50 protein-coding genes and 1 other annotated feature (1 of these 51 cut by a window edge) are annotated in these 56,462 nt (G+C 66.2%); of the genes, 25 read left to right on the top strand and 25 right to left on the bottom strand.

Annotated features, from left to right (window positions below; genetic code table 11):
• The 4 genes from ACY3GB_RS13080 to ACY3GB_RS13065 form a co-directional block, all read left to right on the top strand.
• Positions 1 to 1,692 carry the 3' portion of a LamG-like jellyroll fold domain-containing protein gene (locus ACY3GB_RS13080; RefSeq protein WP_463089121.1) on the top strand. The gene continues 858 nt to the left of window position 1, outside the view, so the window shows 1,692 of its 2,550 coding nt (coding positions 859–2,550); the start codon falls outside the window, past its left edge; it ends in the stop codon at positions 1,690 to 1,692.
• Positions 1,693 to 1,754: 62 nt separating this feature from the next.
• A complete protein-coding gene (locus ACY3GB_RS13075) occupies positions 1,755 to 2,282 on the top strand; it encodes a tail fiber assembly protein (RefSeq protein ID WP_463089120.1) in 528 nt (175 codons plus the stop codon).
• A gap of 251 nt (positions 2,283 to 2,533) precedes the next feature.
• A complete protein-coding gene (locus tag ACY3GB_RS13070; protein ID WP_463089119.1) occupies positions 2,534 to 3,901 on the top strand; it encodes a pyocin knob domain-containing protein in 1,368 nt (455 codons plus the stop codon).
• A 17-nt stretch (positions 3,902 to 3,918) separates the two neighbouring features.
• Positions 3,919 to 4,359: a hypothetical protein gene (locus tag ACY3GB_RS13065; RefSeq protein ID WP_463089118.1), complete on the top strand. Its 441-nt coding sequence runs from the start codon at positions 3,919 to 3,921 to the stop codon at positions 4,357 to 4,359.
• A gap of 79 nt (positions 4,360 to 4,438) precedes the next feature.
• On the opposite strand, the gene ACY3GB_RS13060 is transcribed toward ACY3GB_RS13065, so the two are convergent.
• The 3 genes from ACY3GB_RS13060 to ACY3GB_RS13050 are packed head-to-tail and all read right to left on the bottom strand — an operon-like array spanning position 4,439 to position 10,182.
• Positions 4,439 to 5,839, bottom strand: coding sequence for an efflux transporter outer membrane subunit (locus ACY3GB_RS13060; protein WP_463089117.1), 1,401 nt, complete (start codon positions 5,837 to 5,839; stop codon positions 4,439 to 4,441).
• Positions 5,832 to 8,975, bottom strand: a complete 3,144-nt coding sequence (locus ACY3GB_RS13055) for an efflux RND transporter permease subunit (protein WP_463089116.1) — start codon at positions 8,973 to 8,975, stop codon at positions 5,832 to 5,834. Before ACY3GB_RS13055 ends, ACY3GB_RS13060 begins: the two co-directional genes overlap by 8 nt.
• 19 nt (positions 8,976 to 8,994) lie before the next feature.
• Entirely contained in the window at positions 8,995 to 10,182 is a 1,188-nt protein-coding gene (locus tag ACY3GB_RS13050) for an efflux RND transporter periplasmic adaptor subunit (protein ID WP_463089115.1), read from the bottom strand.
• Positions 10,183 to 10,401: 219 nt separating this feature from the next.
• Between ACY3GB_RS13050 and ACY3GB_RS13045 the strand changes: the two genes are divergently transcribed.
• The 5 genes from ACY3GB_RS13045 to murA all read left to right on the top strand — a co-directional run bounded on the left by ACY3GB_RS13045 (position 10,402) and on the right by murA (position 14,325).
• Entirely contained in the window at positions 10,402 to 11,049 is a 648-nt protein-coding gene (locus ACY3GB_RS13045) for a TetR family transcriptional regulator (protein ID WP_046157952.1), read from the top strand.
• An 84-nt stretch (positions 11,050 to 11,133) separates the two neighbouring features.
• Positions 11,134 to 12,036, top strand: coding sequence for an ABC transporter ATP-binding protein (locus tag ACY3GB_RS13040; protein ID WP_463089114.1), 903 nt, complete (start codon positions 11,134 to 11,136; stop codon positions 12,034 to 12,036).
• A complete protein-coding gene (locus ACY3GB_RS13035; protein WP_463089113.1) occupies positions 12,033 to 12,788 on the top strand; it encodes an ABC transporter permease in 756 nt (251 codons plus the stop codon). Before ACY3GB_RS13040 ends, ACY3GB_RS13035 begins: the two co-directional genes overlap by 4 nt.
• 27 nt (positions 12,789 to 12,815) lie before the next feature.
• Complete coding sequence (locus ACY3GB_RS13030) at positions 12,816 to 13,061, top strand: BolA family protein (protein ID WP_046157954.1); 246 nt, start codon at positions 12,816 to 12,818, stop codon at positions 13,059 to 13,061.
• A gap of 10 nt (positions 13,062 to 13,071) precedes the next feature.
• Positions 13,072 to 14,325, top strand: coding sequence for a UDP-N-acetylglucosamine 1-carboxyvinyltransferase (gene murA / locus ACY3GB_RS13025; RefSeq protein ID WP_463089112.1), 1,254 nt, complete (start codon positions 13,072 to 13,074; stop codon positions 14,323 to 14,325).
• On the opposite strand, the gene ACY3GB_RS13020 is transcribed toward murA, so the two are convergent.
• From ACY3GB_RS13020 to dapC, 10 genes are all read right to left on the bottom strand, one after another.
• On the bottom strand, positions 14,318 to 14,494 hold the full coding sequence (locus ACY3GB_RS13020; protein ID WP_463089111.1) for a hypothetical protein: 177 nt from the start codon (positions 14,492 to 14,494) through the stop codon (positions 14,318 to 14,320). The two genes, murA and ACY3GB_RS13020, sit on opposite strands and share 8 nt — an antisense overlap.
• Before the next feature lie 124 nt (positions 14,495 to 14,618).
• Positions 14,619 to 14,957: a zinc ribbon domain-containing protein YjdM gene (locus ACY3GB_RS13015; RefSeq protein ID WP_463089110.1), complete on the bottom strand. Its 339-nt coding sequence runs from the start codon at positions 14,955 to 14,957 to the stop codon at positions 14,619 to 14,621.
• Between the two features lie 74 nt (positions 14,958 to 15,031).
• Positions 15,032 to 15,835 carry an MlaA family lipoprotein gene (locus tag ACY3GB_RS13010; RefSeq protein WP_463089109.1) on the bottom strand — a complete coding sequence of 268 codons (804 nt, stop codon included), beginning with the start codon at positions 15,833 to 15,835 and terminating at the stop codon, positions 15,032 to 15,034.
• Positions 15,836 to 15,837: 2 nt separating this feature from the next.
• Positions 15,838 to 16,125, bottom strand: a complete 288-nt coding sequence (locus tag ACY3GB_RS13005) for an STAS domain-containing protein (protein WP_463089108.1) — start codon at positions 16,123 to 16,125, stop codon at positions 15,838 to 15,840.
• Complete coding sequence (locus ACY3GB_RS13000) at positions 16,125 to 16,757, bottom strand: MlaC/ttg2D family ABC transporter substrate-binding protein (protein WP_463089107.1); 633 nt, start codon at positions 16,755 to 16,757, stop codon at positions 16,125 to 16,127. The genes ACY3GB_RS13005 and ACY3GB_RS13000 overlap by 1 nt, the downstream gene beginning before the upstream one ends.
• A 71-nt stretch (positions 16,758 to 16,828) precedes the next feature.
• A complete protein-coding gene (gene mlaD / locus ACY3GB_RS12995) occupies positions 16,829 to 17,296 on the bottom strand; it encodes an outer membrane lipid asymmetry maintenance protein MlaD (RefSeq protein WP_021475582.1) in 468 nt (155 codons plus the stop codon).
• 11 nt (positions 17,297 to 17,307) lie between these two features.
• The gene (gene mlaE, locus ACY3GB_RS12990; protein WP_463089106.1) at positions 17,308 to 18,093 is read right to left on the bottom strand and encodes a lipid asymmetry maintenance ABC transporter permease subunit MlaE; all 786 of its coding nucleotides are present in this window, start codon (positions 18,091 to 18,093) and stop codon (positions 17,308 to 17,310) included.
• Positions 18,086 to 18,904, bottom strand: a complete 819-nt coding sequence (locus tag ACY3GB_RS12985; RefSeq protein WP_463089105.1) for an ABC transporter ATP-binding protein — start codon at positions 18,902 to 18,904, stop codon at positions 18,086 to 18,088. Before ACY3GB_RS12985 ends, mlaE begins: the two co-directional genes overlap by 8 nt.
• A gap of 317 nt (positions 18,905 to 19,221) precedes the next feature.
• Positions 19,222 to 20,043 carry a 2,3,4,5-tetrahydropyridine-2,6-dicarboxylate N-succinyltransferase gene (gene dapD, locus ACY3GB_RS12980; protein WP_231155062.1) on the bottom strand — a complete coding sequence of 274 codons (822 nt, stop codon included), beginning with the start codon at positions 20,041 to 20,043 and terminating at the stop codon, positions 19,222 to 19,224.
• Between the two features lie 67 nt (positions 20,044 to 20,110).
• Complete coding sequence (dapC, locus tag ACY3GB_RS12975) at positions 20,111 to 21,316, bottom strand: succinyldiaminopimelate transaminase (protein ID WP_463089104.1); 1,206 nt, start codon at positions 21,314 to 21,316, stop codon at positions 20,111 to 20,113.
• A gap of 55 nt (positions 21,317 to 21,371) precedes the next feature.
• On the opposite strand from dapC, the gene ACY3GB_RS12970 reads away from it, so the two are divergent.
• Positions 21,372 to 22,277, top strand: a complete 906-nt coding sequence (locus ACY3GB_RS12970; protein ID WP_463089103.1) for a DMT family transporter — start codon at positions 21,372 to 21,374, stop codon at positions 22,275 to 22,277.
• A 23-nt stretch (positions 22,278 to 22,300) separates the two neighbouring features.
• On the top strand, positions 22,301 to 22,876 hold the full coding sequence (locus tag ACY3GB_RS12965) for an N-acetyltransferase family protein (protein WP_463089102.1): 576 nt from the start codon (positions 22,301 to 22,303) through the stop codon (positions 22,874 to 22,876).
• Positions 22,877 to 22,926: 50 nt separating this feature from the next.
• Here the strand turns inward: ACY3GB_RS12965 and ACY3GB_RS12960 are convergent, their stop codons facing one another.
• The 4 genes from ACY3GB_RS12960 to ACY3GB_RS12945 form a co-directional block, all read right to left on the bottom strand.
• A complete protein-coding gene (locus tag ACY3GB_RS12960; protein ID WP_463089101.1) occupies positions 22,927 to 23,433 on the bottom strand; it encodes a hypothetical protein in 507 nt (168 codons plus the stop codon).
• 257 nt (positions 23,434 to 23,690) lie between these two features.
• On the bottom strand, positions 23,691 to 23,966 hold the full coding sequence (locus ACY3GB_RS12955) for a hypothetical protein (protein ID WP_463089100.1): 276 nt from the start codon (positions 23,964 to 23,966) through the stop codon (positions 23,691 to 23,693).
• A gap of 87 nt (positions 23,967 to 24,053) precedes the next feature.
• The gene (locus ACY3GB_RS12950; protein ID WP_021475590.1) at positions 24,054 to 24,281 is read right to left on the bottom strand and encodes a SlyX family protein; all 228 of its coding nucleotides are present in this window, start codon (positions 24,279 to 24,281) and stop codon (positions 24,054 to 24,056) included.
• Position 24,282: 1 nt separating this feature from the next.
• Positions 24,283 to 25,596, bottom strand: a complete 1,314-nt coding sequence (locus tag ACY3GB_RS12945) for a Na+/H+ antiporter family protein (protein ID WP_463089099.1) — start codon at positions 25,594 to 25,596, stop codon at positions 24,283 to 24,285.
• Positions 25,597 to 25,804: 208 nt separating this feature from the next.
• Between ACY3GB_RS12945 and ACY3GB_RS12940 the strand changes: the two genes are divergently transcribed.
• Both ACY3GB_RS12940 and ACY3GB_RS12935 read left to right on the top strand, forming a co-directional pair.
• A complete protein-coding gene (locus ACY3GB_RS12940; protein ID WP_021475592.1) occupies positions 25,805 to 26,101 on the top strand; it encodes a DUF2325 domain-containing protein in 297 nt (98 codons plus the stop codon).
• A gap of 237 nt (positions 26,102 to 26,338) precedes the next feature.
• Positions 26,339 to 26,734 carry an acyl-CoA thioesterase gene (locus ACY3GB_RS12935; protein WP_463089098.1) on the top strand — a complete coding sequence of 132 codons (396 nt, stop codon included), beginning with the start codon at positions 26,339 to 26,341 and terminating at the stop codon, positions 26,732 to 26,734.
• 14 nt (positions 26,735 to 26,748) lie between these two features.
• Here ACY3GB_RS12935 and ACY3GB_RS12930 read toward each other — a convergent pair whose 3' ends face one another.
• Positions 26,749 to 27,459 carry an ArsR/SmtB family transcription factor gene (locus ACY3GB_RS12930; RefSeq protein WP_463089097.1) on the bottom strand — a complete coding sequence of 237 codons (711 nt, stop codon included), beginning with the start codon at positions 27,457 to 27,459 and terminating at the stop codon, positions 26,749 to 26,751.
• Between the two features lie 80 nt (positions 27,460 to 27,539).
• Between ACY3GB_RS12930 and ACY3GB_RS12925 the strand changes: the two genes are divergently transcribed.
• From ACY3GB_RS12925 to ACY3GB_RS12915, 3 genes are read left to right on the top strand one after another with little or no spacing between them, the layout of a single operon-like run.
• Positions 27,540 to 28,169, top strand: a complete 630-nt coding sequence (locus ACY3GB_RS12925) for a DUF6058 family natural product biosynthesis protein (RefSeq protein WP_463089096.1) — start codon at positions 27,540 to 27,542, stop codon at positions 28,167 to 28,169.
• Positions 28,166 to 29,260, top strand: a complete 1,095-nt coding sequence (locus tag ACY3GB_RS12920; RefSeq protein ID WP_463089095.1) for a hypothetical protein — start codon at positions 28,166 to 28,168, stop codon at positions 29,258 to 29,260. Before ACY3GB_RS12925 ends, ACY3GB_RS12920 begins: the two co-directional genes overlap by 4 nt.
• Complete coding sequence (locus ACY3GB_RS12915) at positions 29,257 to 29,604, top strand: antibiotic biosynthesis monooxygenase family protein (RefSeq protein ID WP_463089094.1); 348 nt, start codon at positions 29,257 to 29,259, stop codon at positions 29,602 to 29,604. The genes ACY3GB_RS12920 and ACY3GB_RS12915 overlap by 4 nt, the downstream gene beginning before the upstream one ends.
• On the opposite strand, the gene ACY3GB_RS12910 is transcribed toward ACY3GB_RS12915, so the two are convergent.
• Entirely contained in the window at positions 29,596 to 30,372 is a 777-nt protein-coding gene (locus tag ACY3GB_RS12910) for a class I SAM-dependent methyltransferase (protein ID WP_463089093.1), read from the bottom strand. The genes ACY3GB_RS12915 and ACY3GB_RS12910 overlap by 9 nt on opposite strands.
• Before the next feature lie 239 nt (positions 30,373 to 30,611).
• Here ACY3GB_RS12910 and ACY3GB_RS12905 point away from each other — a divergent pair, with 239 nt between their 5' ends.
• The 6 genes from ACY3GB_RS12905 (at position 30,612) to ACY3GB_RS12880 (ending at position 44,000) form a co-directional block, all read left to right on the top strand.
• Positions 30,612 to 37,682 (top strand): Ig-like domain-containing protein, encoded by a 7,071-nt coding sequence (locus ACY3GB_RS12905; RefSeq protein ID WP_463089092.1) that lies wholly within the window; start codon positions 30,612 to 30,614, stop codon positions 37,680 to 37,682.
• A gap of 118 nt (positions 37,683 to 37,800) precedes the next feature.
• A complete protein-coding gene (locus ACY3GB_RS12900; protein ID WP_463089091.1) occupies positions 37,801 to 39,276 on the top strand; it encodes a TolC family protein in 1,476 nt (491 codons plus the stop codon).
• Positions 39,273 to 39,995: an efflux RND transporter periplasmic adaptor subunit gene (locus ACY3GB_RS12895; protein ID WP_463089090.1), complete on the top strand. Its 723-nt coding sequence runs from the start codon at positions 39,273 to 39,275 to the stop codon at positions 39,993 to 39,995. Before ACY3GB_RS12900 ends, ACY3GB_RS12895 begins: the two co-directional genes overlap by 4 nt.
• Before the next feature lie 5 nt (positions 39,996 to 40,000).
• On the top strand, positions 40,001 to 41,326 hold the full coding sequence (locus tag ACY3GB_RS12890) for an efflux RND transporter periplasmic adaptor subunit (RefSeq protein WP_463089089.1): 1,326 nt from the start codon (positions 40,001 to 40,003) through the stop codon (positions 41,324 to 41,326).
• 1 nt (position 41,327) lies between these two features.
• Positions 41,328 to 43,427: an HlyD family efflux transporter periplasmic adaptor subunit gene (locus tag ACY3GB_RS12885; protein WP_463089088.1), complete on the top strand. Its 2,100-nt coding sequence runs from the start codon at positions 41,328 to 41,330 to the stop codon at positions 43,425 to 43,427.
• 45 nt (positions 43,428 to 43,472) lie between these two features.
• On the top strand, positions 43,473 to 44,000 hold the full coding sequence (locus tag ACY3GB_RS12880) for a GNAT family N-acetyltransferase (RefSeq protein WP_463089087.1): 528 nt from the start codon (positions 43,473 to 43,475) through the stop codon (positions 43,998 to 44,000).
• 33 nt (positions 44,001 to 44,033) lie between these two features.
• Here the strand turns inward: ACY3GB_RS12880 and ACY3GB_RS12875 are convergent, their stop codons facing one another.
• The gene (locus ACY3GB_RS12875) at positions 44,034 to 44,369 is read right to left on the bottom strand and encodes a DUF6916 family protein (RefSeq protein ID WP_231155044.1); all 336 of its coding nucleotides are present in this window, start codon (positions 44,367 to 44,369) and stop codon (positions 44,034 to 44,036) included.
• A 60-nt stretch (positions 44,370 to 44,429) separates the two neighbouring features.
• Positions 44,430 to 45,017, bottom strand: a complete 588-nt coding sequence (locus tag ACY3GB_RS12870) for a phage tail protein (protein ID WP_221666114.1) — start codon at positions 45,015 to 45,017, stop codon at positions 44,430 to 44,432.
• Positions 45,018 to 45,198: 181 nt separating this feature from the next.
• Between ACY3GB_RS12870 and ACY3GB_RS12865 the strand changes: the two genes are divergently transcribed.
• Positions 45,199 to 47,475, top strand: coding sequence for a DNA internalization-related competence protein ComEC/Rec2 (locus tag ACY3GB_RS12865; protein WP_463089086.1), 2,277 nt, complete (start codon positions 45,199 to 45,201; stop codon positions 47,473 to 47,475).
• On the opposite strand, the gene ACY3GB_RS12860 is transcribed toward ACY3GB_RS12865, so the two are convergent.
• From ACY3GB_RS12860 to ACY3GB_RS12845, 4 genes are all read right to left on the bottom strand, one after another.
• Entirely contained in the window at positions 47,459 to 48,352 is an 894-nt protein-coding gene (locus tag ACY3GB_RS12860) for a response regulator (RefSeq protein WP_463089085.1), read from the bottom strand. The two genes, ACY3GB_RS12865 and ACY3GB_RS12860, sit on opposite strands and share 17 nt — an antisense overlap.
• Positions 48,342 to 50,918 (bottom strand): sensor histidine kinase, encoded by a 2,577-nt coding sequence (locus ACY3GB_RS12855; RefSeq protein WP_463089084.1) that lies wholly within the window; start codon positions 50,916 to 50,918, stop codon positions 48,342 to 48,344. The genes ACY3GB_RS12860 and ACY3GB_RS12855 overlap by 11 nt, the downstream gene beginning before the upstream one ends.
• 11 nt (positions 50,919 to 50,929) lie before the next feature.
• Entirely contained in the window at positions 50,930 to 51,706 is a 777-nt protein-coding gene (locus ACY3GB_RS12850; protein WP_231155040.1) for a ParA family protein, read from the bottom strand.
• A gap of 72 nt (positions 51,707 to 51,778) precedes the next feature.
• Complete coding sequence (locus ACY3GB_RS12845) at positions 51,779 to 52,258, bottom strand: surface-adhesin E family protein (protein ID WP_463089083.1); 480 nt, start codon at positions 52,256 to 52,258, stop codon at positions 51,779 to 51,781.
• A gap of 269 nt (positions 52,259 to 52,527) precedes the next feature.
• Here ACY3GB_RS12845 and recQ point away from each other — a divergent pair, with 269 nt between their 5' ends.
• Positions 52,528 to 54,324 carry a DNA helicase RecQ gene (gene recQ, locus ACY3GB_RS12840; protein WP_463089082.1) on the top strand — a complete coding sequence of 599 codons (1,797 nt, stop codon included), beginning with the start codon at positions 52,528 to 52,530 and terminating at the stop codon, positions 54,322 to 54,324.
• 77 nt (positions 54,325 to 54,401) lie between these two features.
• A complete protein-coding gene (gene argJ, locus ACY3GB_RS12835; protein ID WP_463089081.1) occupies positions 54,402 to 55,619 on the top strand; it encodes a bifunctional glutamate N-acetyltransferase/amino-acid acetyltransferase ArgJ in 1,218 nt (405 codons plus the stop codon).
• A gap of 504 nt (positions 55,620 to 56,123) precedes the next feature.
• Positions 56,124 to 56,462: a sequence feature (16S ribosomal RNA rRNA prediction is too short), on the top strand.

The raw sequence follows: 56,462 nt of genomic DNA, 5'->3' as shown, positions 1-56,462 counted from the left end.
GCGGCCAGGGTTAATAGTCGCCGGATGATACGCGTGCGGGCTGGCGGCTATTCGGCGAAGAATGGCGTTGCAGGAGTCGAGATCGACGGCGTTGGCGTAGGTCCCGTGGCCCGCAGTTACAATATGGTGCAATTGGATGCGGCCGGAGCCGTGAGCCGTTCCGCCACATTTGATGTTTGCGGCGGGAATGGCCAGGACAAGGCCGCGGCGGATTGGCTTAATGCGGCTCCGGATGGTGTCACCGTAATTGTTTACACCTGGGATGAGCCCCAGGGCAATCGCCTGACTGGCGGCTTGCCGCAGGCGCTGTATCGCTGCGGCGCCAGCAGCGCGGTGTTTGCCAGCGACAAATTCCAGTATCGCAGCGCCTATTTGCTGATTGGCCGGGCCGGCTCCGGGGAGGGCCAGGGCCTGGAACGCTATTGCGGCGACAAGCCCGCCAGCCCCGACGCGCAGCTGGATGTGGCGTTCGAGCTGGTGAACGGCATGCCTTTGCTGGGAGGAGGGCAGGTCAGCGGCTCTGCCGCGCCGACGGGACAAGTCGCCTATTTCTCCATGCCGAATGCTCCTGATGGTTGGCTGAAGGCGAATGGCGCCCAGGTCTCCCAGGCCACTTACGGCAATCTGTACGCGGCTATCGGCCAGACCTTCGCTCCGATCGACCCTTCGACGCAGGCGATGTTGCGGCTTGACGCCGCGGATACCTTGCTGGACCGCGTCTGGAACAAGCAGTTGATCGTGTATGGCGGTACGGACATGTCCACCGAGCAGGCCAAGTTTGGCGGCGCCAGCCTGAAGACGGTCGCTGGCGGCGGCTATGCGACGTTGGGGCTGACTGAGGCGTTCAATGCCAATGCCTTCACCATCGAGGGCTGGCATTATCCGACTTTCGCCGGCACGGGCGGCTCCAACGGTTACAGCGCAGCCTGGTTGGTCAGCATGAATGCTTCTACCTCGATTGGTGAAATCACGATCGCCATCGATAGGGCCAGCCGCGCGCCTCTGGTATGGCTGTGCAACAGTACGAGCTTCTTTGCCAATGCATCGCTGGGGACCTCCGGCGTATTCAACTCCCCGCGCTGGTATCACATCGCCTTCAGCTACGACGGCTCGACTTACCGTCTGTTTGTCGATGGGGTGCAAGTGTGGAGCCTGGTTAGCGCGACTCGGGTGGCCATCCCGGACAACACGCTGGTGTTCGGCGTGGATGGCGGCGCACCGGGTGTCGCGGGCTCCACCACGGCTTACTACCAAGACTGGAAAATCAGCAAAGTGTGCCGCTATGCCGGTAATTTTGCGGTGCCGACCATTCCGACGGGCTATCAGCTTGCCCCGGATGCCGGGAAATTCTATCTGCCTAATCTGTGCGGCGAATTCATTCGTGGCTGGAGCGACAGCCGCAAAGATGTGGAAAAGCGGGCATTCGGTTCATGGCAAAAGGGAACGCTGACTTTTTCGGATCCAACTCTGGGCGCGATTTGCGTAGGCACGCCAATTCATGCGACCGATAACGCGCTAGATGGATATCAAGACTTAGGCGCGGATCCAGTCAGCAAGCTGTGGTACCAGATGAGCCGAGCCTGGATTCCTGGCCAGGAAGTTCATCCTGATTTGGACAGCAATGGCTGGAATTTTGGCTACGGCTCCACCCGTCCCCGCAACGTCGCGCTGCTCGCCTGCGTCAAATACTGAGGAGATTCGTTATGCAAGAACAGAAAATCGTTTACAGCTATCACCCGCAAACCGGCGAGTATTTGGGCCTGGCGTCGGCGGATCGTTCGCCGCTGGATGTGGAGGAGGTCTGGCTGATCCCGGGTTTCACAAGCGAACAACAGCCGCCGCAGGCAGGAGAGCGTCAGGTTGCCGTGTTCTGCGATGGCGCGTGGGCCTTGCAGGTTGATTGGCGCGCGACGCCGTTGTGGAGCAAACAGACGGCTCAGCGGGTCATGCCGGAAATCGGCGACACGCCGGACAGCCTGAACGCCACGACGCAGCAACCGCCTGCTTTCGCCGTTTGGAAGGACGATGCATGGGCGGTGGATGATGCGGCGCAACGGGCGGCCCAGACGGCGGCGGCGCAATTGCGGCTACAGCAGCGTTTGTCAGCGGCTTTGCAACAGCGTAAGCCTTTGGAGGACGCGGTGGAGTTGGGTATAGCCAGCGCTGCGGAACAGGCCAAGCTGGCGGAGTGGAAACGCTACTGCGTCGATTTATCCCGCCTGCCGCAGCAAGCAGGTTGGCCATTGCTGGCGGACAGCGCATGGCCCGCGCAGCCCGCCTGAGCATCTCGCCGAATAGACGGAAGTCGTAAACCCCTTTCCTAAACTCCGTTCCAATCCGCGCGCAGCGCGCTTGGGCACCATGTCGTCCTGACCGGAAAGCCGGCCTCTGACTGGAGGCCGGTTTTTGTCGCGCATCTGGCGCGGCTCAGGCGTTTGGACGGGAAGGCATGCGTTCATCGCCATGGTCTTGATTTCGCTTCTGCCGCCTGCGGGTTGGCAGTCCATCACTATTCATGACCGTGAGGAATGACATGGCCAATCTGCAGGAAAAGCTGTTCTGGGAACCCGGCATTTACCAATTGGAAACCTCCGACCCGGTGCTGGCCGGGCCGGACGGCATCGACAATCTGCAAGGCAAACAGCTTGCCAACCGCACCGTCTACCTGAAGGACCAGGTCGAGCAACTGGCCAGCGGCAAGCAGCCTGCCGGCAACGCGGCCAAACTGAGTGCCGCGCGCAAGATCGAGGCGACCGGCGACGGCAGCTGGAATGTCGTCTTCGATGGCAGTCGCGATGTCAGCGGCCAGCTGACGCTGCGCGACAGCGGCGTGGCGCCGGGCAGCTACGGCATGGTGACCGTGGACGGAAAAGGCCGGGTCACAGCAGGCCGGCAAATGACCGGCGACGACGTGCCGGCGCACGACTGGGGCAAGATATCCACCGGCAAGCCGACCACGCTGGCGGGGTATGGCATTACCGATGCGGCAAGCAAAGATAGTCAGGGACGGGTATGGGGTACTACGGTTCGTGCGGAAAAGGGTATTCCGTCTGGAGATGGTTCAAATGTGGGTTTCGCATTCGGTCCAGACGGCGATACCGGCTTGTTCGCGGATGCGTTGGGAGATAAACCCAATACCGGTACGAGCGTACTTGGGATGTATATCGATTCCAAAAAGGTATTGGAGGTAGATAAGACGGGAGCGGTCTGGACGTCCACATATGGCATGTTGGATGACAAGTTTGTGGCAAAAGCTGATTTTCAGGCAGCGATTAACGGGCCGGTGATGTCATTTCGTGGCGAGCTTGATGAAAATTCAGATCTCAATGTTTCGCAGTCAAATGGCTGGGTGAGGCAAAGAGCGAATGCGCAAGCGGCATCTGGGAAAAACTATCCTCCCATCAAGGATGCTGGCGCGTTGACCGTCTTGAATAGTGGCAACATGACTTTCCAGCAGTATCAGACCCATCACCCGCAAAATACCCAATTGTTTTTCCGCAGCCGTTACAATGATATATGGAGCGACTGGAAACAAGTATGGCACAGCGGCAATCTGGTTTTCTCCGGTGTAATGGAGGGAAATGGTTACCAGCGGTTGCCCAGCGGCCTGATCATCCAGTGGGGGCAGGGAAGTTTATTAGCAACCTTAGGACAACCTAGTGGCTTTGCCAGCCCATTATGCGCGACGGGCGAGATCACATTCCGGACAAGCTTTCCATCGGCATGCTTTTCCATCATGGTTAATGGCAATGAGAATAGTGTCAACAGCCAGACGCAAGAAGGCTATTTCTGGGTAGGGGGGCGATCAAAGGAAAAGGCGACGATTGGCTATACCCAGACATTTGGCTCTTCCGGTGTGGGTGAAAGAACGGCATTCGACTGGATCGCGATTGGATATTGATAACTGAGGAGAGCGAAATGACGATTTTTTATTCTGCCGGAACGGGTGGTTTTTACGATAGCGAGGTCCATGGACAAGACTACCCCGCGGATGCAGTCCAGGTGGAGGCTTCTGTGTATGAGACGCTGTTTCGCGGTCAGGAGATGGGCAAGCTTATCCAGGCGGATGGCAATGGTTGTCCGGTCCTGGTTGACGGCCCGGCGCTGTCCATCGAGCAGCAGCGCCAAGCCAGAATAGCGCGCTGCCAAGGTGAGATCGGCCGGCTGGAGAGCGATCAGCATCGAGCGGTAAGAGAGCTTCTCACTTTGATGCTGGGCGGCGCGGTACCTGCGGATGCGCTAAAGACCGAGGCTGGACAGAAGTTGCTGCAGGTAGATACCGCTATCGCCCGGTTGCGCGCCGTGATGGAACGAATTGGCAAGGCGCAGACGGCGACGGAGCTGGATGAGGTAGTTTGACGCAAGACTTGTTGTCGTTAGTTATAAAAAAACCTGCCGGTCTCCAGGCAGGTTTTTCCATTCAAGCGGCAGGAAAGCGTTACCGCTTCTCCCCTTCCCACCCCCCGCCCAGCGCCTTGTAGACGCCGATGGTGGTGTTCAGCTTGTCCAGCTTGGCGTTGACCAGGTTCAGCTCGGCCTGGAAGCTGTTGCGCTGCGCGTCCAGCACGTCCAGGTAGCTGGCGTAGCCGTTGTCGTAGCGCAGGCCGGCCAGCTTCAGCGTGCGGTTCAGCGCCGTCGCCTGGGTGGTTTGCGCCTGCAGGATGTCGCGGGCGGCGCCGTTGGCGGCCAGCGAGTCCAGCGCGTCCTTGAACGCCGACTGCACCGTCTTCTGGTACTGCGCCAGCGCCTGCTTCTGGCCGGCGGTGGCGGCGTCCACGTTATAGCCGGTGGCGCCGAAGTTGAAGATAGGCGCGGCCAGGTTGCCGGCGAAGCTCCAGGTGCGGGTGGGGCCGGTGAACAGGCTGTCCAGCGACAGGCTTTGCGAACCCAGCGCGCCGGTCAGGTTGATGCTGGGAAAGTAGGCGGCCTTGGCCACGCCGATGCGGGCGTTGGCGGCGATCAGCTGCTGCTCGCTGGAGGCGACGTCGGGCCGGCGCTCCAGCAGGCTGGACGGCAGGTCGGCCGGCACCTCGGGCGGGCTGGCCAGGCTGTTGATGTCCTTGCCGCGGACCAGGCCGCCGTCGACCAGCTGCTTGGGGCTGTGGCCCAGCAGCACGCCGAGCGCGGTTTCGGTCTGTTCCAGCGAGCGGGCGAACTGCGGCACCGAGGCGCGGGCCGACGCGGCCTCCACCTCGGCCTGGCGCTGGTCCAGCTCGGAGATCAGGCCGCCGTGAAAGCGCTTGGTCTGCAGTTTCAGCGATTCCTCGCGGCTTTGCAGCGTGCGCTTGGCGATGTCCAGCTGGGCGTCCAGCGCCCGCATCTGGAAGTAGGTTTGCGCCACTTGGGCCGCCAGCGACAGCTGGGCGGCGTCGCGGTCGTAGCGGCTGGCCTGGTAGCTGGCGCGCGCCGCCTCGTTGCTGCGGCGCAGCTTGCCCCACAGGTCAAGTTCCCACGCTGCGGTCAGATTGGCCGAGCGGGCGTCGTTGACCAGGGCAGCGCCCGGGGTGGCGAACTGCTGCGAGGCGCGGTTTCTCTGGTAGCCGGCGTTGGCGCCCAGCGCGGGCAGCAGCGCCGCGCGGGCGATGCCGGCCTGGGCGGCGGCCTGGTCGACGCGGGCGGCGGCGACTTGCAGGTCGAGGTTGCTCTTGATCGCTTCCTCTATCAGCTGGTTCAGCACCGGGTCGTCGAAGCGTTTCCACCAGTCGGCGTCCACCGCCGGCGCCTGGGCACCGGCCTGGGCCTCCGGCAGCTCGACCTTGGGCCGGTTGTAGTCGGGGCCCACCGCGCAGGCGGATACGGCCAGCGCCAGCAAGGTGGGAATCAGGGCCCGCTTAAGCATCTGCGTTTCCTCCGGCCTCGGCGTTTTGCTGAGGCTTGTTCTGTTTGTTGAACTTCATGATCAGAATGAAGAACAGCGGAATGAAGAAGGTGGCGATGAAGGTGGCCGCCAGCATGCCGCCGATCACGCCGGTGCCGATCGAGTGGCGGCTGGCGGAGCCGGCGCCGCTGGAGATGGCCAGCGGCACGCAACCCAGCACGAAGGCCAGCGAGGTCATCACGATCGGGCGGAAGCGCAGGCGGGCGGCTTGCATCGCGGCGTCCACCGCGTCCATGCCTTCCTCCATCTGCTGCACCGCGAACTCGACGATCAGGATCGCGTTCTTGGCCGACAGGCCGATCAGCGTCACCAACGCCACCTGGAAGTACACGTCGTTGGCCAGGCCGCGCAGCCAGTTGGCCATCAGCGCGCCGAACACGGCGAACGGCACCGCCATCAGCACCGAGATCGGCAGGCTCCAGCGTTCGTACTGCGCCGCCAGGATCAGGAACACCATGATCATGCCGAAGCCGAACACCAGGGCGGAAGAGCCGCTGGTCGATTTTTCCTGGAAGGCGGAGCCGGTCCAGGCCAGGCTATAGCCCTCGGGCAGCGTTTCCTTGGCCACTTCCTCCAGCGCGGTCAGCGCCTGGCCGGAGCTGTAGCCCGGCGCCGGGCCGCCCACCAGCTTGGCCGCCGGGAACACGTTGAAGCGTTCCAGCGTTTCCGGGCCGGTGGTTTGCTGGATGTTCACCAGCGCGGTCAGCGGGATCATCTGGCCGGTCTGCGAGCGCACGTAGACGTTGCGCAGATCGTCCACCTTGGTGCGGAACGGCGCTTCGGACTGCAGCTGCACGCGGAAGGTGCGGCCGAACTTGTTGAAGTCGTTCACGTACAGCGCGCCGAAGGTGCTCTGCATGGTGTCGAACACGCTGTTGATCGGCACGCCCAGCGCCTTGGCCTTGTCGCGGTCCAGCTGCACGAAGACTTGCGGCACGCTGGCGGAGAAGGTGGTTTGCACCCCCTTCAGTTCCGGGCGTTTGGCGGCGGCGGCCACCATTTTCTTGGTGATGTCGCCCAGCTCGGCCGGCGTGCGGCCGGCGCGGTCCTGCACATAGGCTTCGAAACCGCCGGTGTTGGACATGCCGGAGATCGGCGGCGGGTTGAAGGCCAGCACGATGCCGTCGCTGATGCCCATCATGCCCTTGCCGAACACGTCCTTGACCACGGATTGGGCCGACAGCTCGGGCGACTTGCGCTCATCCCAGGGTTTGAGCACGATGAAGGACACGCCGGCGTTGGTCTTGTTGCCGCCGGACAGGATGTCGAAGCCGGCGAAGGTCATCCGGTCCTGCACCGCCGGGTTCTTGGCCATCATGGCGTCCAGCTTGTCCATGGTGGCGGCGGTACGGGTCAGCGACGCGCCGTCGGGCAGGAAGGCCGCGGCCAGGATATAGCCCTGGTCCTCGTCTGGCGCCAGGCTGGACGGGATGATGCGGAACAGGCCGGCGGAGGCGGCGATCAGGCCGCCGAACAGCAGCACCGCCAGCAGCGCGCGCTTGTTGATGAAGGCCACGCCGCCGGCGTAGCGCTCGGTCAGGCGGTCGAACCAGTTGTTGAACCAGGTGAAGAAGCGGTTCGGGTGCTGGTGTTCGGCCTTCAGGATCAGCGCGCACAGCGCCGGGGTCAGCGTCAGCGCCACGATGCCGGAAATCACCACCGACACGGCGATGGTCATCGCGAACTGCTTGTACATCTGGCCGGCGATGCCGCCCAGGAACGCCACCGGGATGAACACCGAGCACAGCACCAGCACGATGGCCACCAGCGCGCCGGACACTTCCTTCATCGCCTTCAGGCTGGCCTCGCGCGGCGACAGCCCTTCCTGCGTCATCAGGCGCTCGACGTTCTCCAGCACCACGATGGCGTCGTCCACCACGATGCCGATGGCCAGCACCAGGCCGAACAGCGTCAGCGTGTTGATGGTGAAGCCGAAGGCGTACATGCCGGCGAAGGCGCCGACGATGGACACCGGCACCGCCAGGCACGGGATCAGCGTGGCGCGCCAGTTCTGCAGGAACAGGAACACCACCAGGAACACCAGCACCATGGCTTCGCCCAGCGTCTTGTACACCTCCTCGATCGATACTTCGACGAACTTGGTGGTGTCGTACGGGATGCCGTAGGACAGGCCGGTCGGGAAGCTCTTGGACAGGCGCAGCATCTCGGTTTCCACCGCTTGCGCGGTGGCCAGCTGGTTGGCGCCCGGCGCCAGGAAGATGCCGATCGGGATGGTGGCCTTGCCGTTGTGCTTGCCGTGGAAGTCGTAGGACAGCGCGCCCAGCTCGACGCGGGCGACGTCCTTCAGCTTCACCGCCGAGCCGTCCGGATTGGCGCGCACGATGATGTTCTCGAACTCCTCAGGCTCGGACAGGCGGCCCTTGGTGGTCACGGTGTAGGTGAAGTCCAGCTTCTGCGGCGTCGGCTCGGCACCCAGCTTGCCGGCGGCGAACTGCGAGTTCTGCTCGCGGATGGCGGCGGCCACGTCGCTGGGGGTCAGCTTCAGCTGCGCCAGCTTGTCGGGCTTCAGCCAGATCCGCATCGAGTAGTCCTGGCCGGCGAAGTTCACCACGTCGCCCACGCCCTGCACCCGCTTCAGCTCGTCCACCACGTTCAACAGCGCGTAGTTGCTGATGAACAGCGTGTCGTGGCTGTTGTCGGGAGAGAACAGCGACACCACCTGCAAGATGGTGGCGGACTTCTTGCGCACGTTGACGCCCTGGCGCCGCACTTCTTCCGGCAGCTGCGACAGCACCGATTGCACGCGGTTGTTGACGTTGATGGTGGCCTGGTCGGCGTTGGTGCCGATCTTGAACGACACGGTCAGCGACAGCGTGCCGTTGCTGGCGCTGTTGGACTGCACGTACAGCATGTCGTCCACGCCGTTGATCGCCTGTTCCAGCGGCGCGGCCACGGTGTTGGCGATCACTTCGGCGGAAGCGCCCGGATAGCTGGCGGTGACGTTCACCACCGGCGGCACGATTTCAGGGTACTGCTGGATAGGCAGCGCCTTGATGGCGGCCAGGCCCGCCAGCATGATCACGATGGAGATCACGCTGGCGAAGATGGGCCGCCGGATGAAAAAAGCGGAAAACATGTATCAGGTTCCCCCTGGTTTACTGCTTGGCCGCGGCGGCCGGCGCGCTGGCGTCGGCCTGGAACGGGTGAGGCTTGACCTCGGCGCCCGGACGCAGCTTGATGATGTTGTCGACGACGACCTGGTCGCCGGCCTTCAGGCCCTGCTCGACCAGCACGTCGAGGCCCACTTCCTGCGAGGTGACGATGGGTCGCGGCGCGGCCTTGCCCTCGGCGCTGACCACCCACACCATCTTGCCCTGCTGCGTGGTCAGCACCGCGCGCTGGGGCACGGTGATGGCCGCGGTGCGCACCGCGCCGTTCAGCTGCACGCGGACGAACTGGCCGGGCAGGATGCCGCCCTGCGGGTTGGCGAAGGTGGCGCGCGAGCGGATGGTGCCGGTGGTGGTGTCCACCAGGCTGTCGGTGAAGTTCAGATGGCCGGACTTGCCGTACATGCTGCCGTCGGGCAGCTTGAGCTGGACTTCGAAACCGCCGCCGTTGGCCAGCTTCAGCTTGCCGGCGTGCTGCATCTTGCGCAGGTTCAGCATGTCGCCGTCGGACATGCTGAAGTTGACGTAGATCGGGTCCAGCTGCGAGATCTTGGTCAGCAGGCTGGCGTCGGCGCTGGTGGCCACCAGGCTGCCCTCGGAGCGGGCCTCCTGGCTGGTGATGCCGGAGATCGGCGCGGTGACGCGGGTGTAGCCCAGATTGATCTGCGCCTGTTCCACCTGCGCCTGCGCGGCGGCGGTGGAGGCCTTGGCGGCGTTGTAGGCGGCCACGGCGTCGTCGCGGTCCTTCTGGCTGACCGCGTTCTCCTTGAACAGCGGCATGATGCGCTCGTAGTCCTGCTTGGTGCGGGCCAGCTGCGCCTGCTGCACCTGCAAATTCGCCTTGGCCTGGTCCAGCGCCGCCTTGAACGGCTCGGGGTCGATCTGGAACAGCAGGTCGCCGGCCTTCACCGGCTTGCCTTCGGCGTAGGCGCGTTTCTGCAGGATGCCGCCGACGCGGGCGCGCACTTCCACTTCGCGCGAGCCGGCCGCCTGGCCGACGAATTCGTACGACACCGGCACGTCGGCCGGCTGCACCTTGATCACGGCCACCGGCACCGGCGGCATCGCGCCGCCGGCATGGGCGTCGGGTTTCTGGCCGCAGGCCGCCAGGCTGGCGGCCACTACGCCCAGCATCAGCCCGCGCGCGGCGCGCGGGAAAACTGCACTTGCTTGCATGGTTACGAGTCCTCGAAAGCAGAATCCGGAAAGGTAATGAAGAATTGTTTTGTTATTGGGGGAATGGTCTGAGGTGTCATATCCCCGAGTCTGCGCATTTTACATACATACGCGTCTGTATGTAAAATGAAGAAATGTCGAGTCATGTAACAGCTTTGCGATATCGGCTAGGGATAGGCGTTAAAATTCATTAATTAGTACTAGCGTAAAGAATCAGGAATGGCACGGAAAACACGTGAGGAAGCGGAACAGACCCGCCAGCTGCTGCTGGACGCCGCCGAACAGCTGTTCAGCGAGCAGGGCGTGTCGCGCACCACGCTGGCGGAAATCGCCACCGCCGCCGGCTTGACCCGCGGCGCGGTGTACTGGCACTTCCAGAACAAATTGGATCTGTACCGCGCGATGCTGGACCGGGTGTCGCCGTCGTTCGACGACATGCGCGAGCAATTGTTGCTTGTCGCCAACACTGATCCGGCCCAGGCGCTGTGGCAGCACAGCCACCGCCTGCTGGCGCTGATCGAGCATAATCCACAGGTGAGGCGCATCCTGCTGATCCTGTTCATGCGTAGCGAGCACGTCGGCGAATTGGCGCCGATCCACGAGGAATGCGTCGCCCACATGCACGAGGCGCGCGGGATGCTGAGCCAGGTGGTGCGGGCCGCCAAGGAGCGGGGGCAGACCTACGATTGCGTCGATCCGGACGAGGTGGCGGTGGCGCTGCAGTCGCTGCACGACGGCCTGATGAACCGGCTGCTGGTGGAGACGCCGTGTCCGGACGCCACCCTGGCCGCCAGCCGGCTGTTGCAGTATTTGTACCGCGGCATTTTCCTGCCGCCGGTGATGGAACAACTTACCACTTGCGGCTGAGCCGGCGCTATAATTGCGCTTTTTTCTCAAGCCACTAGCGCGCGTTCATCCGGACGGCATCGCCTTGGTGGCCCCATGGTTTTCATGTCCCACGCAATCGAAATCGAGGCCGTCAGCAAGCGCTACGGCCAGCTGCAGGCGCTGGACCGGGTGAGCTTCGCCGTCGAGCCCGGCGAATTCTTCGCGCTGCTCGGCCCCAACGGCGCCGGCAAGACCACGCTGATCTCGGCGCTGGCCGGCCTGGCCCGCCCCGACAGCGGCAGCATCCGGGTGATGGGCCGCGACGTGATGCGCGACTTCCGCGACGCGCGGCGCGCGCTCGGCGTGGTGCCGCAGGAGCTGGTGTTCGACCCCTTCCTGTCGGTGCGCGAGACGCTGCGCTTCCAGTCCGGCTACTTCGGCCTGGCCCGCAACGAGGCCTGGATCGACGAGCTGCTGTTCAAGCTGGGCCTGGCCGACAAGGCCGACAGCAATATGCGCGCGCTGTCCGGCGGCATGAAGCGCCGGGTGATGGTGGCGCAGGCGCTGGTGCACCGCCCGCCCGTGGTGGTGCTGGACGAGCCCACCGCCGGCGTCGACGTCGAGTTGCGCCAGAGCCTGTGGACCTTCGTCCAGGAGCTGAACCGCGCCGGCACCACCATCGTGCTGACCACCCATTATCTGGAAGAGGCCGAGGCCCTGTGCGGCCGCATCGCCATGCTGAAAAAGGGCAGGCTGCTGGCGCTGGAGAGCAAGGACAAGCTGCTGGCCCACAGCGCGCGCCGCGAAGTGGCGGTCAAGCTGTCCGGCCCGCTGCCGTCTAGCCTCGCGCCGCGCAAGCTGCGCGACGACGACGGCCGCGCGGTGCTGCAGCTGGCCGACCTGTCCGAGCTGGAGGGCGTGCTCGCCGAGCTGCGCTTGGCCGGCGTGGAAGTGCGCGAACTGAACGTGGTGGAGGCGGATCTGGAAAGCGTGTTCGTCAAGATGATGAATGGAGGCGCGGCATGACCGGCTTCTTCACCCTGTTCAAGAAGGAGCTGGTGCGCTTCTGGAAAGTGGCGTTCCAGACCGTGGCGGCCCCGGTGCTGACCGCGCTGATGTACCAGCTGATCTTCGCCCACGTGCTGTCCAAGCATGTCGAGGCCTATCCCGGCGTCGGCTACACCGCCTTCCTGATCCCGGGTCTGGCGATGATGTCGATGGCGCAGAACGCCTTCGCCAACAGCTCGTCCAGCCTGATCCAGTCCAAGATCACCGGCAACATCGTGTTCCTGCTGCTGCCGCCGCTGACCGCGGCCGAGTTTTTCTTCGCCTACCTGCTGGCCTCCATCGTGCGCGGCCTGGCGGTGGGCACCGGCGTGCTCGCCGTCACCGCCTGGTTCGGCCTGCCGCTGCCGGCCCAGCCGCTGTGGGCGCTGGTCTTCGCGGTGCTCGGCTGCGGCGTGCTGGGCGCGCTGGGCGTGATCGCCGGCATCTGGGCGGAGAAATTCGACCAACTGGCCGCCTTCCAGAACTTTTTGATCATGCCGCTGACTTTCCTGTCGGGCGTGTTCTATTCCATCCACAGCCTGCCGCCGTTCTGGTACGCCGTGTCGCACGCCAATCCGGTGTTCTACATGATCGACGGCTTCCGCTACGGTTTCTTCGGCCAGGCCGACGTCAGCCCCTGGCTGTCGGCCGGCGTGGCGGCCGGCAGCTTCGCGCTGCTGTGCGCGCTGGCGCTGGGCATGATCCGCTCCGGCTACAAGCTGCGCCACTGAACCCTATTCGCCATTCGGACAATCAAGATGACCCCTGAGCAAGTCAAACAATACATCGAGGCCGGCCTCGACTGCGCTTTCCTGAAAGTGGAGGGCGACGGCCACCACTTTTACGCCACCGTGGTATCAGCCGCCTTCGAGGGCAAGCGCCTGATCGATCGCCACCGCATGGTGAAGGAAGTGATCGCCAGCCGCCTGGCCAGCAACGAAATCCACGCGCTCTCCATCGTCAAGGCGGCCACGCCGGACGAGTGGGCCAAACAGCAAGCCTGAAAGCAATACCATGGATAAACTGAAAATCATCGGCAACGGCCCGCTGAACGGCGAGATCCGCGTCTCCGGCGCCAAGAACGCCGCGCTGCCCATCCTGTGCGCCGGCCTGTTGACCGGCGACACCATGCGCTTCACCAACGTGCCGATGCTGCGCGACATCGCCACCACCCAGAAGCTGCTGCAGGGCATGGGCGTGCGGGTGATGACCGACAATGTGCACGAGGTGGAGATCACCGCTTCGCAACTGGACAGCCTGGTGGCGCCGTACGACCTGGTGAAGACCATGCGCGCGTCGATCCTGGTGCTGGGCCCGACGCTGGCGCGCTTCGGCGAAGCCACCGTGTCCCTGCCCGGCGGCTGCGCCATCGGCAGCCGCCCTGTGGACCAGCACATCAAGGGCCTGGTGGCGATGGGCGCGGAAGTGTCGATCGAACACGGCTACGTCAAGGCGCGTGCCAAGCGCCTGCGCGGCGCCCGCATCGTGATGGACATGGTGACCGTGGGCGGCACCGAGAACCTGCTGATGGCAGCCACTCTGGCCGAAGGCACCACCATCCTGGAAAACGCCGCCCGCGAGCCGGAAGTGACCGATCTGGCCAACTGCCTGGTGGCGATGGGCGCCAAGATCAGCGGCATCGGCAGCGACCGCCTGGTGGTCGAGGGCGTGGACAAGCTGCACGGCGCCGAGTACGCGGTGATGCCGGACCGCATCGAGGCCGGCACCTTCCTGGTGGCCGGCGCGATGACCCGCGGCCACGTGGTGTTGCGCAACGCCGCGCCCAAGAGCATGGAAGCGGTGCTGGACAAGCTGCGCGAAACCGGCGCGCTGATCGAGTGCGGCGACGACTGGATCTCGCTGGACATGAAGCAGCGCCCGAAAGCCGTCAACTTCCGCACCTTGCCGTACCCGGCCTTCCCCACCGACATGCAGGCCCAGCTGATGACGCTGAACTGCGTGGCCGAGGGCGCCGGCGTGGTGACCGAGACCATCTTCGAAAACCGCTTCATGCACGTGCCGGAACTGAACCGCATGGGCGCCAACATTGAAGTGGAAGGCAACACCGCCATCGTCAAGGGCGTGGAAAAACTGTCCGGCGCCACCGTGATGGCCACCGACCTGCGCGCGTCCGCCAGCCTGGTGATCGCCGGCCTGGTGGCCGAGGGCGAGACCATCGTCGACCGCATCTACCACCTGGACCGCGGCTACGAGTACATCGAGAAGAAACTGGGTGCCGTCGGCGCGCTGATCGAGCGCGTCAGCTGAGCGCCAGTCTCTTGATGACAAAAACGCCGCGAGCCTTCGGGACGCGGCGTTTTTTTGCCCGGAGCCGGCGTTGCCGCCGCTGGAGAGGCGACTCGCCCAGCGCCCCCCGCTCCGGCGCGCGGCTGACCTTGCGCAGGCCGTCCAGGCGGCTGGTCTTGATCTTGGCCAAGGGCAGCGCTTAGCCTTGGATCGCTAATGCCGGCGCTTGGCGAGGGAGTGGCGATGCGTATCGACGGATGAAAAAAGGCGGCCCGGGGGCCGCCTTCGTCGATCGCCGGTATCCGCCGCGCGGATCAGGCTTTCTTGACGAATTCCGACTTCAGGCCCATCGCGCCGATGCCGTCTATCTTGCAATCGATGTCGTGGTCGCCTTCCACCAGGCGGATGTTCTTCACCTTGGTGCCGACCTTGACCACCAGCGACGAGCCCTTGACCTTCAGGTCCTTGATCACGGTGACGCTGTCGCCGTCCTGCAGCACGTTGCCGACGGCGTCGCGCACCACGCGGATGTCCTCGGCCGCGGCGGCCGGCTGGTCGCTCCATTCATGCGCGCACTCCGGGCAGACGAACAGCGCGCCGTCCTGGTAGGTGTATTCCGATCCGCATTGCGGACAGGCGGGCAATTGGCTCATGGTGGTTCCTGTGTTTTGAAAAAGAAAAACGCTGCCATCCGGGGGACGGCAGCGGCGTGGGACCCGGCGCGCGCTTATTGCGCGGCCGCCGCGGGCGCGGAAGCTTCCACCGGCGCGGCTTTGCGTTCTGCCGCCGGGGCGGAGCTGTCGCCGCCGCTCACCAGGTCGTCCAGATTGAAGTTGTCCACCGGCTGGGTCGGGTCCGGCTGGCCCAGCTGTTTGGCGCGGTACTGCATGTAGAGGTCACGGGTATAGCTGTAGCGGTCCACTGCCGCGGTGTCCAGCAGATTATCGGCGCCCAGCAACTTGGCGCGGGTATTGACGCCATAGACGCTATAGAAGGCGATGGCCTCGTTGGTGTTGTGGTAGACCAGCTTTTCCGGGCCGGGTCCGACCAGCGAGGTGGCGAGGCCGGTGCTGTCGCGCACCGTCGACGGGCCGAAGAAGGGCAGCACGAAGTAGCTGCTGTTCTTCCAGCCCCAGGCTGACATCACATCGCCCAGCGAGGTCTTGTTGTTCTTCAGCCCCGCCTGGTCGGCGATGTCGATCAGGCCGAACAGGCCGAAGCCGGTGTTCATCGCCACGCGCATGAAGTCGTTGGCGGCTTTTTCCGGCTCGGCGCGCAGGATGTTGAAGGCGAAGCTGTATACATCCTTCAGGTTGTCGAAGAAGTTGCCCACCCCGGTGCGAATGGGCGAGGGCACCACGGCCTGGTAGCCCTGGGCCACCTGCTTGATCACCCATTGGTCGGCCTTGTCGTTGACCGTGAACATCGCGCGGTTGTACGGCTCGTACGGGTCGTAGGCGGTGGCGGGGTGGCTGGCGCAGCCGGCCAGAGCCAGCAGGCTGGCGGCGGCCAGGAGTTTAGCGGGGCGCATGGTCAGTCTCCAGCGCGAAGCAAAGGTTCGAGATTGTACAGGCCGGCCAGCGTGGCGAGGCCGGCGGGGATGCCGGACAGCGTCAGCGGGTGGCCGGCGGCGGCGGCGGCGCGCCGCGCCGACAGCAGCAGCGCCAGCGCGGCGGAGTCGGCGCTTTCCACGCCGGACAGGTCCAGCCGCAGCGGCCCCTGGGCCGCCAGCTGGGCCAGCGGCCGCGCCAAGCCGGCGCAGCTGGCCATGTCGATGCGGCCGGACAGGCTGGCCGCGCCGGGTGCGGTGGCGTTCAGCATCAGCCCTTGCCCTTGGCGGGCGCGGCGGCGGATGCCGGGCCGGCGTTCTTGTCCTGCAGCAGCTTGATCAGGCCATCCACGCCGTTCTTGCGGATTTCTTCGTTGAAGCTGTTGCGGTACACGGTCACCAGGCTGGCGCCTTCCACGCTGACGTTGTAGATCTTCCAGCCCTTGTCGCCCTTGTTCAGCACGTAGTCGACGGCCACCGGATTGGCGTTGCCCGGCAGGGTGACGCTGGACTTCACGGTGACGTCCTTGCCGTTGGCACCGGCCACCGGGTTGGGCTGCACGCTGACCTGGGCGGTCTTGAAGCGGGTCATGGTGGTGGAATAGGTGCGCACCAGCAGGGTCTGGAACTGCTGGGTCAGCTCATTGCGCTGTTCCGGCGACGCCTGGCGCCAGCCCAGGCCGACCGCCAGCGCGGTCATGCGCGGGAAGTCGAACAGCGGCACGGCGACGGCCTCGGCCTGCTGGCGCACTTGCTTGGTGTTCTTGCCGTTGTCCTGTTTCAGGATGTCCAGCACTTGGCGCGAGCCGTCCTTGATCAGGTCGACCGGGTTGTCGGCGGCGGCCAGAACCTGGGTGGAGGACAGGCCCAGCATCAGGCAGAACAGGGTAAGCAGTTTCTTCATTTGCGACATTCCATTTTTCACGAGTCGGGCGGCACGCGGTGCCGCGAGGAGGGTTGGCCCCGCTTGCGACGCTATTTACTTGCGTCTTTGCCGGTAAATCCGGTCATGAACTTACCGATCAACTGTTCCAGCACCAGCGCCGACGAGGTGATGGTGATGGTGCCGCCGGGCGCCAGATTGGTTTCCGAACCGCCTTGCTGCAGGCCGATGTATTGCTCGCCAAGCAGGCCGGAGGTGAGGATGGAGGCGCTGACGTCGTCGCTGAGCTGGTAGGTCTTGTCGATGTTCAGCGCGACGCGGGCGCGGTAGGTCTTCGGGTCCAGGCGGATGTCGGACACGCGGCCCACCAGCACGCCGGCTTCCTTGACCGGTGCCTTCACCTTCAGGCCGCCGACGTTGTCGAAGTCGGCGTAGACGACATAGGTTTGCGACGCGCTCTGCGGCGTCAGATTGGCCACTTTCAGCGACAGGAAGACGACGGCGGCGATGCCGAGGGCGACAAAGATGCCGACCCATAAATCAATGGTAGAGCGTTTCATTCGTTTTATTCCTAGAACATGAAGGCGGTCAGCACGAAATCCAGGGCCAGGATCACCAGCGCCGAGGTGACCACGGTGCGGGTGGTGGCGGCCGACACGCCGGCGGCGGTCGGGGTGGCGTCGTAGCCTTCGAACACGGCGATCAGCGTCACGGCGATGCCGAACACCAGGCTCTTGATGATGCCGTTGATCACGTCGTAGTGCAGGTCCACATTGCCCTGCATCTGCGACCAGAAGGTGCCGGCGTCCAGGCCTATCATCACCACGCCTACCAGGTAGCCGCCGAAGATGCCGACCACGTTGAACAGCGCGGCCAGGATGGGCATGGAGATCACGCCGGCCCAGAAGCGCGGGGCGACCACGCGGGCCATCGGATTGACCGCCATCACGCTCATCGCGTCCAGTTGCTCGGTGGTCTTCATCAGGCCGATTTCGGCGGTCATCGCGCTGCCGGCGCGGCTGGCGAACAGCAGCGCGGCCAGCACCGGGCCCAGCTCGCGCAGCAGCGCCAGCGCCACCATCGCGCCCAGCGCGTCGGCGGAGCCGAATTTGGCCAGAGTGGTATAGCCCTGCAGGCCCAGCACCATGCCGACGAACAGGCCGGAGACGACGATGATGATCAGCGACATCACGCCGGCGAAGTAGATCTCGCGTATCGTCATCTGCAGCCGCAGCAGGCTCTGGCCGCTGTTGAGCAGGATGGCGGCCAGGAAGCGGGCGGCGAAGCCCAGCCGCCAGACGGCGTTGATGGTGGTATGGCCCAGGCGGCGCAGCGGCGAGGTCAGAAAATCAAGCATGCCCGCCTCCTTGCAGACCTAGGTCCGCCGCCATCGAGGTGGCGGCGGGGAAGTTGTAGTGCACCGGGCCGTCGGCCTCGCCGTTGATGAACTGCTTCACCCACGGCGAGTCGGACGCGCGGACTTCGTCCGGCGTGCCCTGGGCGATGATCTGGCCGTTCGCGACGAACAGCACGTGGTCGACGATGGCCAGCGACTGGTGCACGTCGTGGGTGACCATCACCGCGGTGGTGCCCAGCGCGTCGTTCAGCTTCTTGATCAACAGCGCGATCACGCCCAGCGAGATCGGATCCAGGCCGGTGAAGGGCTCGTCGTACAGCATCAGCTGCGGGTCGAGCGCGATCGCGCGCGCCAGCGCGACGCGGCGCGCCATGCCGCCGGACAGCTCGGCCGGCATCAGCTTCTGCGTGCCGCGCAGGCCCACCGCCTCCAGCTTCATGGTGACGAGGTCCTGGATCATGCTTTCCGGCAGCTTGGTGTGCTCGCGCAGCGGGAAGGCGACGTTGTCGGCGACCGACAGATCGGTGAACAGCGCGCCGAACTGGAACAGCATGCCCATGCGGCGGCGATGCTGGTACAGCTCGGACTGGCTCATCCGCGCGATGTCGCGGCCGTCCACCAGCACTTCGCCCGATTGCGGGCGAATCTGGCCGGAGATCAGCCGCAGCAGCGTGGTCTTGCCGCTGCCGCTGCCGCCCATGATGGCGACCAGCTTGCCGCGGGGCACGCTGAGAGTAAGGTTCTTCAGGATGGGCCGGTCGCCGTAGGCGAAGCTGACGTTCCTGAATTCGATGAAATGGTCTGTGGACACAAAAATTCCAAACAGCTTGAAAGAGGGATCCCGTATCTGACCCCGCTGCGACGGCGAAATTCAACCTGCTTCGCTACCGGCGGGAATCAGGCCGGCCGCGGTTTATGGTAGCGTACTATCCGGTCTCGAATAGCTGGATTTTATAGCGTCGGCGACTTTGCGCCAAATCTCGCTATGTTACGGTGTGCAAAATCGCCGCAATTTGATGCGCATGTCATCGCGACAGAGGCAGGGGTGTTGCCATAATGGCACACCGGCCGCGACCGGGGACGGTTCGCGGCCGGCGCGAAGACGCCGGGAGGCGTCTTGGATTGGGATCACACGCCGCGCAGCAGTTCGTTGATGCTGGTCTTGCTGCGGGTTTGCGCGTCCACCTTCTTGACGATCACCGCGCAGTACAGGCTGTGGCTGCCGTCCTTGGACGGCAGGTTGCCGGACACCACCACCGAGCCCGGCGGCACGCGGCCGTACATGACTTCGCCGGTTTCGCGGTCGTAGATCTTGGTGGACTGGCCGATGTAGACGCCCATCGAGATCACCGAGCCCTCGCCGACGATTACGCCCTCGACGATTTCCGAGCGCGCGCCGATGAAGCAGTTGTCCTCGATGATGGTGGGGTTGGCCTGCAGCGGCTCCAGCACGCCGCCGATGCCGACGCCGCCGGACAGGTGCACGTTCTTGCCGATCTGGGCGCAGGAGCCGACGGTGGCCCAGGTGTCCACCATCGCGCCTTCGTCGACGTAGGCGCCGATGTTGACGTAGGACGGCATCAGCACGGTGTTCTTGGCGATGAAGCTGCCCTTGCGCGCCACCGCGCCCGGCACCACGCGGAAGCCGGCTTCCTGGAAGCGGGCCTGGCTCCAGTCAGAGAACTTGGTGTCGACCTTGTCGAAGTAGCGGTTGACGCCGTCGTCTTGCACCGCGTTGTCGCGGATGCGGAAGGACAGCAGCACCGCCTTCTTCACCCACTGGTTCACCACCCAGTCGCCGCCTTGCTTCTCGGCGACGCGCAGATGGCCGTTGTCCAGTTCCGTCACGACCTGCTCAATCGCGGCCTTCAGTTCCGGCGACACGGTGGCGGGGGTGATCTCGGCGCGGTTTTCGAATGCCTGTTCGATCAGGCTTTGGATCGGATGCATCTGGTTCAGTCCTTTGGCAATGTGAATCGAAGTCGTCATCTGTGATTCTGGGTCCTGTGGCGGGGCGTCACGCCGGCGTCGCGGCGCGCTGGGTCTGGGTGAATTCTACAATCCTTTGCGCGGCGGCCACGCATTCCTGCTGCTCGGCCACCAAGGCGATGCGCACATAGCCGCGGCCGGGGTTGGCGCCGTGGGCGTCGCGGGCCAGATAGCTGCCCGGCAGCACCGTCACGTGCCGCTGCTGGAACAGCGCGCGGGCGAAAGCCGCGTCGTCGCCGTCCGGCACCTTCGCCCACAGGTAGAAGCCGGCTTCCGGCCTCTCCACCTCGAGAACCGGCTGCAGCAGCGGCAGCACCGCGGCGAACTTGGCGGCGTAGGCGGCCCGGTTGGACTCGACGTGCGCCTCGTCGTTCCAGGCGGCGACGCTTGCCGCCTGCACGGTCAGGCTCATCGCGCTGCCGTGATAGGTGCGGTACAGCAGAAACTGCTTGAGCACCGCCGCGTCGCCGGCGACGAAGCCGGAGCGCATGCCGGGTACGTTGGAGCGCTTGGACAGGCTGGTCAGCATCACCAGGCGCTCGAGGCCGCGGCCGAGCGCGCGCGCGGCGGACAGGCCGCCCAACGGCGGCTGGTCGAAATAGATTTCGGAATAGCATTCGTCGCTGGCGATGACGAAGCCGTAGCGGTCCGACAGCGCGAACAGCTTGTCCCAGGCGGCCAGGTCCATCACCGCGCCGGTGGGATTGCCGGGGCTGCAGACGATCACCAGTTGGGCGCGCCGCCACACGTCATCCGGCACGCCGTCCCAGTCCGGCTGGAAGCGGTTCTCCGCCTCGCAGTTCAGGTAATGGGGCTCGGCGCCGGCCAGCAGTGCCGCGCCCTCGTAAATCTGGTAAAAGGGATTGGGAGACACCACCACCGGTTTGGCCGCGCCGCCGGCGTCGATCAGGCACTGGGTCAGCGAGAACAGCGCCTCGCGGCTGCCGTTGACCGGCAGCACCTCGCTCGCCGGGTCCAGCTTCACGCCGTAGCGGCGCTCGGCCCAATCGGCGCAGGCCTGACGCAGCGCCGGCGTGCCTTGCGTCGCGGGGTAGCCGGACAGGCCGGCGAGATTCGCGCACAGCGCGTCCTTCACCAACTGCGGCGCGGGATGCTTGGGCTCGCCCATCGCCAGGCTGATGTGCGGCAGCGCCTCGGGCGGCCGGGCATCGGCCAGCAGCGCCGCCAGGCGCTGGAACGGGTAGGGGTGCAATTGGTTCAGGCGGGGATTCAACGCGGCGTCTCCATCGGAAATTCGGCACAGGCAATCGATCATCTTAAGAACAGCCATGACACCTGTAAAACAAAAAATCGTCGCCACCTCCGGCATCCTCACCACCGCGCTGGTGTGGGGACTGATGTGGTACCCGTTCCGCAGCCTCAACGTCCAGGGCGTCAGCGTGCCCATGGCCTCGCTGGCCACCTATCTGGTCACCATCGCCGCCGGTTTGACCTTGTTCTTCAAAGTGTACCGGCGCCAGTTCCATTTCGAGCCGGTGCTGGTGCTGTTGACCCTGTTGTTCGGCTGGTGCAATTTCAGCTACACGATGGCGGTGGCCGAAGGCCAGGTGATGCGGGTGCTGCTGCTGTTCTACCTGTCGCCGCTATGGACCGCGCTGTGGTCGCGGTTGCTGCTGCACGAGCACCTGACCCGCCGCGGCTGGGCCGTGGTGGGGCTGTCGCTGCTGGGCTGCGGCGTGTTCATCTACCGGCCGGAGCTGTTCGCCGGCGAGCTGCCGCTGACCCACCGCTACGAGTGGCTGGCGCTGTCCGGCGGCATGGCTTTCGCGCTGGGCAATGTGGTCAGCCGCCGCTCGCACGGCATCCCGGTGCCGGTGAAGTCGGCGACGGTGTGGTTCGGGGTGGCGCTGATCGGCGCGGTCAGCCTGCTGCAGAGCGGCGATCTGCCCAGGATGCTGGAGATCCCGGCCGAGAGCTGGCTGGTGCTGGCGATTCTGGGCGTGGTGCTGTTGTGCACCAGCGTGGTGTCGCAGTACGGCCTGTCCATCATGCCGGCCACCCAGGCGATGACGCTGATGCTGATGGAGCTGGTGTTCGCCGCGGTGTCGGCCTATCTGCTGGCCGGCGAGAGAATGTCGCTGCAGGAGTGGCTGGGCGGCGCGTTGATCGCCGGCGCCAGCCTGTTGTCCGGCGGCATGAGCCGGCCCGGCAACAAGCCGCAGCCTACGCCTTGAGTCTCGAGAATCGGAAAGACAAGATGCAGATCAGATTGATGGAACCGCGCGATTTCGCGGCGTTCTGGCCGGTGTTCCGCGAGGTGGTGGCCGCCCGCGAGACCTACGCCTTCGACCCGGACATGGACCAGGAGGCGGCGCGCCGGCTATGGTGCGAGGCGCCGCTGGAAACCTGGCTGGCGGAAGAGGACGGCCAGCTGCTGGGCAGCTATTTCCTCAAGGCCAACGCCGCCGGACCCGGCGGCCATGTCGGTAACTGCGGCTACATGGTGGCGCCGGCGGCGCGCGGCAAGGGTGTGGCCCGCGCGATGTGCGAGCATTCGCAGCAGCGCGCGCGGGAGCGGGGATTTCTGGCGCTGCAGTTCAACAGCGTGGTGGCTAACAACGCGGCGGCGGTGGCGTTGTGGCAGAAACTGGGCTTCGACGTCGTCGGCCGCCTGCCGCGCGCCTACCGTCACGCGGTCCATGGGCTGGTGGATTGCCTGGTGATGTACAAGTGGCTGGGGGAGGCGGAAACGCCGGCGATGCCGGAGCCGGCCAAGCTGATCGGCCGCAAGAACATCGAGGCGACGGTGTCGCGGCGGCGCAAGCGGGACTGAGCGGAAAGCCGCCCCGCGGCGGGAGGCCGGTGGGGCGGAACGCGGAGCGTTTACAGGTTGTCCAGGTACTGTTGCAGCGCCCGGATATTGTTGTCGTAGGCGGCCGGGGTGCCCAGCTCGACGCCGCCGCTGCGCACGTAGTAGGCGAATGCCACGCCGCGGGTGTCGAAGAAGGGCAGGAAGTCGTCCGGCTGCAGCGTGCTGCCGTTCAGGCCGATCGCCCAATTATTGGCCTTGTAGTGGTTCAGCTGGGTGATCGCGCCGTGCACGGCGATGCCCTCGGCGCTGCGGATCAGCGCGACGTAGTGGTTCAGCGTGTCGATGTTGATCTGGTAGGCCGACGGCTCGCCGACGCTGACGCCCTGCGCGCGGACGTAGTAGGCGAACGGCAGCTGGCGTTCGGTGAAGAAGGCCAGGAAGTTGTCCGGCGCCAGGTTGTCGCCGTTCAGGCCGATCGCCCAGTTTTTCGACTGATACTCCTTCAGCTGTTTGACGACGCCGTCGGCGGCTTCGATTTCCTGCTTGGCGGGAACGTTCACTGCGATGCTGTGTGCCATGTCGGATACTCCTGCGTTGGGGTTGGTCAACAGCAGAAGGCGGGGGGGCGTGTCGCGATCATGAAAGTCTCCGTTTCCGGGTGGACGCCGCAGGGGCGGCGGAAAGTGAGACCAGCCTAGCGCTGGCGGCCGGGCGCGGATACTGGGATTGCGGCCAGCCGATTTATGCCGGCAAATATCCTATAAAAGCAGGTATATCGACGCATTTGTCTGCATGATTTCGTATTTGAAAAGCTGTTTTTCCGATAAGGCGGCGTTCACCAGCTGATCGTGGCATGGGACAGCTTGGGGTCGCCATGGGGATTGATCCGCGCCTTGTAGCGGGTGTTGGCCTTGAGCGGAACCGGTTTGGAGATATTGCCGGGGGAGATCGATTTCTGCTGGCTCAGCAGCTTGGGCGCGCTAGCGTCCGTCATGTCGAAGACGCAGCAGTCGGCGGGACTGCCGTTGATCAGGAATGTGAGCTTGGCGTTCTGGCTGCTGGTGAAGCTGTGTTCGAACCCATTGCCCAGATGAAGCCGGAAGGTGCGCATGGCGGTCTCCCCGAATATGGGCGGCGCGGAATGCGCTGCCCATATGCGGTGAACGGGGAGACGCGCGCGGCGTGAAGCGCGCCGCGCTCAGTAGTGCGGCGGAATCTCGTCGCGCGGCGAGCCGCCGGGGCCGTCGTCCGGCTGCGCGCTGCGGAACTGCTGGTACAGCAGGCGGATCTGCTGCTGCAGCAGGTCGATTTCCTTCTGCTGGCGCGCGACGGTGGCGTTCAGCGCGTCCAGCAGCTCGTCCTGGAAGGCGAGGCGCACTTCCAGCGCCTCGACGCGGTTTTCGTTTTCGGTGTTCATGCCCGCCATTCTACAACACCATCGCCGCGATCCAGCCTGCGGTCATCAGCGGCAGGTTGAAGTGCAGGAAGGTGGGGATCACCGTGTCGCGGATGTGGTCGTGCTGGCCGTCCAGATTCAGGCCGGAGGTCGGGCCCATCGTCGAGTCCGACGCCGGCGAGCCGGCGTCGCCCAGCGCGCCCGCGGTGCCGATGATGGCCACCGTGGCCATCGGCGAGAAGCCCAGGTGCGCGCACAGCGGCACGTAGATGGCGGTGAGGATGGGCACGGTGGAGAACGACGAGCCGATGCCCAGCGTCACCGTCATGCCGATGGCCAGCATCGCCAGCGCCGCCAGCGAACGCTGGCCCTCGAACAGCGCCGCGCCGGCCTTGACCAGCGGCGCGATCTCGCCGCTGGCGCGCAGCACTTCGGCGAAGCCCTGGGCGGTGATCATGGTGAAGCCCACCATCGCCATCATCTTCATGCCCTCGTTGAACACGCCGTCGGCGTCCTTCCATTTCACCACGCCGGCGGCCAGGAACAGCAGGAAGCCGGACAGCGCGCCCATGATCATCGAGTCGGTGTACAGCTGCACCGAGAACGCGGCGACGATGGCGGCGAAGGCGGTGGCCAGCGACTTGCGGCTGACGCGTGCGTGGGTGCGCTCGGCGTTTTCGATCTTGCCCAGCGAGTAGCGGCGCGGCTTGCGGTAGCTGACGAACACCGCCGACAGCAGGCCCGCCACCATCCCCAGCGCCGGGATCGCCATCGCGTGCATCACGTTGATGCCCGAGGTTTCCATGCCGGCCTTGGCGGCGTTGCCCAGCAGGATCTGCTTCAGGTAGATGTCGCCGAAGCCCACCGGAAACACCATGTACGGCGTCACCAGGCCGAAGGTGATCACGCAGGCCACCAGCCGGCGGTCCAGCTGCAGCCGCGCCATCACGTACAGCAGCGGCGGGATCAGCATCGGAATGAAGGCGATGTGGATGGGCACCAGATTCTGGCTGGCGACGCTGACGCAGCCCAGCAGCGCGATCAGCGTCCATTTCAGCTTGCGGTGGGCGCTGGCGTGCTCCAGCTTCTTCACCGCCAGGTCGGCCATCGCATGCGGCAGGCCGGACTTGGCGATGGCGACGGCGAAGGCGCCCAGCAGGGCGTAGGACAGCGCCACCGAGGCGCCGCCGGTGATGCCCTGGTTGAAGGCGGCGAGGGTGGCGGGCAGCGATAGTCCGCCGGCGAGGCCGCCGACCAAAGCGCCGATCAGCAGGCTGATGACGACATGGGTGCGCAGCAAGGTCAGGGTGAGCATGGCGCCCACGGCTAATACAACGGCATTCATTTGTATAGACAAATCAGTGGCTTATGCGCGGCTGCGCGGGGCGGGCAGGGTAACGGGTTTGCCGGGGCCTGTCTAGCAGTCTGACCTGTCATGCCATCTATATATCAAATTGATATTGAAATAAAATTTATTATTACTTTGAGAGATTAAGCGCCGGATTTACAGTCAAACCATCACCCGATTCCGCGCGAAGCGGCAAGGAGGCAAGATGGAAGCGCTGCTGGTGGGAGCCGATAGCCTGGGCAATATTCCGGAGGTGCTGAGCCTGTACGACATCCGCATCGCCCGCCACATCTGCGGCCGCAACGTCGCGCATCAGCGCAAGGCGGCGCTGCCCGGCCGGCCGGACGTGTTGATCCTGCTCACCGATTTTCTCGGCCACAACGTGATGCGGCATTACCGCGACCGCGCCGCCGCGCTGGGCATTCCGGTGCTGGCCTGCCGCCGCTCCGCCACCGCGGTCGAGCAGCGTTTGCGCCACCATGGCTGGAGGAGGCTGTCATGATTTTTTCCGGCAACGAAAACTGGCTGGCCTGGCTGCTGGGCCGCACCGCGCTGCAGGCGCCGCCCAAGGTGGAATGGCGGCGGGCCGCGCCGCGGCCGGCTCCTGCCAAGCGCTGAAAGCGGATGGCGGCGCTGGTTCCCCGGCCGCCTATCTGAGAAACTCCCTGCCATCGTCGGCGTCCAAGCGGCTTGTCCGCCGCGGCGGGCGCTTCATCGTTTCGAAACAGGGAACCGCTTGATGTCAGTCTTTTCCGTTGAATTCAAAGTGCGCGACTACGAGTGCGACATGCAGGGCATCGTCAACAACGGCGTCTATTTCAATTATCTGGAGCACGCCCGGCACGAGTTTCTGCTGGCGAAAGGCATCGATTTCGCCCAGCTGGCGCGCGACAAGATCAACCTGGTGGTGGTGCGCTCGGAAATGGATTACAAGGCCTCGCTGACCAGCGGCGACCGCTTCGCCGTCACCGTGGCTTTTGAGCCGGTGTCCAAGGTGCGCTTCGGCTTCCGCCAGCAGGTGGTGCGCGAAGCCGACGGCAAGGTGGTGCTGGATGGCCTGGTGATCGGCACCGCGATCAACGAGCGCGGCCGCCCCGCCATTCCGGAAGGCTTCGCCGAGCGGCTGACCGCCTGAGGCTGCCGCCGTTTTTATTCCGCCAACGCCTCTGGCCGGATGCCCCACTGCTGGCGCAGGAAGGCTTGCCCGGCCGGCGTGACGCGCAGCGCGCGGCTGTCCAGCCGCCGCTCCACCCAGTTCCGTTGCAGGAATTCCCGGCACAATGCCGCGCCGAGGGCGCCGGCCAGATGCGGCCGCCGCTCGCTCCAGTCCAGGCAGGCCCGCGCCAGCGGCCGCTTGCCGCCGGCTGGCGTTTCCACCGCCAGCGTCGCGGCAAACCAGCCGCGGCCAGCTTCCGTCACCGCGAACTGCCTGTCCTCATCCAGCAATAGCAATCCGTTTTCCAACATCGCGTCGGCGATGGCGATGCCCAGCCGGCCGGCCAAGTGGTCGTAGCAGGTGCGCGCCAGCCGCAGCTCCGGCGTCACCCGGCTGGCCGCCCGCGGCCGGGCCAGATCGTGGCCGTGGGCGGCGGCGCTCAGCGCCTCCAGCGCCTGGGCGATGGCCGCGTTGGCCAGCAGGTAGTAGCGATGGCGGCCATGCTGCTCCACCTTGACCGCGCCGCCTTGCAGCAGCTTGGCCAAGTGGTTGCTGGCGGCCTGGGCGCTGAGGCCGGCGTGCTGCGCCAGCTCGCTGGCCGGGTAGCTGCGGCCGTCCAGCATCAACAGCAGCATCAGGGCGCGGCCGGGATCGGCCAGCAGGCTGGCCAGGCGGCTGATGTCGGGGAGATGGGCGTTGGTCATGGTTCACTCCAGCGTGAAACATCGTGGCGGTTGGCCGGCTACGATACGGGTATTCGAACGACATGCCAAGGAGTTGAGCCATGCGCGCCCTGTTGGATTATCTACACACCTATTTCCTCAGCGAGCCGCAGCTGCTGTTCCGCTGCGGCCTGGCGCCGGAGCGGCTGGCCGAGCTGCAGCGGGACGGCCGCGCGCCCCTGCCTTCTTATCGCCTGCGCTGCGCCGGCGCCGTCACGTCCTATTTCGGCGAGCAGGCGCTGGATGGCGAGCTGGCCTGGTATCCGCAGGCGATGGCCGAGTGGCTGATCGAGGCCGAGCATGCCGACGTGGCGACGCTGCGCGCGCGTTTCGAGCGGCGCTACCGGGCCGAGCTGGCGCGGCTGGCGGAGCAAGGGCTGCCTGCAACGGAGCCTGCCGTGGGCCTGGACGAGGAATGGGCGCATTTCCTGGCAGGAACCTACGGCGTCTGCACCCGCCATGGCCGGGTGGAGCAGATCGCGGCCAAGGGCGCGCTGGTGGACTTGATCGACCGCTTGACCGATCGCCAGACCCGGCCGGCGCTGCCGGAGCCCGAGCGAGTCCTGCTGCGCCGGGCGGTGGATTGGCTGGACGAGACTGAGGCATGGTTCGCGCCGCATGAGCGCGCGGCCAGCTCCCGCGCGCGCTGCGTCGACGGCGCGCGGCGGCGATACCTGGGAGGCGAGGCATGAACGGCTGGCCGGAGCACGCGCTGGCCGCCGCCGGCCATCCCGACCCTTATCCTTATTACCATTCGCTGGCGCGCGCGGGCTGGAGCCGGGAGCCGAAGCTGGGGTTGTGGCTGGCCGCTTCGCGGCAGGCGGTGGACGCGGTGCTGGCCAGCCCCACCTGCCGGGTACGGCCGGCGCGGGAGCCTGTGCCGGCGGGCATCGCCGGATCGCCGCTGGCAGAAGCGTTCGGCCGTTGGTTGCGAATGAGCGACGGCGACACGCATGCCCGCTTGCGGACCGCGGTGGGCGAAGGCCTGGCGGCCCAGTCCTGCGACGAGGCGGAACAGACAGCGCGGCGACTGGCGCGGGCGTTTTTGGCTGCCGGCGCGGTCGATGGCCGCCGGCTGGACGCGCTGGTCGATTTTCTGCCGGTCGCCACGCTGGCTTCGTTGCTGGGGTGGCCGGAAACCACGCTGGCGGAGGCGGCGGCAGGGATCGCGCGGGTGTGCCGGGTCTTGGCGGCCGATGCCGACGCCGCGGCGCGCGAACGGGGGGCGGAGGCTTGCCGGACCTTGCTGGCCGATCTCGCCGCGCTGCCGGCCGAGGGGTGGCTGGGGCGCTGGCGTGCCGAGTTTGCCGGTTTCGACGCCACCGTTTTGCGCGCCAATTTGCTCGGCATCCTGTTCCAGAGCCGGGACGCCGGCGCGGGGCTGCTGTCGGCCGGCATCGCCTGGCGCTGTCAGGGGGAGTGGGATCATGCCGATCCCGCCGAATGGCGCGCGCGCTTGCGGCAGGATCCGGTGCTGCACCACACCCGGCGCTTCGTCGAGGCGGACGCGACGCTGGCTGGCCAGGCCTTGCGGGCCGGCGACCAGGTGCTGGTGTTGCTGGCCGCCGCCGCGCGCGATCCGGCCGGGCCCAAGGAAGCCATGGATTTCGGCGGCGGCCGGCATGCCTGCCCCGGCGAGGCGCTGGCCCTGGCCACCGCCCGCGGTGCTTTGCATGCGCTGGAGGAGAGCCGTCCGGACTGGTGGGCCCTGGGCGGCGGCATCAGCTTTGCAGGCCAGCCCAATGTCAGAATGCGCCGCTTCGGCGCGGGAGAACGAGCATGATCGCGGTGATATTCGAGGCGACGCTGGCCGAGGGCGGGCGAGAGGCTTATCTGCAATGGGCGGAGCGGCTGGCGGAGCAGCTGCGGACGATGGAGGGTTTTGTCTCCATCGAGCGTTTCCAGAGCCTGAATCAGCCGGACAAGCTGCTGTCGCTGTCGTTTTGGCGGGACGAGGCGGCGCTTGCCGCCTGGCGCAATCTGGAATCGCACCGGATGGCGCAGGCGGCGGGAAGGGGAGGCGTGTTCGCCGACTATCGGCTGCGGGTGGCGGCGGTGCTGCGCGATTACGGCATGAACGAGCGCGGGCAGGCGCCGGCGGACAGCCGCGCCGCGCACTCAGCCTGAAGCCAGGGCTTTGATCACGTAGAGATCGAAGCGGGTGGACTTGCCGTCCAGCACCGCCGACGGTTTCACGCCGGCGATGGCCGCGCCCAGGCGCGGCCGTTTCACCACCACCCGCACCTTGGCGGCGGCGATGGCGGCGGCCAGCAGCTCGGCGCTGTCCATGTCGTCGCCAATCAAGTGCTGGAAGGCCTGCATGTCTTTCTTGGCGGCGGCGGATTTCTTGTCGGTGTCGGGAAACATCGGGTCGACGAAGACCACGTCCGGCCGTTGCTCGGCCGATAACCCGGCCAGCCAGTCGCGCGAGTTGGCGTGCACCAGCGTCATCCGTGCGGCGATGTCGCGGGTGCTCTCGTCGCGTTCGGCGCGCTCCAGCGCGTCGGCCAGCAGCGCCGCCGCCACCGGCGAGCGCTCCACCATCGTCACCCGGCAGCCCAGCGTGGCCAGCACGAAGCTGTCGCGGCCCAGGCCGGCGGTGGCGTCCACCACGTGCGGCAGATCCTTCGCGCCCTTCAGCCCCACCGCTTTGGCCACCGGCTGGCCGCGGCCGCCGCCCTGTTCGCGGCGGTGGCGCGCCGCGCCCTCGACGAATTCGGCGTATACCGCGCCGTGCTTGCCGGTGGTCAGCAATTCCAACCGTTCGGATCCCAGTTCCAGCCAGTAGCCGTCGGCCGGCCTCTGCTTGATCAGGGGCAGGGAGAAACGCTCGCACAGGCGGCGGGCGGCGTCGAGGCGGGCGGACTCGGCGCAGTAAAGCGGTGTGGCGGTCATCGGCGGTCCTTCAAAATCTGTTGCGCACGATACGGGATGCGGAGCGTCGTCGCAAGCCGCGGCTGGCCGGGTGAAGGGAAGCGGCGCGGCTGAGCGGAGGAGCGCTAAGTAGATTTATCTAAAGAGCCTTTACTCATACGACATTTTTTTATGCACTTAACTAGTCTATTTCTTTAGGAGGGGCATTTTTATTCAAGCGCAATCGGCGGCGGCCGTAGCGCAGGCGCGGGAGCAGGAACATGGCGTGGTGGAAATCGACGGGCCGGGAATCGGCCAAACAGGCTGGACGTCCGGCCGGCCGTTTGCTGCTGCAGGCGCTGGAGCCCAGGATGATGTTCGACGGCGCGGTGGCGGCTTCGGTCGGCGAGGCCGCGCATCATGTCGACCCCGCGCACGACGCGGCGCGCGTCGACGCGCAGCAGCGGCACGGCGAGGCCGCAGCCGTCGCCGCGGCGGCTCCGCCGCCGGATGCCGCCAGCGCGCGCGATGCCCATGCGCAGGGACCGCAGGTGGTATTCATCGAATCGAACGTCGCCAACTACCAGAGCCTGATCGCCCAGCTGCCGTCCAATTGCCAGGTGGTGATCCTGGACAGCAGCAAGGACGGTCTGGCGCAGATCGCGCAGTGGGCGCAAACCCATAGCGGCTACAGCGCCATCCACATTATTTCCCACGGTCAGGAAAACGACCTGCAACTGGGCGCCACCGAGCTGACCACCGCCAACGTCGCCAGCCGCCAGGCCGAGCTGGCCACCATCGGGCAGGCGCTGCTCCCCGGCGGCGACATCCTGCTGTACGGCTGCGATGTGGCCGAAGGCCGCGACGGCGCCGCGCTGGTCAGCGCGATCACGCGGGAAAGCGGCCGGGTGACGGCGGGCTCCACCGACGCCACCGGCGCCGCCAGCCTGGGCGGCGACTGGACGCTGGAGTACGCCACCGGCGCGCTGCATGTGGCGACGCTGGATCTGCCCGCCTACCACGGCCTGTTGACCCAACCCACTTCCGGCACCACCACCTTCGACAACCTGGACGGCGCGGTCTACAACCCGTCGGGCAGCACGGATACGGCAAACAACCTGAACGGTTGGAATTTCGTCATGCAGCTGGGCCAGACCAATAACGGCAACCAGTCCATCATCGTCGAGAAACCCAGCACCGCGGAAACCGTGGACGGCTATTCCGACGGCACCATCCCCATCACCTATCTGAGCGTCAAGCCCAACGACGGCAGCCTGTTCACGCTCAACTCCATCGGCGTGGTGCTCAACGGCTACGATTCCGGCACCACTGGCGGCAGCGTCAAGCTGGTCGGCTATCTGAACGGCTCGGCGGTGTCCAGCGCGGTATTGAGCCAGAACGTCGGCGATGTGCTGCAGGGCGGCGGCACGCTGGTGACCTTCAACGTCTCCGGCAACAGCGCCTTCCAGGGCATAGACTCCTTCCGGCTGCTGGCGGCCTCCGGCCACAACATCACCGGCATGGTGGGGGTGGGCAGCATCAACGCCATCAATTTCCACTTCCCGGGGCCGACGCTGACCGCCAGCGGCGGCAGCAGCGCCTACAGCTCCGGCACCGGCAACGCGGTGACGGTGGACAGCGGCATCACGCTCAGCGATACCGCCGCCTCGACGCAGACCAGCGCCACGGTGTCCATCACCGGCAATTTCCACAGCAGCGAGGACGTGCTGGCGTTCACCAACAACGGCAGCACCATGGGCAACATCAGCGGCAGCTACAACAGCGGCACCGGCGTGCTGACGCTGACCTCCAGCGGCTCCACCGCCACCAACGCCCAGTGGCAGGCGGCATTGGAGGCGGTCACCTATCGGGACAGCTCGCTATCGCCGAATACCAGCAGCCGCACCATCAGCTTCGCCATCACCGACGCCAGCAGCAACACCAGCAGCACGGTGACCCGGACCGTCACCGTGGCCGCCGACGCGGCGCCGGTGATAAGCAATCTGAACGGCGACAGCAACACCTATTACGCCGGCGGCGGCGCCGTGCATCTGGACACCGGCACCGCGGCCACCGTCACCGATAGCGATACCACCATCCTCAATGGCGGCAATGTGACGGTGCACATCTCGGCCAACGGCCAGAGCGCCGAGGACGCGCTGGGCATCGACACTAGCGGCACGGTGACGCTGTCCAGCGGCACCAGCGTCGGCAGCACGGTGTCGGTGAGCGGCGTCGCCATCGGTGCCATCGCCACCAATGGCGATGGCGTCAGCGGCCACGACCTGATCGTCACGCTGAACGGCAACGCCACGACAGCCCGCTTGGCCACGCTGCTACAGGCGCTGAACTACAACAACACCGCCGCCGGCATACCCAACACCTCCACGCGCACGATACAGGTGACGGTCAATGACGGCCGCGGCGGCACCAGCAGCGCCGCCAGCGTGACGATGGCGGTCAGCGCCGCGCCCCTGCTCGCCACCAGCGGCGGCAGCGCAGCCTTCACCGCCGGCGACAACGCCGCCTCGACGCCGGTGGCGGTGGACAGCGGCATCACCGTCACCGACAACGCCAGCCCCACGCTGGCCAGCGGCACGGTGTCCATCACCGGCAATTTCCACAGCGGCGAGGACGTGCTGGCCTTCACCAACGATGGCAGCACCATGGGCAACATCAGCGCCAGTTACAACAGCGGCACCGGCGTGTTGACGCTGACCTCCAGCGGCGCCACCGCCACGCTGGCGCAATGGCAGGCGGCTTTGCGCGCGGTGAAATATACCGATAGCGCGGTGACGCCGAACAATGCCACCCGCACCATCAGCTTTCAGGTGGCCGACGGCAGCAGCAACGCCAGTTCCACGGTCTCCCGCACGGTGACGGTGGCCGACACCGACCAGACGCCTATCGCCACCGCCAGCGGCGGCAGCACCGCCTTTACCGCCGGCGACAACGCCGCCTCGACGCCGGTGGCGGTGGACAGCGGCATCACCGTGTCCGACCTCGACAACACCACGCTGGCGAGCGCCACGGCATCGATCACCGGCAACTTCCATAGCGGCGAGGATGTGTTGAGCTTCACCAACACCAGCGCGGTCACTTACGGCAACATCGTCGCCAGCTACAACAGCGGCACCGGCGTGTTGACGCTGAGCTCCAGCGGCGCGACGGCGACAGTCGCGCAATGGCAGGCGGCGTTGCGCGCGGTCAAGTACACCGACAGCGCGGTGACGCCGAACAGCGCCACCCGCACCATCAGCTTCGTGGTCAACGACGGCACCAAGAACAGCGCGGCGACGACCAAATCGGTGACGGTGGCGGATACCGACCAGACGCCCATCGTCACCGCCAGCGGCGGCAGCGCGGCCTTCACCGCCGGCAACAACACCGCATCCACGCCGGTGGCGGTGGATGGCGGCCTTACCGTGTCCGACCTCGACAACGCCACGCTGGCCAGCGCGACGGTGTCCATCACCGGCAATTTCCACAGCGGGGAGGATGTGCTGGCGTTCAGCAACACCAACTCCAGCACTTACGGCAACATCAGCGCGAGCTACAACAGCGGCACCGGCGTGCTGACGCTGACGTCCAGCGGCGCGACGGCCACGCTCGCCCAATGGCAGGCGGCCTTGCGCGCGGTGACCTACACCGACAGCGCGATCACGCCGAACAATGCCACCCGCACCGTCAGCTTCGCGGTCAATGACGGCACCAAGAACAGCGCCGCCGCGACGCGGACGGTGACGGTGGCCGACACCGACCAGACGCCCATCGCCACCGTGTCCGGCGCCAGCGGCAGCTACACCATCAGCGGCACGCCGACGCCGGTGGCGGTGGACAGCGGCATCACCGTGTCCGACCGCGACAACGCCACGCTGGCCAGCGCGACGGTGTCCATTACCGGCAATTTCCATAGCGGCGAGGACGTGCTGGCGTTCAGCAACACCAGCGTCTCCACCTACGGCAACATCGTCGCCAGCTACAACAGCGGCACCGGCGTGCTCACGCTGACGTCCAGCGGCGCGACCGCCACCGTCGCGCAATGGCAGGCGGCGCTGCAGGCGGTCACTTACAATGACACCGCCGGCTCGCCGAATACCGCCACCCGCGTCATCAGCTTCGTCGTCAATGACGGCACGGTGAACAGCGCCGCGGTCACCCGCAGCATCGCGATCCAGCTGCCGACCCCGACGGTAGCCGGTCTGACGGCCGGCACCGACACCGGCAGCAGCAGTTCCGACGGCATCACCAGCGACAACACGCCTACGGTGACCGGCACCGCGGTGGCGGGCAGCACGGTGACCATCTATGTCGACGGCGTCAGCGTCGGCACCACCACCACGAATGGCAGCGGCGCGTGGAGCTACAACTTCGTCTCCAGCCTGGCCGACGGCAGCCACGCCATCACCGCGATGGCCAGCAGCGGCGGCGTCAACAGCGGCGTGTCGTCCGGCCGCACCATCACCATTGACACTGCGGCTCCCGCCGCGCCGACGGTGACGGGCCTGACCGCCGCCACCGACACCGGCAGCAGCCACAGCGACGGCGTCACCAGCGTCAACACGCCGACGGTGCAGGGCACGGCCGAGGCGAACAGCACGGTGACGGTCTATGTCGACGGCACCGCGGTGGGCACGGCCACGGCCGACGGCAGCGGGGCATGGACCTACAACATCGCCAGCAGCCTGGCCGACGGCAACCACAGCATCCGCGCGACGGCGACCGATACCGCCGGCAATGTCAGCGGCCAGGCGACGGCTTACAGCGTCACCATCGATACCGCGACGCCGGCGACGCCGGCGATCAGCGGGCTGACCACTGCGACGGACACCGGCAGCAGCCACAGCGATGGCATCACCAGCGACAATACGCCTACTCTGCAAGGCACCGCGCCGGCCAACAGCACGGTGACGGTGTACATCGATGGCTTCCAGGTGGGCACCGCCACCGCGAACGGCAGCGGCGCATGGAGCTACAACCTGAGCACCAGCCTGCCGGATGGCAACCACGGCGCGCGCGTGACGGCGACGGACGCCGCGGGCAACGTCAGCACGCTGTCGGCGGCGTACAGCATCACCATCGACACCGCGGCGCCGTCGGCGCCAAGCGGCTTGGCGCTGACTGCGGCGACCGATACCGGCAGCAGCCACTCCGACGGCAAGACCGGCAACAACCAGCCGACGGTGCAAGGCACGGCCGAGGCGAACAGCACGGTGACGGTGTACGTCGACGGCACCGCGGTGGGCACGGCGACGGCCGACGGCAGCGGCGCGTGGAGCTACAACCTGAGCAGCCCGCTGGCCGATGGCAACCACAGCATCCGCGCGACGGCGACCGACGCCGCCGGCAACGTCAGCGGCCAGTCGACCGCATACAGCATCACCATCGACACCGCGGCGCCGGCAGCGCCAAGCGGCGTGGCGTTGAGCGCGGCGACCGATACCGGTAGCAGCCACAGCGACGGCGTCACCGACAACAATCAGCCGACGATCACCGGCAGCGCCGAGGCGAACAGCACGGTGACGGTGTACGTGGACGGTACGGCGGTGGGCACGGCGACAGCCAATGGCAGCGGCGCGTGGAGCTACAACCTGAGCAGTCCGTTGGCCGACGGCAACCACAGCATCCGCGCGACGGCGACCGACGCCGCCGGCAACGTCAGCGGCCAGTCGACCGCATACAGCATCACCATCGACACCGCGGCGCCGGCAGCGCCAAGCGGCGTGGCGTTGAGCGCGGCGACCGATACCGGCAGCAGCCACAGCGACGGCGTCACCGACAACAATCAGCCGACGATCACCGGCAGCGCCGAGGCGAACAGCACGGTGACGGTGTACGTCGACGGCACCGCGGTGGGCACGGCGACGGCCGACGGCAGCGGCGCGTGGAGCTACAACCTGAGCAGCCCGCTGGCCGACGGCAACCACAGCATCCGGGCGACGGCGACCGACGCCGCCGGCAACGTCAGCGGCCAGTCGACCGCATACAACATCACCATCGACACCGCGGCGCCGGCAGCGCCAAGCGGCGTGGCGTTGAGCGCGGCGACCGATACCGGTAGCAGCCACAGCGACGGCGTCACCGGCAACAATCAGCCGACGATCACCGGCAGCGCCGAAGCGAACAGCACGGTGACGGTGTACGTGGACGGTACGGCGGTGGGCACGGCGACAGCCAACGGCAGCGGCGCGTGGAGCTACAACCTGAGCAGCCCGCTGGCCGATGGCAACCACAGCATCCGGGCCACGGCGACCGACTCGGCAGGCAATGTCAGCGGACAATCGACGGGATACAACATCACCGTCGACACCGTCGCGCCTCAAGTGCTGAGCGTCAGCGCCGGCGCTCCGCTCGACACCACCGCCAGCAGCCTGTCTTATCAGGTGACGTTCAGCAAGCCAGTGGCCTCATTCACCGCGGACAACCTGAGCCTGGTCACCAGCGGCAGCGCGCGCGGCACGATTTCCGGGGTGACCGCGGTCAACGCCACCACCTACGTCGTCCAGCTGTCCGACGTCGGCGGCACCGGCTCGCTGTCGTTGGCGATCAGGAGCGGAACGGTCAGCGACAAGGCCGGCAATCTTCTGAGCGGCCAGCCGACCATGCCGTCCTACCACGTCAGCGCGCAGATAGTGAGCAACAGCGTGCTGACGCCGGCGACGCCCGCTTCGCCCGCGACCACGGCCAATGCCATCCAGCTGCCGCCCATCACGCCCAATATCGTGCTGGCGGCGGTGGGGGGCACGCCGGCCGTCGCCACCGGCAACGAGCATGCCGACAACGCGGCGCAGAATCTGTTGTCGGATGCCGCGCACGCCGGCACGGGCGCCAATTCGCCGTCGCTGGGCGCCAACGGGCTGGACAATGTCAACGGCGGCGCGCCCTCCTTCGTCAGCAACACCGCCAGCAATCCGACCATCGCCCTGCAGGTGAATCCGGATCTGGGTGTGCGCCCTGTCGCCGCCGGACAGTCGTTCACCATCGTATTGCCGCCCGCCACCATCATCAGCCGCGAATCGTCGGCCAACCTCAGCATCGTGGCGCGCCAGAGCAATGGCCAGCCCCTGCCGGGCTGGCTGAAGTTCGACCCGACGACAGGCCGTTTCTCCGGGCAGGCGCCGGCGGGATGGAACAAGCCGGTTTCGATCGACATCCGGGTGCAGGACAAGACCGGCCATCATGGCAACAGCCACATCCAGCTGAATTTCGGCAAACGGCAGGCGACGACGCAAGCGCGCAAGGCGACGCCGGACGCCGGCAAGCTGGCGCTCAACCGGCAGTTCGACAACCACGGCCAACGCGGCTTCCTGCAGCGGCTGGCGGCGTTTCTGGGAGATGACAAGCAGGGGTAGGACGGGGCTGCGGAAAACAGACAGCGATAAGAGTGGCCTGGGTAAACCGACAATGCTCTAAGGGGGCAGCGAGATGCAATCCGATTATCAGGCAAGGCCGCGCGCGCGCGGATTCCGATTGGTTCCGCTGGCGTGCGCGCTGGCGCTGGCCGGCTGCGCGGTGACGCCGCAACCGTTGAGCCTGGCCGAGCGCCAGGCCCAGCTCCGCGCCGACAGGCAGACGATGTTCGGCAGCCAGGAGGCTGTCAGCGCGCCGGTGACGCTGCAGGAGGCGATGGCGCGGGCGCTCAAGTACAACCTGGACTACCGGGTGAAGCTGATGGAGGAGGCGATGGCGCAGCGGCAGCTGGATCTGTCCAGCCTGGACATGCTGCCCAAGCTGGCGCTGGCCGCCGGCTACACCACCCGCAGCAAGGACAACGCGTCGTCGTCGCAGAACGTCGCCACCGGCGAGCAATCGCTGGTGCCGTCCATCTCCACCGAGAAGCGCGACCGCACCGCCGACCTGAACCTCAGCTGGAACGTGCTGGATTTCGGCGTCAGTTATTACGCCGCTCAGCAGCAGGCGGATCGGGTGCTGATTCTTGAGCAGCGCAAGCGCAAGGTGGCGCAGCAACTGATGCAGCAGGTGCGGGAGGCATGGTGGCAGGCGGCCGGCGCCCAGCAGCTGCAGGGGCGGGTCGATGCCTTGCTGAAAGACGCCCAGTCCGCGCTGGAGGACGCGCGGCAGGTTGAGAAGCAAAAGCTGCGCTCGCCGCTGGACGCGCTCAACTATCGCCGCCAGTTGCTGGATGTGATCCGCCAGATGAGCGCGGTGCGCAATGCGCTGTCGCAGGCCAAGCCTCGATTGGCCGCGATCATGAATGTGTCGCCGGGCCAGGATTTCCAGGTGGCGACCCCATCCGGCATGCCGGTGCCGGCGCTGGGCATGGATGTCGGCCGGATGGAGGAGATGGCCTTGCTGAACCGGCCGGAAGTGGTCGAGGCGCAGTACAGCAGCCGCATCAGCGCGCTGGAAACCCGCAGGGCCATCGCCAAGCTGCTGCCGGGGCTGGAGTTCAGCGTCGGCCAGCATTACGACAGCAACAAATTCCTGGTCAACAACTCCTGGAGCGACGCCGGCCTGCGCATCAGCTGGAACCTGCTCAATCTGTTCAGCGCCGGGCCGATCACCCGCGCCGCCGACGCCCAGAAGCAGGTCAGCGATTCCCAGCGGCTGGCGCTGAACATGGCGGTGCTGACCCAGGTGCACGTCGCCTATCTGGATTTCCAGGGCAAGTCGCGGCAGTACGAGCTGGAGCATGAGCTGAACGGCGTCGACCAGGCCATCTACCAGCAAACCCGCAACGCGGTGGAGAGCGGCGCGTCGGCGCGGCTGCAGGGCATACTCGCCGACGCCAACGCGGTGTTCTCGTCGCTGCGGCTGTATCAATCCTACGGCGATCTGCAGAATGCCTACGGCCTGATGGGCGCCAGCCTGGGCCTGGACCCGCTGCCGTCCACCACCAAGGGCTACGACCTGGCCTCGCTGAGCCAGGCGCTGCAAGGCGCGGAAAACCAGTGGCAGGGGACGGTCTCGGGGGGCAGGCAATGAGGCTGGCCTGGATCGTGATGACCCTGTCGATGGCCGCGCAGGCCGCGCCGCCGGCCACGGCCGCCGACGGACGGATACGCGTGCAGCTGATGTCGCGCCACGCGGTGACGCTGTCCAGCGAAATCCCGGCCAAGATTTCCGCGATGCCGGTGGTGGAGGGCGGTGGCTTCCGCCGCGGCCAGCCGCTGGTGGAGTTCGATTGCAGCAGTTACCGCGCCCAGCTGCGCAAGGCCCAGGCCTCGCTGGAGGCCGCCAGCCAGTTGTTGAAGGTGAACAACCAGCTGGCCAAGTACAACTCGGTCGGCACGCTGGAGCTGACGCAGGCCCAGGGCAAGGCCAAGGAGGCGGCCGCCGACGCCAGCTACGCGCAAACGCTGGTGTCCAAGTGCAGCATCGCCGCGCCCTTCGACGGCCGGGTGGCCAAACGCAGCGCCGCGGTGCACCAGTACGTGAACCCGGGCAACCCCATCCTGGACATCGTCGATGCCGACTCGCTCGAGCTGCGCATGCTGGTGCCGTCCAAATGGCTGGCGACGCTGAAGCCGGGCAGCCGCTTCAGCGTCGCCGTGGACGAGCTGGGCGCCAGCTTCCCCGCGCGCATCGAGCGGTTGGGCGCGCAGATCGACCCGGTCAGCCAGACCATCCTGGCGATCGGCGTGATAGACGGCAAAGCCGCCAACCTGCTGCCCGGCATGAGCGGCTGGGCCAACTTCAAGTAGCCGCCATGGGCCACGCCGACCGCAGCCGGGAATTAGCCACGCTGCTGCAATTGCTGCATCGCGCCCGCGAGGCCGACGGCGCGGAGCGCCTGGGCTTCGTCATGGTCAACGAGACCCAGCACCTGTTGCCCTACCGCCAGGCGGCGTTCTGGCGTGAGGGCCTGCGCGCCCATGTCGCCGTCTTGTCAGGGCTGGCCGAGCCGGACCCCACCGCCCCTTATCTGCAGTGGCTGTCAGCCTTGTTCCGCCATCTGGCGACAGCGGAGCCCGACCGGCTCAGCGTGTGTTACGACGCGGCCGGGCTGCCCGAGGCGCTGGCCGACGAATGGGCGCACTGGCTGCCGGAGCACGGTTTGTGGCTGAGGCTGGATGGGCACGGCGCCTTGTTGCTGGCCCGCGATCTGCCATGGAGCGAGTACGAGGTGCAACTGGCCGAGGAGCTGGCCCACGGCTATGGCCACGCCTTGCGCCAGCATGCGCCGCGGCGCGACTGGACGGCGCTGGCGAAGACTTGGCTGCGCGAGAGCCGCCGCCGCAAGCGCCTGCTGATCGCCGCGCTGCTTGTCGTTTGTTTCCCGGTGCGGCTCAGCGTGCTGGCCCGCGCCGAGGTGGTGCCCAGCGACCCCATTCTGTTGCGCGCGCCGGTGTCCGGGGTGATAGACAAGGTGGCGGTGTTGCCCAACCAGCCGGTCAGGCGCGGCACCGCGCTGTTCGACCTGGACGCCACCGTGCTGTCCAGCCAGCTGGCGCTGGCGAAGGAGGAGGCCAGCGCGGCGGAGGAAAGCTTCCGCGCCAGCGCCCAGCTGGCGCTGACCGACGACAAGGGCAAGCTCGCCCTGGCGCAGGACAAGGCCAAGCTGGAAGAGAAGGACATCAGCGCCGATTTCGCAGGCCGCGAGTTGAAGCGCTTGCACGTCACCGCGCCGGCCGACGGCGTGGTGGTGTTTTCCGACCGGAACGACTGGCAGGGCAAGGCGGTGGCCCAGGGCGAGAAGGTGATGACGCTCGCCGATCCATCCAAGGTGGAACTGGCCGCCTGGCTGCCGGCGGCGGAGGCGATCGATCTGGAGCCGGGCGGCAAGGTGACGCTGTATCCGAACGCCACGCCGTTCCAGTCGTACGAGGCCACGCTGCTGCGGGTGGCCTACAAGGCCGAGGCCGGCGAGGGCAATCTGCTGGCTTACCGGCTGCAGGCGCGGTTCGCCGCTGGCCAGCGGCTGCCGTTGCTGGGGCAGATGGGCACCGCCCGGGTGTACGGCGACTGGGTGCCCCTCGCGTATTACGCGCTGCGGCGGCCGCTGACCGCCGCGCGGCAATGGCTGGGCTGGTAGCGTGGCCGCCCGCGCGCTGCCGCCGTTGCGCCAGGAACTGACGCTGCACGCCGGGCCTGATCTGGCGGACGGATCGCCCAGCTGGATGCTGCACGATCCGGCGGCCAACCGCTATTACCAGTTGGGTTGGGCGAGCTTCGAAATGCTGTCGCGCTGGACGCTGGGCAGCGGCGCGGCGGTGCTGGAGGCGGTCAACGCCGAAACCACGCTGCACCTGGGCGAGGACGATCTGGCCGAGCTGCTGCGTTTTCTGCTGCATCATCAATTGCTGCAGGCGGCGGACAGCGACTGGTTATGGCGAGTCCGCCAGGCCGGCCGGCCGAGCCACGCGATGTGGCTGCTGAAGAACTACCTGTTTTTCCGCATTCCCCTGCTCCGGCCGGAGGCCTGGCTCAACCGCCTGCTGCCTTGGTGCGGATGGGTGTTCCGGCCGGCGTTCTGGTTGGCGATGGCCGGCGTCGCGCTGCTGGGGCTGGCCTTGGCGTCGCGCCGCTGGGACGAGTTCACCCACACGTTTTCCGGCTACGGCGGCTGGACCGCGGCGCTGGGCATCGCGGCGTCGCTGAGCCTGGCCAAGATGTCGCACGAGCTGGGCCACGCGCTGACCGCCCGCCATTTCGGCTGCCGGGTGCCGGCGATGGGCGTGGCTTTCCTGGTGATGGTGCCGGTGTTGTACACCGATACCAACGACGCCTGGAAACTGCCTTCGCGCCGCCAGCGGCTGCTGATCGGCGCCGCCGGCATGCTGACCGAACTGACGCTGGCGGCCTGGGCCACGCTGGCCTGGTGCGCGCTGCCCGAGGGGCCGCTGCGCGCCGGCGTGTTTCTGCTGGCCACCACCACCTGGCTGGCGACCCTGGCCATCAATTCCAGCCCCTTCATGCGCTTCGACGGTTATTTCCTGCTGTCAGATTGGCTGGGCGTGCCCAATCTGCACGCCCGCTCCTTCGCGCTGGCGCGCTGGCAGCTGAGGCGCTGGCTGCTGGGGCTGGACGACCCGGTTCCCGAACGCTTTCCGCTGGCCCGCCAGCGCGGCCTGATCCTGTTCGCCTGGGCCACATGGCTGTACCGCCTGGTGCTGTTCACCTCGATCGCGCTGCTGGTCTACCACATGTTTTTCAAGACGCTGGGCCTGCTGCTGCTGTTCGTCGAACTGGGATGGTTCATCGCCAGGCCCATCGTCGGCGAGGTGTCGGCATGGTGGCGCCGCCGCGCCGATCTGCGCTGGCGGATGGAAACCCGGCGCAGCGCCGCCCTGCTGGCCCTGCTGCTGCTGTTTCTGGCCTTGCCGTGGCAGAACGGACTGTCCAGCCCGGCGGTGATGGGGGCCGCCCAGTCCCAGGGGCTGTACGCGGCGGAGGCTGCCGTGGTCGCCGGCGTGAGCGTGCGCGAAGGGCAAAGCGTGAAGGCGGGGCAGGCGCTGGCGCAGCTGGCTTCGCCCCAACTCGACCAGCGTTTGGCTTTGGCCAAGGTGCTTGAGGCGGATCTGGCCTGGCAAGTCGCGCAGCAGTCGTTCAACAGCGAGCTGCAGAGCAAGGGCACCGCCTTGCAGCAACAGTGGCAGGCGGCGCGGCAGCAGGTGGCGGGCCTGCAGAGCCAGCGGGACCGGCTGGCGCTGATCGCGCCCTTCGCCGGCCGGGTGGCCGATGTGAGCGAGGCGTTGAGGCCCGGTGCCGTGGTGGCCCAGGGCGAGCGCCTGTTGCAGGTGGTCGGCGCCGATGGGGTGAGGGGCGAGGCTTATGTCGACGAGGACGGCCTGGCGGGCCTGCGGCGCGGCGATGCCGCCCGTTTCGTGCCGGACAGCGGCGAGACCTGGGCCATCGCTTGCCGGCTGGGGCCGATAGACCGCTTGAACCAGGCGGCGCTGGAGCAGCCGTTGCTGGCGTCCGTGTATGGCGGACCGATTCCGGTCGAGTTGAGAGACCGCGACCTGGTGCCCTTGCGCGCGATTTTCCGGGTCCGCCTGGAGGATTGCGACCGGCGGACGCCGCCGCTGCGGGAAATGTCCGGCTGGGCGCGTCTGAGCGGCGAGCGCTACAGCCTGCTGCTGCTGGGCTGGCGCAGGCTGGCGGCGGTGCTTGAGCGCGAGGCGGGGCTGTAGCGGCGCGCGGGATTCCTATTTCCATGAACTGGCAAGGAGGCATGTGTGTCTGCCGAACTTCATTTTTCCTCGTTATGCCCGTCCTTGTCGCTGCGTCCGGCGCGTCAGGCCGACGCGCCTTGCATCGACCGCATTTACCGCAGCGCGCGGCCCGACTTGCAGTGGATAAACGGCGACGCCGAATTGATCGACACGGTGCAGCGCCAGCAATTGCAGGTGTTACAACAGGGAACGGGGCAAAATTACCCGAACGCCATGCATTTCATCGTGGAAAAGACCGGCGGCGCGGTCGGCGCGGTGATGGTCGATTTCGGGCCCAACGAAGTGCGCATCATTTTCCTGGCCATGCTGCCGGAGGCGCGCGGCCAGGGTTATGGCAAGGCTGTGCTGCAAGGGCTGCAGCAGGCGGCGAAGCAGGTGGGCGCGCCGCTGGCCGCCGTGGTCTGGCATAACAACGGCGAAGCGCGCCGGGTCTACCAGTCGCTGGGTTTCGTGCTGGAAGAGGCCGGCACGATGGCCGACAAGCTGGTTTGGCATCCGAATGGCCGGGCCATCATGGCCGGCGCGGTCTGAGGCCGCCAGCCGGTTCCGGCTGGCGGAGAGGCGCTAATTGAAAGGCAGCTGGAAATAACAGTAGCGCCGGTCGCGGCCCATCGCGCCGGTGCGGCTGATCCAAACATTGTCCAGCGTGCGCGCCGGCAGCTCCCCGGCCGCCGGCAGTTGCAACTGGCCGACGGCATCGACCAGTTCGGTGGTCGCGGTGGCCACCAGCTCCACCACGAACGGCGTGCGTTCGCTCCCCTCCCGTCCCGGCACCTGGGACAGAGGCTTTTGCCGTATCGATTGCACCTGCAGCTCCACCTCCGGCCACGGCGCCGCGCGAAAGCGGCAGCATTGCCCCAGAAGCGGCGTGAAATCCTCGCTGCTCAACGTGTCCAGCATGGCATTCCCCTTGCATGGCAATGCCGGCGGACGCTATCCGCTCCGCCGGCAGGTTTGTGTTTATTGTCGTGTCGGGAACAGGCCTTGAACCGCGATGCAGAAGTTCAGCGCCAGGAAGGGGTTGAGCACGCTGACCGGGGTGGTGCCGCCGGCCACGTCGGTGTTGCCGGTCAGGCCCAGGCCCTTGACGGTGACCGGGCTTTCCAATTGCTGGCTCCAGATGGTGGCGAGGCCGGTGCCGGCGCCGGACGCGCCCAGATAGGGATTGCTGGTGCTGGGCGCGCTGGCCGGGGTGGACGGGTTTGGAATCGTCGACGCCTGAAAGCTGACGTTGACCGCCGAGGTGCCGTGGGCATGGAGCGGCATGTTGGAGGTGAGCAGCGCGACGGTTTGCTGGCCGCCGAAATTGCCGATCGCGTAGGACGGCAGGTTGTAAGTGGGTTGAGCCGGCCCGATGCTGATCGGCATCCGGCCACACAAATTGGGCAGTTGGAAGTTGGTGCTGCCGTTGCCGCCGTAATGATTGCCGATGACGGCGAACAGCGCCTGGTTTTGCGAGACTTGCAGCGTCTGGCCCTGGCATTGCGCCCAGTCGACCGGGGGATAGTCAAAGGCAAAGGGGATAATGCTGCCGATATAAGCTTCCACGTTCGCTCCTTCGTCAGATGATCCCGTCGGCGGGGTGCCGGCAGGGGAAAAAACCCATCCGTTGACATAGGTTTAGTCCATGGGGTTTTAAATTCAATCGACATTGCCCGTTGTTTTGCCAAGTAGTTTTACCTAGGAACCATAGGCCGGGCAGGCGGCGGGCCGCAGAGCCGGAGGAAACATGTCGCAGTGGATGGCCTGGGTGGCCGGCGTCGTCGTTTGCGCTTTCCTGCCGGCGCTGCCCGGCACATGGTGGATTGGCTTGGCGGCGGGGACGGCCGCCGCCGCGGTTGCCGGATGCCGCGGGCGGCCATGGCTGCGGCAGGGGGCTGTCTGCGCGCTGGCTTTGCTGCTGGGCCTGGGTTACGCCGCCCTGCGCGCGCAGTGGCGGCTGGAGCAATCGCTGCCGCCGGCGTGGTGGCAGAAGCCGGTCGAGCTGGTCGCCACCGTCCGGGGTTTGCCTGACCCCGGCGAGTACGGCGTCCGGCTGACGCTGGAGGTGGAGAAGACGCTGACGCCGGGCGTCGCGCTGCCGGAGCGGGTGCAGCTGCACGACTACCAACGGCGAGACTGGCCGCCGGGCAGCCGTTGGCAGTTGAGCGCGCGTTTCAAGCCGCGGCGAGGCAGCGCCAATGCCTTCGGCTTCGACGCCGAGCGCTGGCTCTGGTCCGAGGTGCTGCTCGCCAGCGGATCGGCGGGCAAGCCGCGCCAGCGGCTAGCGGACCGGAACGATCTGATGGCCTGGGTGGACCGCTGGCGGGGCGCCCAGGTGGCGCGCATCGAGCGCGCGCTGGGCGAGGGGCGGGAGTCGGCGCTGGTGGCGGCCTTGACCGTGGGCGCGCAGCAGCGGATCGCGAGAGAGGATTGGCAGTTGTTCGCCGCCACCGGCTTGACCCATATCGTTTCGGTGTCCGGCCTGCACATCACGATGCTGGCGGCGCTGGTGGCATGGGTTTGCGCCAGGCTGGTGCGGCGTATTCCAGGGCTGCGCGCGCCCCGAGTGGCGACGGCGATGCTGGCGCTGTCGGCGGCGGCATTGTATTCGCTGTTGGCGGGCTTCACCGTGCCGACCCAGCGCACGCTGTTCATGCTGGCGGCGGGCAGCGCCTGTCTGCTATGGCGGCGCCAGTTGTCGCCGTTCCAGGCCTGGTGGCTGGCTCTGGCACTGGTATTGCTGCTGGACCCGTTCACGGCGCTGACGCCCGGCCTGTGGCTGTCTTTTGGCCTGGTGGCGGCGTTGATGCTCAGCTCGTTGGCGCGGCGGCGGCCTCCCGTCGGCTGGCGGGCCGCGGCGTCGGGGCAGTGGGCGGCCGGCATCGCCAGCCTGGCGCCGCTGGCGGCGCTGTTCGGCGGTTTTCCGCTGCTGTCGCCGCTGGCCAATGCCTTGGCCATCCCTTATGTCTCCGTCTTGTTGACCCCCCTGTCGCTGCTGGCCGTCGCCCTGCCCTGGGATGGCTTGTTGCCGCTGGCGGGCTGGCTGGCGCGCGGATTTTACTGGATGGTCGGCGTATTGGCGCATGGGCCGGCCTGGCATGTGGCCGGCGCGCCATGGGCGTTGCTGGCGCTGGCGGGCATCGGCAGCGTGTGGCTTATCGCGCCGCGCGGCGTGCCCGGCAAGGGGCTGGGCGGATTGTTGCTGCTGCCCTTGCTGGTCTACCGGCCGCCGGGGCCGGAATGGGGCGTCGCCCGCGCCACGGTGCTGGACGTGGGGCAGGGCTTGTCGGTGCTGGTGCAGACGGCCGACCATGCGCTGCTGTTCGATACCGGAGCGGGCGAGGCCGGACGCGTGGTGCTGCCGCAGCTACGGGGCCTGGGCGTTGATCGGCTGGACGCGTTGTTGCTGTCGCATCACGACAGCGACCACGACGGCGCGGCGGCGGGCGTGAGGGCCGCGCTGCCGGTGGGGCGGGTGTTGGCGGGGCAGCCGGAATCCGCGCCGGGCGCGGCGGGATGCGCGCAAGGGCAGGGCTGGGAATGGGACGGCGTCCGTTTCGACATGCTGGGTCCGCCGCCGGGATGGCAGGCCGACGAGGATAATGCCCGAAGCTGCGTATTGAGGGTGGCCACGCGACGGCAGGCGCTGCTGCTGAGCGGCGACGCGCCGGCGCGGATGGAGGAGGCGCTGGCGGCCCAGCCTGGCCTGCGTCTGGTCAGCAGCGTGCTGGTCGCCGGCCATCACGGCAGCCGCACCGCCAGCAGCGAGGCCTGGCTGGCGGCGGTGAGCCCCAGGCTGGCGGTGGTCAGCGCCGGGCACTTGAACCGCTACCGCCATCCGCACTCGCTGGTATTGGAGCGCTTCCGGCGCGCGGGGGCGGCGGTTTTGCGCACCGATCTGGACGGCGCGCTGACGCTGGAGATGGGGGATGGGCTGGCCTGGCGCTGCCTGCGCCGCGAAGCGCCTCGCTACTGGCGCGATGCCGGTCCCTGCGGCGAAGAGGCTGTCATTCCCTCTGATTGACCAGCGCCACCACGCGATTGCCCTTGTCCTGATAGCGAAGATCGTCGAACGATAGCTTGCGCGCGATCAGGATGCCGCGGCCGTGGCTGTTCATCAGCGAGGACGGCTCGGCGTTCTGGTAGTACTCCCAGTCGAAGCCCGGCCCCATGTCCTCGATGACGAATTGCAGCTGTTTGCCTTGCTGCGAGAACGCCACCGTGATCTCCCGGTCGCGGTAGGCCGGCGCGGCCAGCCGGTTTTCCAGCTCCTGCTCCCAGTTGCCGGCGGCGATCAACTGGCTTTTCTGTTCGTAGCTGATCTCCAGGTTGCCGTGCTCGATGGCGTTGACCAGCAGCTCGAACAGGCCGGTGGCCACCCGTTCCGGCTGCGGGCAGGTTTTGGCCAGCAGCGCGGTGATCGCCTGCGCCTCGCGATGGCTGCGGCAACGGAAGGTGGCGGCGTTCAGGTGCTTGAGCGCGTCGACGTGGAGGTTGGCCAGCTCCCGGAAATGGGCATAGCGGTCCCAGTGGCCGACCGCGGCGCCGACGATGGCCAGCAGCATGTCGCGCGAGAACGGCTTGGTCAGGTAGTAGAAAGCGCCCGCGGCCAAGCCTTCCTGCACGCTGGAGGCCGCGCCCATCGCGGTCTGCATGATGACCGGCAGGAATTCCAGCCGGGGTTCGGCCTTGATCTTCTTCAGCACGTCGAAGCCGCTCATGCCGGGCATCATCTTGTCCAGCAGCACGGTGGAGTACTGCTCGCCTTCGCTGGCCAGGATGTCCCAGGCGATTTCCCCGTTTTCCGCCTGCCGGGTTTCATAGCCGGCGTCCTGAAGCAGCTCCGTCATCAGCTCCAGATTGAAGGGCTCGTCGTCGACGAGCAGGAGTTTATGAGACATCGGAGTCGTCCTCCTTTAGCTGAAAATGGCAGGGAATCGCGAAAGTGAAGATGGCGCCGCCCTTTGGCAGGTTGCCGGCGGTGATCCAGCCGTGGTGCGCATGCACGATTTCTCGGCTGATGGCCAGACCCAGGCCGGTGCCGCCGGCGCCGGTCTTGGTGGTGCTGCTCTGGATGAACTTGTCGAAGATGGTTTCCAGCTCCTTTTCCGGGATGCCGGGGCCGTCGTCTTCGACGCTGGTCATGATCCAGTCGGAACCGTCCCGTTCGGCCAGGGTCGCCTTCACCTGGATCTCCGAGCCGGCCGGACTGAACTTGATCGCATTGGACAGCAAGTTGCGTATCACCTGCCCCATGCGGAAGGGGTCGATGTCGGCCGCCAGCAACTCCGGCTCGCAACTCAGCTTCAGCTGGATCTGGTTGCGGCCGGCCAGCGGCGTCATTTCGTCGCACGCCTCGCTCAGGCATTGCGTCAGATTGCCGCGTCCGATCGAATATTCCATCCGTCCCACTTCCATCTTAGCCATGTCCAATAGATCGTTGAGCAGCATCAGCAGCCGGCTGCCGCTGGTATTGATGCGGGCGAAGTACTGCTCGGCCTTGGCGTCGCCCTGTCCCTGCGCGCGCAGCTGGCCCATCTCTGTGAAGCCTAGGATGGCGTGCAGCGGAGTGCGAAGCTCATGCGACATATTGGCCAGGAACTCGGTCTTGGCGCGGCTGGTTTCCTCGGCCAGGATCTTGGCGTGGCGCAGGGTTTCCTCCACCGCCCGCTGGGCGGAAATGTCCTGGTACACCCAGATGGTGCCGAGCTTGGGCACCGAGGGATTGACCGCGCGGCCGTGCAGCCGGCACCAGAACAGCTGGCCCTTGCCGGTGCGCAGCCTGACCTCGGTTTGCACCACCTTGCCGTCGTTGAGCAGGCTGTACAGCGCCTTGCCGGTGCGCTCCCATTGTTCTGGGTTTTCGAAGTAGGGCATGGTGGGCTGGCCGATCACGTCCATGCCCTGCTGCTGGAACAGTTCCAGGAAGGCGTGGTTCACCTGGCGCAGGTGGCGATCGACTATGTAGGCCATCGCCAGCGGGCTGGCGTCCAGCAGGGCCGCCAGCTGCCGGCTCTGCACCTCGACTTGTTCGGCCAGGCTGTTCTTCAGCCGGATCAGCGCCTCTTCCTGCTCCTTGCGGCGCGAGATGTCGCGGCATACGGTGACGTAAAACCAGTCGTCCGGCATCACCACCCGGCTCAAGGACAGCTCCACCGGCAGGCGCTGGGCGTCGCTGCGCAGCAGGCTGGCCTCGAACGGCCGGCCTTCGTGGCGCTGGGCGGTCTGTTCGAACGGGGGGCTGGGCTCAGGGGTGTACAGTTCCGGGAACAGCACGCCGACGGGCAGGTTTTCCAGCGACTGGGCGCTTTGCTCCACCAATTTGGCGGCGGCCGGATTGGCCTGGATGATGTGGCCGTCGCGGTGGATCAGGATGATGGCGTCCGAACTGGCCTGCAATATCGCGCGCTGGCGCGCCTCGCTTTGCGCCAGGGCCTGCTGCGACTGCTCGCGGTCGCTGATCTGCTCGCGCAGCGTGCGGTCGAGTTCCTGCAACTGCAGGCGCAGATTCGCCGCGAGCTTTTCCTGCAGCAGGCCGCCGCGCAGCTGCCGCTGCTGCGCCAGCAGGAACAGGGCCAGCACCAGCGCGGATGCCGTCAGGATGGTCCAGGCGACCGGGCCGAGCTGGGGGCGCACCGGTTCCAGCGCGTAGGCACCCAGCTGCAGATCGGTGCCGCCCACCGGGCTGAGGCGGGAGAATATCGGCGAATCGGTCGGCAGCGGGCGGCCCGGCGCCGAGTCCAGCAAGGGCGTGTCGGGCTGGTTCTTGCCCCAGGCCAGCAGCCGGACATGGCGCAGAGGGTTGCCGCTGATCAGTTCGTTGTTGATCGGCTGTATCAGCTTGTCCTGGCGCAGGTGCAGCAGCAGCAGCGTATGGTCGTTGTCCAGGCGGGTGACGACGTCCAGGCGCGGCATGCCGGTATCCAGCGGCTGGCCGGACAGCAGCATGGGCTGGTCGCTGCGGCGGGCCAGGTCCAGCACCCATTTGGAGTTGCCCCGGTGGCTGAGATCCAGGCCCTGGGGCAGCGCGTTGGCGTCGTCGGGCAGATAGCTGGCCACCGGGTAGTATTGCAGTTGCACCGGGCTGGCCTGCAGATGCTGGTTCTGCAGGAAGCGGATGCTGGTGGCGATGCGGTTTTCAAACGCGGCGCGGCGGTTCTGCTCCACCAGCTCCACCGTGCCGATGCCGGCGAACACGCTGTCGTCGCGAACCACGCGGCGCGCCAGATCGGTCAGGCTGTGGGGCGCGTCGGCGCCCGCCAGCTGTTGCGCCAGTATGCGGGAATGCTCCAGCGCGTTCTCGATCTGCAGGACCACGATGCCGGTGCCCAGCGCGCCCCAGTGCTGCAGCCGCTGCTGGCGCTCTTCCCGGTCATGCTCCAGCAGCAGCCAGTATTCGCCCAGCAACAGGCCTAAGCCCAGCAGGCCGCACAGCAGCAGCGAGGTGAGGCGGTTCAACCTCGGCATGGGCTCCCTCGTCAGCGATCGCTCAACTCTTGGTACAACGCCTCGAATTCACGGGACAGCTTGTGGCGCGGATCCAGGTAGATCATGGGCCGCGCGGCCTGGTGCGATTCGCGGATCTTGACCGAGGCCGACAGCGGGGAAGCCAGCACGGGCAGGCCCTCCGCCTTCAATTCGTCCACCAGCCGCACCGGCAGGCTGGCGCGCGGCTGGAACTGGTTGACCACGATGCCCTCGATGAACAGATCGGGGTTGTGGTCGGCGCGGATCTCGTCGGCGCTTTCTTTCAGGTTATAGAGGGCGTGGCGCGAGAACGCATCGCAATCGAAGGGGATCAGGCAGCGGTCGGCCGCGATCAGCGCCGAGCGGGTATAGAAATTGAGCGCAGGCGGGGTGTCTATCCAGATCTCGTCGTATTGCGGCGCCAGCTGGTCCAGCGCCTCCTTCAGCTTGAACATCTTGTAGCGCGATTCCAGCTTGGCCATCAGCTCGGACAGCTCGGGATGCGAGGCCAATAGCGACAGGCCGTCGATGCCGGAGCCGCGAACGAACTCATGCGGCTCCTTGGCGAACAGCGAGATGTTCAGCATCTGCTGAAACAGGTCGGCCAGGCTGGGGCCGGCTTCGCCGCCGGCGGCGCCGAGCAGATAGTGGCTGGCGTTGCCTTGCGGGTCCAGGTCGATCAACAGCACGCGCCGGCCGCGGCTGGCCGCCACCGCCGCCAGATTGACGGCGATGGTGGATTTGCCCACCCCGCCTTTCTGATTGAATACCACGCGTCGGATGGTCATGGAGACTCCTGTAGTTTGGCGGTGCGGCAGGTGAAAGGATGGGCGCTGCGGAGCCCAGGCGTCCGGCGGTTTTCAGAAACCGGGCTGTCCTTTGCAAACCAGCAGCATTTGTTGATAACTGGCGGAATTCTGCACCACCGGCATGGATTTTATCTGACCGTCATTATAGGAGAAGCTGGCGATCTGGCGGCCGTTTTCGTCGAACAAGGTCATGTCCAGCAAGCGGAAGACGTGCTGCGCGCAATCGATCTGCCAGGTGTTGAGCGAGGTCTTGTGCCGCGGGGTGGTCAGAAAGTTTTCCTTCTTCAGATTGAAGATGGTCTTGCGGTCGCGGAAGGTCGCCACCGCGCCCTGGCGCTTGATCGACAGCAGATCCAGCTCGTTCAGGATATTGCCGTTGGGCGAGACGCCCAGGTTCTGCCAGTCGGCGCTGGCCTGGGCCGGCGCGGGGGCGGAGGGCTTGACGGTTTGGGTCGGCGTGGTCCGTTGCGGCGCGGCGGCGCAGCCGGCCAGCAAAATCGCGGCGGCCAGGGTGGTGAACAGGGTGCGCATGAATGTCTCCAGAAGATGGCGCCAGTGTCGCATAGCCGGGAGCGCGGGAAAACCGTTTGCGGCGCCGTGGCAGATTTTTGCAGAAAGTCCGGAACTTTATCGCGGCGGGGCCGGTCTTCCGTAGTGCGAGAGCATTTTTCCTCTTCGTTTCACATTGTCTCCATCCAACTTGAGGCCGCCATCACCTGGCGGCCATTTTTTTGCCCGGCTCGTCCCGGGGGCCTCCTTGCCGTACAATGGCGTTTTCTCCCGCGCCATCCCGTCCCGTCATGCACGACGCAGTCTCCATCCTCAATCATATTTTCGGCTACCCGGAATTCCGCGGGCAGCAGCAGGAGATCGTCGAGCAAGTCGCCCACGGCGGCCACGCGCTGGTGCTGATGCCCACCGGCGGCGGCAAGAGCCTGTGCTACCAGATCCCGGCGTTGCTGCGCGACGGCGTCGCCATCGTGGTGTCGCCGCTGATCGCGCTGATGCAGGACCAGGTGGCCACGTTGCAGGAGCTGGGCGTCGCGGCGGCCTGCCTCAATTCCGCCACCTCGCAGGACGAGGCGCGCGATATCTCGCGCCAGGCGCGCGCGGGCACGCTGGACTTGCTCTATGTGGCGCCGGAGCGGCTGTTGACGCCGCGCTTCCAGGAGTTCATCGCCAGCCTGAAGATCGCCTTGTTCGCCATCGACGAGGCGCACTGCGTCAGCCACTGGGGCCACGATTTCCGGCCGGAATACCAGCAGCTGGGCATGCTGGCCGAGCAGTTTCCCCATGTGCCGCGCATCGCGCTGACCGCCACCGCCGACGAGCAGACCCGGCTCGACATCATTCATTACCTGAAGTTGTCCGAGGCCAGGGTGTTCCTGTCCAGCTTCGACCGGTCCAACTTGTTCTACCAGGTGGTGGAAAAGCACAACGCCAAGAAGCAGCTGCTGGATTTCATCCGCCAGGAGCACCAGGGCGCCACCGGCATTGTTTACTGCCTGTCGCGCAAGCGGGTGGAGGACACCGCGCAGTGGCTGCGGGAGAACGGCATCGAGGCGCTGGCCTACCATGCCGGCATGAGCCACGCCGAGCGCGAGGCCAATCAGCGGCTGTTCCTGCGCGAGGACGGCATCGTGATGGTGGCCACCGTCGCCTTCGGCATGGGCATCGACAAGCCGGACGTGCGCTTCGTCGCCCACATCGACATGCCCAAGAGCCCGGAAAACTTCTATCAGGAATCCGGCCGCGCCGGCCGCGACGGCCTGCCGTCGGCCAGCTGGCTGTGCTACGGCCTCAACGACGTGGTGCAACTGCGGCAGATGATAGAAGGCGGCGAGATGGCCGAGCTGCAAAAACAGGTGGAATTGAGCAAGCTGGACGCGATGCTGGCCTTCTGCGAAACCGCAGGCTGCCGCCGCCAGCACATCCTGGCGCACTTCGGCGAGGCGAGCAAACCATGCGGCCATTGCGACAACTGCCTGCATCCGCCCATCACCTACGACGCCACCGAGCCGGTGCGCAAGCTGCTGTCCTGCATCTATAGAGTGGGGCAGCGCTTTCCGACCGGCCACGTCATCGACGTGCTGCTGGGACGGCAGAATCCCAGCATCGGCCATCACCGCCATGACCAGCTCAGCACCTACGGCATCGGCAAGGACATGAACCAGCGCTGGTGGCGCTCCATCGTCCGCCAGCTGGTGGCGCGCCAGCTGGTGCAGGTGGATATCGCCCGCGGCCAGTCGCTGGTGCTGACCGACGCTTGCCGGCCGTTGCTGAAGGGCGAGCAGAGCATCTATCTGCGTCCCTTGGCCGACGAGAAGAAGTCGCGCGGCAGCGGCGGCGCCGACCGCTGGCTGCGCACCGAGCGCGAAGAGCGGCTGTGGCAGGCGCTGCGGCGCTGGCGCCGCCAGGTGGCCGACGAGCACAATGTGCCGGCCTACGCGGTGTTCTCCGACCGCACGCTGCGCGATCTGGTGGAAAAACGCCCGGATAGCCCGGCCGGCCTGCAGCGCATCTACGGTCTGGGCGAGCTGAAGCTGGCCCGCTACGGCGAGGCGCTGCTGAGCTGCCTGCGCGAGGCGCAGGAATAGGCAAAACGATTTGCCCAGCCATGAATGGCGAAATTCTTATACAATCCGTCGCATATATGTAAATGCTGGAGAATTTCATGGCTGTGAATCTGAATCCCCCGCAAGCCGGCCTATTGCCGCCGGTCGCCGGCGTCGAACTGCTGGTGGCCGAAGCCGGCATCAAGACCCCGGGCCGCAAGGACGTGCTGGTGGTGAAGCTGGACAAGGGCAATACCGTCGCCGGCGTGTTCACCCGCAACCGTTTCTGCGCGGCGCCGGTGCAGCTGTGCCAGGAGCATCTGGCCGCCGGGGTGCAGATCCGCGCGCTGGTGGTCAACACCGGCAATGCCAATGCCGGCACCGGCTTCGACGGCCGCGAGCGCGCCTTGTCCGTATGCCGGGCGGTGGCCGAGCTGAACCAGCTGCAAACCGAGCAAGTGCTGCCTTTCTCCACCGGCGTGATCCTGGAGCCGCTGCCGGCCGACAAGATCGTCTCCGCGCTGCCTACGCTGCGCCAGGCGAACTGGGCCGAGGCCGCCGAGGCCATCATGACTACCGATACCCTGGCTAAAGCCGCTAGCCGCAAGCTGGACATTGGCGGCAAGCCGGTGACCATCACCGGCATCGCCAAGGGGTCGGGCATGATCCATCCCAATATGGCGACCATGCTGGGCTTCGTCGCCACCGACGCGGCCGTCACCCGTCCGATGCTGAACCAGCTGGTGCGCGAGGTGGCCGACCAATCATTCAATAGCATCACCGTGGATGGCGATACCTCCACCAACGACAGCTTCATCCTGATTTCCACCGGGCAGAGCGGCGCGCTGTTGATCGACTCGGCCGAGCAGCCGGCTTATCAACAGTTGAAGCAGGCGCTGCTGGATGTCGCCATCGAACTGGCCCAGGCCATCGTCCGCGACGGCGAAGGCGCCACCAAGTTCATCACCGTCGAAGTGAATGGCGGCCGTTCGGTGGCCGAGTGCAAGGACGTAGCCTACGCGATCGCCCGTTCGCCGCTGGTGAAGACAGCCTTCTTCGCGTCCGATCCGAACCTCGGCCGCTTGCTGGCCGCCATCGGCTACGCCGGCGTCACCGACCTGGACGTCGATCGTCTCTCCTTATATCTGGATGACGTGCTGGTCGCCTGCGACGGAGGACGCAATCCTTCTTATAAGGAAGAGCAGGGCCAGGCGGTGATGAACCAGAGCGAGATCACCGTTCGGGTGGAGCTGGGACGCGGCGCGGCCAGCGCAAGAGTGTGGACCTGCGACTTCTCCTATGAGTATGTGCGCATCAATGCCGATTATCGTAGCTAAGGCGGTGGTGCGGGCTGAAATAAGTTTGGAAAAGCGCATCAGAAGAAAAAAGCCCCGAGATATCGGGGCTTTTTTCATTTTTCGAATAGGAGATCTTGGCCCGGAGAGCCAGTTTCAGCAGAAAGGGAAGCGTTTCTCAAATAAAGACCAATGTATTAATTTGTTTGTTATCAGTTGGTTGTGAAGAAATTTTAGAAAACCCCCATCTTTTCTAAAAAAACCTGTTGACCGAGGGGGAGGGCGCAGGTATAGTTCGTCTCCTCAGCTGACGCAGCGAACGAAACAGCGGAAACGAAACGGTTCCGGTGATGACGACGCAGCGGATGGCACTGCTCTTTAACAGAACGAATAACCGATAGGTGTAAGTGCTTGGCGAAAGCCGAACACTTGCACTGCAAGAGACAAGAGATACTTGTTTATTTCTTTGAACTTGCGTGCCAGAAAATTTGCTTGAGATTGAACTGAAGAGTTTGATCCTGGCTCAGATTGAACGCTGGCGGCATGCTTTACACATGCAAGTCGAACGGTAGCAGGGTGCTTGCACCGCTGACGAGTGGCGAACGGGTGAGTAATGCGTCGGAATGTACCGTGTAATGGGGGATAGCTCGGCGAAAGCCGGATTAATACCGCATACGCCCTGAGGGGGAAAGTGGGGGACCGTAAGGCCTCACGTTATACGAGCAGCCGACGTCTGATTAGCTAGTTGGTGAGGTAAGAGCTCACCAAGGCGACGATCAGTAGCGGGTCTGAGAGGATGATCCGCCACACTGGGACTGAGACACGGCCCAGACTCCTACGGGAGGCAGCAGTGGGGAATTTTGGACAATGGGCGCAAGCCTGATC

Source organism: Chromobacterium sp. Ag138 (assembly GCF_055181315.1).
This window is presented reverse-complemented; position numbering and strand designations above follow the sequence as displayed.

Excerpts from the sequence above, each read along its gene's own strand:
- ACY3GB_RS12945 (WP_463089099.1), bottom strand. The coding sequence starts at position 25,596 with ATGAATGCCGTTGTATTAGCCGTGGGCGCCATGCTCACCCTGACCTTG.
- recQ (WP_463089082.1), top strand. The coding sequence starts at position 52,528 with ATGCACGACGCAGTCTCCATCCTCAATCATATTTTCGGCTACCCGGAA.
- ACY3GB_RS12935 (WP_463089098.1), top strand. The coding sequence starts at position 26,339 with ATGTCAGTCTTTTCCGTTGAATTCAAAGTGCGCGACTACGAGTGCGAC.
- ACY3GB_RS13040 (WP_463089114.1), top strand. The coding sequence starts at position 11,134 with ATGTCCCACGCAATCGAAATCGAGGCCGTCAGCAAGCGCTACGGCCAG.
- murA (WP_463089112.1), top strand. The coding sequence starts at position 13,072 with ATGGATAAACTGAAAATCATCGGCAACGGCCCGCTGAACGGCGAGATC.
- ACY3GB_RS13010 (WP_463089109.1), bottom strand. The coding sequence starts at position 15,835 with ATGCGCCCCGCTAAACTCCTGGCCGCCGCCAGCCTGCTGGCTCTGGCC.
- ACY3GB_RS12895 (WP_463089090.1), top strand. The coding sequence starts at position 39,273 with ATGAGGCTGGCCTGGATCGTGATGACCCTGTCGATGGCCGCGCAGGCC.
- mlaD (WP_021475582.1), bottom strand. The coding sequence starts at position 17,296 with ATGAAACGCTCTACCATTGATTTATGGGTCGGCATCTTTGTCGCCCTC.
- ACY3GB_RS12905 (WP_463089092.1), top strand. The coding sequence starts at position 30,612 with ATGGCGTGGTGGAAATCGACGGGCCGGGAATCGGCCAAACAGGCTGGA.
- ACY3GB_RS12865 (WP_463089086.1), top strand. The coding sequence starts at position 45,199 with ATGTCGCAGTGGATGGCCTGGGTGGCCGGCGTCGTCGTTTGCGCTTTC.
- ACY3GB_RS13035 (WP_463089113.1), top strand. The coding sequence starts at position 12,033 with ATGACCGGCTTCTTCACCCTGTTCAAGAAGGAGCTGGTGCGCTTCTGG.
- ACY3GB_RS13060 (WP_463089117.1), bottom strand. The coding sequence starts at position 5,839 with ATGCTTAAGCGGGCCCTGATTCCCACCTTGCTGGCGCTGGCCGTATCC.
- ACY3GB_RS13065 (WP_463089118.1), top strand. The coding sequence starts at position 3,919 with ATGACGATTTTTTATTCTGCCGGAACGGGTGGTTTTTACGATAGCGAG.
- ACY3GB_RS12915 (WP_463089094.1), top strand. The coding sequence starts at position 29,257 with ATGATCGCGGTGATATTCGAGGCGACGCTGGCCGAGGGCGGGCGAGAG.
- ACY3GB_RS13015 (WP_463089110.1), bottom strand. The coding sequence starts at position 14,957 with ATGAGCCAATTGCCCGCCTGTCCGCAATGCGGATCGGAATACACCTAC.
- ACY3GB_RS12940 (WP_021475592.1), top strand. The coding sequence starts at position 25,805 with ATGGAAGCGCTGCTGGTGGGAGCCGATAGCCTGGGCAATATTCCGGAG.
- ACY3GB_RS12970 (WP_463089103.1), top strand. The coding sequence starts at position 21,372 with ATGACACCTGTAAAACAAAAAATCGTCGCCACCTCCGGCATCCTCACC.
- ACY3GB_RS13045 (WP_046157952.1), top strand. The coding sequence starts at position 10,402 with ATGGCACGGAAAACACGTGAGGAAGCGGAACAGACCCGCCAGCTGCTG.
- ACY3GB_RS12920 (WP_463089095.1), top strand. The coding sequence starts at position 28,166 with ATGAACGGCTGGCCGGAGCACGCGCTGGCCGCCGCCGGCCATCCCGAC.
- ACY3GB_RS13030 (WP_046157954.1), top strand. The coding sequence starts at position 12,816 with ATGACCCCTGAGCAAGTCAAACAATACATCGAGGCCGGCCTCGACTGC.
- mlaE (WP_463089106.1), bottom strand. The coding sequence starts at position 18,093 with ATGCTTGATTTTCTGACCTCGCCGCTGCGCCGCCTGGGCCATACCACC.
- ACY3GB_RS13005 (WP_463089108.1), bottom strand. The coding sequence starts at position 16,125 with ATGCTGAACGCCACCGCACCCGGCGCGGCCAGCCTGTCCGGCCGCATC.
- ACY3GB_RS13000 (WP_463089107.1), bottom strand. The coding sequence starts at position 16,757 with ATGAAGAAACTGCTTACCCTGTTCTGCCTGATGCTGGGCCTGTCCTCC.
- ACY3GB_RS13070 (WP_463089119.1), top strand. The coding sequence starts at position 2,534 with ATGGCCAATCTGCAGGAAAAGCTGTTCTGGGAACCCGGCATTTACCAA.
- ACY3GB_RS13050 (WP_463089115.1), bottom strand. The coding sequence starts at position 10,182 with ATGCAAGCAAGTGCAGTTTTCCCGCGCGCCGCGCGCGGGCTGATGCTG.
- ACY3GB_RS12910 (WP_463089093.1), bottom strand. The coding sequence starts at position 30,372 with ATGACCGCCACACCGCTTTACTGCGCCGAGTCCGCCCGCCTCGACGCC.
- ACY3GB_RS12925 (WP_463089096.1), top strand. The coding sequence starts at position 27,540 with ATGCGCGCCCTGTTGGATTATCTACACACCTATTTCCTCAGCGAGCCG.
- ACY3GB_RS12875 (WP_231155044.1), bottom strand. The coding sequence starts at position 44,369 with ATGCTGGACACGTTGAGCAGCGAGGATTTCACGCCGCTTCTGGGGCAA.
- ACY3GB_RS12965 (WP_463089102.1), top strand. The coding sequence starts at position 22,301 with ATGCAGATCAGATTGATGGAACCGCGCGATTTCGCGGCGTTCTGGCCG.
- ACY3GB_RS13055 (WP_463089116.1), bottom strand. The coding sequence starts at position 8,975 with ATGTTTTCCGCTTTTTTCATCCGGCGGCCCATCTTCGCCAGCGTGATC.
- ACY3GB_RS12930 (WP_463089097.1), bottom strand. The coding sequence starts at position 27,459 with ATGACCAACGCCCATCTCCCCGACATCAGCCGCCTGGCCAGCCTGCTG.
- dapD (WP_231155062.1), bottom strand. The coding sequence starts at position 20,043 with ATGCATCCGATCCAAAGCCTGATCGAACAGGCATTCGAAAACCGCGCC.
- ACY3GB_RS12960 (WP_463089101.1), bottom strand. The coding sequence starts at position 23,433 with ATGGCACACAGCATCGCAGTGAACGTTCCCGCCAAGCAGGAAATCGAA.
- ACY3GB_RS12845 (WP_463089083.1), bottom strand. The coding sequence starts at position 52,258 with ATGCGCACCCTGTTCACCACCCTGGCCGCCGCGATTTTGCTGGCCGGC.
- ACY3GB_RS12955 (WP_463089100.1), bottom strand. The coding sequence starts at position 23,966 with ATGCGCACCTTCCGGCTTCATCTGGGCAATGGGTTCGAACACAGCTTC.
- ACY3GB_RS12860 (WP_463089085.1), bottom strand. The coding sequence starts at position 48,352 with ATGTCTCATAAACTCCTGCTCGTCGACGACGAGCCCTTCAATCTGGAG.
- ACY3GB_RS12850 (WP_231155040.1), bottom strand. The coding sequence starts at position 51,706 with ATGACCATCCGACGCGTGGTATTCAATCAGAAAGGCGGGGTGGGCAAA.
- ACY3GB_RS12855 (WP_463089084.1), bottom strand. The coding sequence starts at position 50,918 with ATGCCGAGGTTGAACCGCCTCACCTCGCTGCTGCTGTGCGGCCTGCTG.
- ACY3GB_RS12890 (WP_463089089.1), top strand. The coding sequence starts at position 40,001 with ATGGGCCACGCCGACCGCAGCCGGGAATTAGCCACGCTGCTGCAATTG.
- ACY3GB_RS12950 (WP_021475590.1), bottom strand. The coding sequence starts at position 24,281 with ATGGCGGGCATGAACACCGAAAACGAAAACCGCGTCGAGGCGCTGGAA.
- argJ (WP_463089081.1), top strand. The coding sequence starts at position 54,402 with ATGGCTGTGAATCTGAATCCCCCGCAAGCCGGCCTATTGCCGCCGGTC.